The organism is Hydrogenophaga sp., assembly GCF_011390835.1.
In the GTDB taxonomy this organism is placed as follows: domain Bacteria; phylum Pseudomonadota; class Gammaproteobacteria; order Burkholderiales; family Burkholderiaceae_C; genus Hydrogenophaga.
On sequence record NZ_JAABRQ010000007.1, the window covers coordinates 1 to 54851 of the forward strand.

58 protein-coding genes (1 of these 58 running past the window's edge) are annotated in these 54851 nt (G+C 65.8%); 17 read left to right on the top strand and 41 right to left on the bottom strand.

Annotation, left to right across the window (positions count from 1 at the left end):
* Positions 1-156 precede the first annotated feature (156 nt).
* The 11 genes from GPT34_RS05880 to GPT34_RS05930 all read right to left on the bottom strand — a co-directional run bounded on the left by GPT34_RS05880 (position 157) and on the right by GPT34_RS05930 (position 9744).
* Positions 157-1002, bottom strand: a complete 846-nt coding sequence (locus GPT34_RS05880) for a DMT family transporter (protein ID WP_291010326.1) — start codon at positions 1000-1002, stop codon at positions 157-159.
* A 281-nt stretch (positions 1003-1283) separates the two neighbouring features.
* Positions 1284-1574 (bottom strand): YkvA family protein, encoded by a 291-nt coding sequence (locus tag GPT34_RS05885; protein WP_291010327.1) that lies wholly within the window; start codon positions 1572-1574, stop codon positions 1284-1286.
* Between the two features lie 153 nt (positions 1575-1727).
* Positions 1728-3206, bottom strand: a complete 1479-nt coding sequence (locus tag GPT34_RS05890; RefSeq protein WP_291010328.1) for a VWA domain-containing protein — start codon at positions 3204-3206, stop codon at positions 1728-1730.
* Positions 3191-4576 (bottom strand): AAA family ATPase, encoded by a 1386-nt coding sequence (locus tag GPT34_RS05895; RefSeq protein ID WP_291010329.1) that lies wholly within the window; start codon positions 4574-4576, stop codon positions 3191-3193. The genes GPT34_RS05890 and GPT34_RS05895 overlap by 16 nt, the downstream gene beginning before the upstream one ends.
* Before the next feature lie 147 nt (positions 4577-4723).
* Positions 4724-5908, bottom strand: coding sequence for a beta-ketothiolase BktB (bktB, locus tag GPT34_RS05900; protein ID WP_291010330.1), 1185 nt, complete (start codon positions 5906-5908; stop codon positions 4724-4726).
* Positions 5909-6037: 129 nt separating this feature from the next.
* Positions 6038-6628, bottom strand: coding sequence for a histidine phosphatase family protein (locus GPT34_RS05905; RefSeq protein ID WP_291010331.1), 591 nt, complete (start codon positions 6626-6628; stop codon positions 6038-6040).
* Positions 6629-6667: 39 nt separating this feature from the next.
* Positions 6668-7447: an SDR family NAD(P)-dependent oxidoreductase gene (locus GPT34_RS05910; protein ID WP_291010332.1), complete on the bottom strand. Its 780-nt coding sequence runs from the start codon at positions 7445-7447 to the stop codon at positions 6668-6670.
* A 15-nt stretch (positions 7448-7462) separates the two neighbouring features.
* A complete protein-coding gene (locus GPT34_RS05915; RefSeq protein WP_291010333.1) occupies positions 7463-8116 on the bottom strand; it encodes an RluA family pseudouridine synthase in 654 nt (217 codons plus the stop codon).
* On the bottom strand, positions 8113-8604 hold the full coding sequence (locus GPT34_RS05920; RefSeq protein WP_291010334.1) for a pyridoxamine 5'-phosphate oxidase family protein: 492 nt from the start codon (positions 8602-8604) through the stop codon (positions 8113-8115). Before GPT34_RS05920 ends, GPT34_RS05915 begins: the two co-directional genes overlap by 4 nt.
* Before the next feature lie 4 nt (positions 8605-8608).
* Complete coding sequence (locus GPT34_RS05925) at positions 8609-9211, bottom strand: OmpA family protein (RefSeq protein WP_291010335.1); 603 nt, start codon at positions 9209-9211, stop codon at positions 8609-8611.
* Between the two features lie 50 nt (positions 9212-9261).
* Positions 9262-9744: a FecR family protein gene (locus GPT34_RS05930; protein ID WP_291010336.1), complete on the bottom strand. Its 483-nt coding sequence runs from the start codon at positions 9742-9744 to the stop codon at positions 9262-9264.
* 193 nt (positions 9745-9937) lie between these two features.
* Between GPT34_RS05930 and GPT34_RS05935 the strand changes: the two genes are divergently transcribed.
* From GPT34_RS05935 to gshA, 3 genes are read left to right on the top strand one after another with little or no spacing between them, the layout of a single operon-like run.
* On the top strand, positions 9938-10753 hold the full coding sequence (locus GPT34_RS05935) for a mechanosensitive ion channel domain-containing protein (RefSeq protein ID WP_291010337.1): 816 nt from the start codon (positions 9938-9940) through the stop codon (positions 10751-10753).
* 14 nt (positions 10754-10767) lie between these two features.
* The gene (locus tag GPT34_RS05940) at positions 10768-11772 is read left to right on the top strand and encodes a tRNA-dihydrouridine synthase (RefSeq protein ID WP_291010338.1); all 1005 of its coding nucleotides are present in this window, start codon (positions 10768-10770) and stop codon (positions 11770-11772) included.
* A 31-nt stretch (positions 11773-11803) separates the two neighbouring features.
* Positions 11804-13360, top strand: coding sequence for a glutamate--cysteine ligase (gshA, locus tag GPT34_RS05945; RefSeq protein ID WP_291010339.1), 1557 nt, complete (start codon positions 11804-11806; stop codon positions 13358-13360).
* A 16-nt stretch (positions 13361-13376) separates the two neighbouring features.
* Here the strand turns inward: gshA and GPT34_RS05950 are convergent, their stop codons facing one another.
* Positions 13377-13847 carry an SRPBCC family protein gene (locus tag GPT34_RS05950; protein WP_291010340.1) on the bottom strand — a complete coding sequence of 157 codons (471 nt, stop codon included), beginning with the start codon at positions 13845-13847 and terminating at the stop codon, positions 13377-13379.
* A 156-nt stretch (positions 13848-14003) separates the two neighbouring features.
* On the opposite strand from GPT34_RS05950, the gene ylqF reads away from it, so the two are divergent.
* From ylqF to GPT34_RS05965, 3 genes are all read left to right on the top strand, one after another.
* Positions 14004-14984: a ribosome biogenesis GTPase YlqF gene (gene ylqF, locus GPT34_RS05955; RefSeq protein ID WP_291010341.1), complete on the top strand. Its 981-nt coding sequence runs from the start codon at positions 14004-14006 to the stop codon at positions 14982-14984.
* A 21-nt stretch (positions 14985-15005) separates the two neighbouring features.
* Positions 15006-15407 carry a carboxymuconolactone decarboxylase family protein gene (locus GPT34_RS05960; protein ID WP_291010342.1) on the top strand — a complete coding sequence of 134 codons (402 nt, stop codon included), beginning with the start codon at positions 15006-15008 and terminating at the stop codon, positions 15405-15407.
* A gap of 84 nt (positions 15408-15491) precedes the next feature.
* On the top strand, positions 15492-16085 hold the full coding sequence (locus GPT34_RS05965; RefSeq protein WP_291010343.1) for an NAD(P)H-dependent oxidoreductase: 594 nt from the start codon (positions 15492-15494) through the stop codon (positions 16083-16085).
* A gap of 6 nt (positions 16086-16091) precedes the next feature.
* Here GPT34_RS05965 and GPT34_RS05970 read toward each other — a convergent pair whose 3' ends face one another.
* The 10 genes from GPT34_RS05970 to GPT34_RS06015 all read right to left on the bottom strand — a co-directional run bounded on the left by GPT34_RS05970 (position 16092) and on the right by GPT34_RS06015 (position 22055).
* Complete coding sequence (locus GPT34_RS05970) at positions 16092-17066, bottom strand: VCBS repeat-containing protein (protein ID WP_291010344.1); 975 nt, start codon at positions 17064-17066, stop codon at positions 16092-16094.
* A gap of 82 nt (positions 17067-17148) precedes the next feature.
* Positions 17149-17430, bottom strand: coding sequence for a DUF427 domain-containing protein (locus GPT34_RS05975; RefSeq protein ID WP_291010345.1), 282 nt, complete (start codon positions 17428-17430; stop codon positions 17149-17151).
* Positions 17431-17440: 10 nt separating this feature from the next.
* Entirely contained in the window at positions 17441-17581 is a 141-nt protein-coding gene (locus tag GPT34_RS05980; RefSeq protein WP_291010346.1) for a hypothetical protein, read from the bottom strand.
* Between the two features lie 61 nt (positions 17582-17642).
* Complete coding sequence (locus tag GPT34_RS05985) at positions 17643-18185, bottom strand: DsbC family protein (protein ID WP_291010347.1); 543 nt, start codon at positions 18183-18185, stop codon at positions 17643-17645.
* A gap of 108 nt (positions 18186-18293) precedes the next feature.
* A complete protein-coding gene (locus GPT34_RS05990) occupies positions 18294-19241 on the bottom strand; it encodes a nitronate monooxygenase (RefSeq protein ID WP_291010348.1) in 948 nt (315 codons plus the stop codon).
* A gap of 165 nt (positions 19242-19406) precedes the next feature.
* A complete protein-coding gene (locus GPT34_RS05995; RefSeq protein WP_291010349.1) occupies positions 19407-19865 on the bottom strand; it encodes an RcnB family protein in 459 nt (152 codons plus the stop codon).
* Positions 19866-19981: 116 nt separating this feature from the next.
* Complete coding sequence (locus tag GPT34_RS06000; RefSeq protein WP_291010350.1) at positions 19982-20449, bottom strand: TerB family tellurite resistance protein; 468 nt, start codon at positions 20447-20449, stop codon at positions 19982-19984.
* Between the two features lie 37 nt (positions 20450-20486).
* Positions 20487-21116 (bottom strand): DUF938 domain-containing protein, encoded by a 630-nt coding sequence (locus GPT34_RS06005; protein WP_291010351.1) that lies wholly within the window; start codon positions 21114-21116, stop codon positions 20487-20489.
* A gap of 7 nt (positions 21117-21123) precedes the next feature.
* On the bottom strand, positions 21124-21585 hold the full coding sequence (locus GPT34_RS06010) for a DUF6691 family protein (RefSeq protein ID WP_291010352.1): 462 nt from the start codon (positions 21583-21585) through the stop codon (positions 21124-21126).
* Entirely contained in the window at positions 21582-22055 is a 474-nt protein-coding gene (locus tag GPT34_RS06015) for a YeeE/YedE thiosulfate transporter family protein (RefSeq protein ID WP_291010353.1), read from the bottom strand. The genes GPT34_RS06010 and GPT34_RS06015 overlap by 4 nt, the downstream gene beginning before the upstream one ends.
* Positions 22056-22110: 55 nt before the next feature.
* Between GPT34_RS06015 and GPT34_RS06020 the strand changes: the two genes are divergently transcribed.
* On the top strand, positions 22111-22824 hold the full coding sequence (locus tag GPT34_RS06020) for an SOS response-associated peptidase family protein (RefSeq protein WP_291010354.1): 714 nt from the start codon (positions 22111-22113) through the stop codon (positions 22822-22824).
* A gap of 39 nt (positions 22825-22863) precedes the next feature.
* Here GPT34_RS06020 and GPT34_RS06025 read toward each other — a convergent pair whose 3' ends face one another.
* The 6 genes from GPT34_RS06025 to GPT34_RS06050 form a co-directional block, all read right to left on the bottom strand.
* Positions 22864-23295, bottom strand: coding sequence for a phage tail protein (locus tag GPT34_RS06025; protein ID WP_291010355.1), 432 nt, complete (start codon positions 23293-23295; stop codon positions 22864-22866).
* A 159-nt stretch (positions 23296-23454) separates the two neighbouring features.
* Positions 23455-24321, bottom strand: a complete 867-nt coding sequence (locus tag GPT34_RS06030; protein ID WP_291010356.1) for a peptidoglycan DD-metalloendopeptidase family protein — start codon at positions 24319-24321, stop codon at positions 23455-23457.
* Positions 24322-24334: 13 nt separating this feature from the next.
* Positions 24335-25261: a lytic murein transglycosylase B gene (mltB, locus tag GPT34_RS06035; RefSeq protein WP_291010442.1), complete on the bottom strand. Its 927-nt coding sequence runs from the start codon at positions 25259-25261 to the stop codon at positions 24335-24337.
* Between the two features lie 155 nt (positions 25262-25416).
* Positions 25417-27444, bottom strand: a complete 2028-nt coding sequence (locus tag GPT34_RS06040) for a DUF3488 and transglutaminase-like domain-containing protein (protein ID WP_291010357.1) — start codon at positions 27442-27444, stop codon at positions 25417-25419.
* A 154-nt stretch (positions 27445-27598) separates the two neighbouring features.
* Positions 27599-28570, bottom strand: a complete 972-nt coding sequence (locus tag GPT34_RS06045) for a DUF58 domain-containing protein (protein ID WP_291010358.1) — start codon at positions 28568-28570, stop codon at positions 27599-27601.
* A 193-nt stretch (positions 28571-28763) separates the two neighbouring features.
* Positions 28764-29684, bottom strand: a complete 921-nt coding sequence (locus tag GPT34_RS06050; protein ID WP_291010359.1) for a MoxR family ATPase — start codon at positions 29682-29684, stop codon at positions 28764-28766.
* Between the two features lie 27 nt (positions 29685-29711).
* Here GPT34_RS06050 and GPT34_RS06055 point away from each other — a divergent pair, with 27 nt between their 5' ends.
* The 3 genes from GPT34_RS06055 to GPT34_RS06065 are packed head-to-tail and all read left to right on the top strand — an operon-like array spanning position 29712 to position 32817.
* Positions 29712-30665, top strand: a complete 954-nt coding sequence (locus tag GPT34_RS06055; protein ID WP_291010360.1) for a histone deacetylase family protein — start codon at positions 29712-29714, stop codon at positions 30663-30665.
* On the top strand, positions 30658-31446 hold the full coding sequence (locus tag GPT34_RS06060; protein WP_291010361.1) for an enoyl-CoA hydratase: 789 nt from the start codon (positions 30658-30660) through the stop codon (positions 31444-31446). Before GPT34_RS06055 ends, GPT34_RS06060 begins: the two co-directional genes overlap by 8 nt.
* Positions 31447-31491: 45 nt before the next feature.
* Positions 31492-32817 carry a mechanosensitive ion channel domain-containing protein gene (locus GPT34_RS06065; RefSeq protein ID WP_291010362.1) on the top strand — a complete coding sequence of 442 codons (1326 nt, stop codon included), beginning with the start codon at positions 31492-31494 and terminating at the stop codon, positions 32815-32817.
* Here GPT34_RS06065 and GPT34_RS06070 read toward each other — a convergent pair.
* From GPT34_RS06070 to GPT34_RS06080, 3 genes are all read right to left on the bottom strand, one after another.
* A complete protein-coding gene (locus GPT34_RS06070) occupies positions 32807-34099 on the bottom strand; it encodes a TRAP transporter large permease (protein WP_291010363.1) in 1293 nt (430 codons plus the stop codon). The two genes, GPT34_RS06065 and GPT34_RS06070, sit on opposite strands and share 11 nt — an antisense overlap.
* The gene (locus tag GPT34_RS06075) at positions 34096-34602 is read right to left on the bottom strand and encodes a TRAP transporter small permease (RefSeq protein ID WP_291010364.1); all 507 of its coding nucleotides are present in this window, start codon (positions 34600-34602) and stop codon (positions 34096-34098) included. The genes GPT34_RS06070 and GPT34_RS06075 overlap by 4 nt, the downstream gene beginning before the upstream one ends.
* A gap of 93 nt (positions 34603-34695) precedes the next feature.
* Positions 34696-35712: a TRAP transporter substrate-binding protein gene (locus GPT34_RS06080; protein ID WP_291010365.1), complete on the bottom strand. Its 1017-nt coding sequence runs from the start codon at positions 35710-35712 to the stop codon at positions 34696-34698.
* A gap of 378 nt (positions 35713-36090) precedes the next feature.
* On the opposite strand from GPT34_RS06080, the gene GPT34_RS06085 reads away from it, so the two are divergent.
* The 4 genes from GPT34_RS06085 to GPT34_RS06100 all read left to right on the top strand — a co-directional run bounded on the left by GPT34_RS06085 (position 36091) and on the right by GPT34_RS06100 (position 40840).
* Positions 36091-36840 (top strand): electron transfer flavoprotein subunit beta/FixA family protein, encoded by a 750-nt coding sequence (locus GPT34_RS06085; RefSeq protein WP_291010366.1) that lies wholly within the window; start codon positions 36091-36093, stop codon positions 36838-36840.
* Between the two features lie 122 nt (positions 36841-36962).
* Positions 36963-37895: an electron transfer flavoprotein subunit alpha/FixB family protein gene (locus GPT34_RS06090; protein ID WP_291010367.1), complete on the top strand. Its 933-nt coding sequence runs from the start codon at positions 36963-36965 to the stop codon at positions 37893-37895.
* Positions 37896-37971: 76 nt separating this feature from the next.
* Entirely contained in the window at positions 37972-39762 is a 1791-nt protein-coding gene (locus GPT34_RS06095; protein ID WP_291010368.1) for an acyl-CoA dehydrogenase, read from the top strand.
* Between the two features lie 97 nt (positions 39763-39859).
* Positions 39860-40840, top strand: coding sequence for a nitronate monooxygenase family protein (locus GPT34_RS06100; RefSeq protein ID WP_291010369.1), 981 nt, complete (start codon positions 39860-39862; stop codon positions 40838-40840).
* 67 nt (positions 40841-40907) lie between these two features.
* Here GPT34_RS06100 and GPT34_RS06105 read toward each other — a convergent pair whose 3' ends face one another.
* Positions 40908-43193 (bottom strand): PBP1A family penicillin-binding protein, encoded by a 2286-nt coding sequence (locus GPT34_RS06105; RefSeq protein WP_291010370.1) that lies wholly within the window; start codon positions 43191-43193, stop codon positions 40908-40910.
* 175 nt (positions 43194-43368) lie between these two features.
* Here GPT34_RS06105 and GPT34_RS06110 point away from each other — a divergent pair, with 175 nt between their 5' ends.
* From GPT34_RS06110 to GPT34_RS06120, 3 genes are all read left to right on the top strand, one after another.
* Positions 43369-43977, top strand: a complete 609-nt coding sequence (locus tag GPT34_RS06110; protein WP_291010371.1) for a heme-binding protein — start codon at positions 43369-43371, stop codon at positions 43975-43977.
* Between the two features lie 14 nt (positions 43978-43991).
* The gene (locus GPT34_RS06115) at positions 43992-44450 is read left to right on the top strand and encodes a DUF1499 domain-containing protein (protein ID WP_291010372.1); all 459 of its coding nucleotides are present in this window, start codon (positions 43992-43994) and stop codon (positions 44448-44450) included.
* Positions 44451-44531: 81 nt separating this feature from the next.
* Complete coding sequence (locus tag GPT34_RS06120; protein WP_291010373.1) at positions 44532-45293, top strand: hypothetical protein; 762 nt, start codon at positions 44532-44534, stop codon at positions 45291-45293.
* 131 nt (positions 45294-45424) lie between these two features.
* On the opposite strand, the gene pgi is transcribed toward GPT34_RS06120, so the two are convergent.
* The 9 genes from pgi to GPT34_RS06165 form a co-directional block, all read right to left on the bottom strand.
* Positions 45425-46996, bottom strand: coding sequence for a glucose-6-phosphate isomerase (gene pgi, locus GPT34_RS06125; protein ID WP_291010374.1), 1572 nt, complete (start codon positions 46994-46996; stop codon positions 45425-45427).
* A gap of 132 nt (positions 46997-47128) precedes the next feature.
* Positions 47129-47767 (bottom strand): bifunctional 4-hydroxy-2-oxoglutarate aldolase/2-dehydro-3-deoxy-phosphogluconate aldolase, encoded by a 639-nt coding sequence (eda, locus tag GPT34_RS06130; protein WP_291010375.1) that lies wholly within the window; start codon positions 47765-47767, stop codon positions 47129-47131.
* A 16-nt stretch (positions 47768-47783) separates the two neighbouring features.
* Positions 47784-49619: a phosphogluconate dehydratase gene (edd, locus tag GPT34_RS06135; RefSeq protein ID WP_291010376.1), complete on the bottom strand. Its 1836-nt coding sequence runs from the start codon at positions 49617-49619 to the stop codon at positions 47784-47786.
* A gap of 52 nt (positions 49620-49671) precedes the next feature.
* Positions 49672-50394 carry a 6-phosphogluconolactonase gene (pgl, locus tag GPT34_RS06140; protein ID WP_291010377.1) on the bottom strand — a complete coding sequence of 241 codons (723 nt, stop codon included), beginning with the start codon at positions 50392-50394 and terminating at the stop codon, positions 49672-49674.
* On the bottom strand, positions 50394-51869 hold the full coding sequence (gene zwf / locus GPT34_RS06145) for a glucose-6-phosphate dehydrogenase (RefSeq protein ID WP_291010378.1): 1476 nt from the start codon (positions 51867-51869) through the stop codon (positions 50394-50396). The genes pgl and zwf overlap by 1 nt, the downstream gene beginning before the upstream one ends.
* A gap of 100 nt (positions 51870-51969) precedes the next feature.
* Positions 51970-52257: a hypothetical protein gene (locus GPT34_RS06150; RefSeq protein WP_291010379.1), complete on the bottom strand. Its 288-nt coding sequence runs from the start codon at positions 52255-52257 to the stop codon at positions 51970-51972.
* Between the two features lie 10 nt (positions 52258-52267).
* Entirely contained in the window at positions 52268-52954 is a 687-nt protein-coding gene (locus GPT34_RS06155) for an ABC transporter ATP-binding protein (RefSeq protein ID WP_291010380.1), read from the bottom strand.
* Complete coding sequence (miaA, locus tag GPT34_RS06160) at positions 52942-53922, bottom strand: tRNA (adenosine(37)-N6)-dimethylallyltransferase MiaA (protein ID WP_291010381.1); 981 nt, start codon at positions 53920-53922, stop codon at positions 52942-52944. Before miaA ends, GPT34_RS06155 begins: the two co-directional genes overlap by 13 nt.
* A gap of 86 nt (positions 53923-54008) precedes the next feature.
* A protein-coding gene (locus tag GPT34_RS06165; RefSeq protein ID WP_291010382.1) for a multidrug effflux MFS transporter crosses the window boundary here: on the bottom strand, positions 54009-54851 show its 3' portion. It continues 417 nt past the right edge of the window; 843 of the gene's 1260 nt are visible here — the last part of the coding sequence; the start codon falls outside the window, past its right edge; its stop codon occupies positions 54009-54011.

Consider the following 54851-nt stretch of genomic DNA (forward strand, 5'->3'; position numbering starts at 1 on the left):
CCAACATCGCAGAATCACGGGCGCAACGAAACGCCAACAACGTAGCCGGAGCGTCTACCGCGCGAGCGGTTTAGTCCGCAGGCTGATTGTGGCCGTTGAGATTAGAAAACGGATGTCGAACTGGCGCACACAGCTTCGCTCGTGCATGGGCCGCACTCAAGCCTTGTGCCGGACCCGCCAACCGCCAGTTGGCAAGCGAGCCAAGTTCAGCGCGTTCCCGGCCAGGATCAGGCCAATGCCCAATAACGTGAATAGATCCAACCCTTCCGAGTACGCCAGCCAGCCAACGAGCGCGGTCAACGGCACGCGCAGGAAGTCCATCGGTACGACAACGGTGGCATCTGCATGCTGCATCGCCCTAGCGAAGCAGTAGTGAGAGTAGGTTCCGCAGAACGCCACCACCACCACCCAGCCCCAGCCCTGGCCAGAAGGCCATTGCCAGACTATGAGCGCCGGTACCAGCCCGATCGCGCTTTGCACCACCAGCATCCAGAAGCTGATCGCGACTGCTGCGTCCGTGCGGGTCAGGGACTTCACCAGGACGACGGAGATTGCGAACCCGACGGCCGAGACAAGCGCAATCAGCTGCCCGATGTCGATCTCGCCCGCGCCTGGGCGCACGATCACTGCCACGCCCACCAGCCCCAGTAGCACCGCGAGCCACTTCCGGCCGCTCATCCGCTCGCCGAGAAAGACCACTGCCAGGGCCGCCGACCATATCGGCATGGTGAATTCAATGGAAACCACCTGTGCGAGCGGGATCAGTGTCAGGGCCACAAACCACCCGTACTGCGCGGCATAGTGAATGGTATTGCGCAGCGCGTGTTGGGGCAGCCGTTCGGTCCGGACCGCGCTAAGACCTCCCGCTGCACGTACCAGCGGCCAGAGCATTGCCATACCCAGAGTTGAGCGCAGCAGCATGATCTGGAAGACCGACAGTTCGCGCGCGGCCTCGCGCCCAGCAACCGCTATCACCACCATCAGCGTCAGCCAGCCGGCCATCCAGCCTGCAGCACGAGCGAGTTGGGTATCGGAGCGGGGCTGCATCGCCGGAAGCATAGCTGAGCGGCTGCCCCTTGATTTCAGGCAGGTGGGCGGTAAAAGTGTTGGAGTTCTGCCGGACGCTGAGAAGCCAAAGAGGTCTTTCGGAAGTCTGCGATGAACAAAGGCAATCGCTGCAAACCCGAAGTTGAAAAACTGAAGGTCTCTTCAAGGCTGCAAGCCGTCGATCGTGATCGATACCCTTCACTGACGCCCTGACCAATGTCCTACCAGGCCCTCCCTCAGGTCTCGCCGACCACGTCCCCTGCGTCCTTGGCCGCTTGCCCGCTCAGGTGCGCAGGCAAGCGGTTGAGCATCCAGCGCATGGCCAGCGGGATCAGCACCAGGTCGTCCACCAGGCCGAGCACGGGGATGACGTCTGGCAGCAGGTCCACCGGGGAGATGAGGTAGAGCACCAGTCCGGCGCTGCCCAGCTTCAGCCACAGGGGTGCCTCGGGGTGGCGCAGGGCAAGCCACAAGCGGCGCGCGTCTCCGCGCACAGCCACCCACAAGACGGACAGGCGTTTCAACATGGCAGCACTCCTTGGGTTTGAGACAGATCTAGGTACATGGGGGTTTCAAGCCGTTTGACAAGCGATCAGCCGCTCAGTTCACGCCCGCTCCACATGGACCAAAACCGCCAGCACCTAGCCCACTGTCCTCAGACGAGGGTGCAAGAAACCTACCTAGCGCCGGATTGCGTTCGGAAAGTACATCGCTGTGAGGCTGCGGCTGTGCACCGGCGAAAAATTGTCGGCGAGGTGGGTGCTGGCCTGGCCGTATCGCCGCCAGTCTCGCACCCAGTGCAGGCGGTCGCAGACTTCAGTCAGGCCCACGGTCTCGCGGTCACCGATCAACACGCCGTGCACGCGCAAGCCCAGGCGCTGCTTGGCGTCGCGCAGAGCGACCAGCGTGGCGTGGGTGACGCCGAATTCGCCGTCGCTCACGATCAGCAGGTCAGCCTCGGCCCAGCCCTGGCTTTGCACCGTGGCGATGGCGCGCTCCATCGGTGTCTGCACGTCGGTACCACCGTCAAAGCTCTGCCCCATCAAGTCGAGCAGGGCATTCAGGCCGGTGGCGTCGAGCGTGAGGTCTTGCTCCAGCAGTTCATCAGGGCCGCCAAAGGCCATGAGGCGGCAGGCGCGTCGCCCAGCGTGGGCGCTGCGCACGGCTTGCAACACGCAGGCCTTGGCCACCTGCTCGGGTGCGCCCTGCATCGAGCCCGAGGTGTCGAGGCATACCATGAGCGGACCTCGGCCCAGCGTGGTCGGGCGCTGGCGCCAGGGCGTGCGCTGCGCTGTGGCGGTGGGGCGCGCGGCAGGGACGCGGGCGCGGTCGTCGTAGGTGAACAGCTGGGCTTCGGCAAAGCGCGCGCGCCACAGCCGGCGCAGCACCGGGTGGCCCAGGTGCTGCAGCTCGCCCCCGGTCATGCGCGCCAGGTTGCGCGAGCGCCGCACGCCGTCCACCGCAGTGGGCTCGGGCCGCCGCGTGTCGTCATGTGTAGCCTGCTGGGCCACCGACATATCCGGGTACGAATCGGGGCGAGCTTGCTGGGCCGGGGGCGCGTGTGCGTGCACCTGGCGTCGGCCCACCTGGTCGATGAAACTGGCCAGCGCCGGCTGGCGTTGCAGCAGCGCGCCGATGCGCTGCGCCTCCTGCCATTCGCGCCGACTGAGCTGGCCGCGCAAATCGTCCCAACGCAGGTGCGCCAGATCGCCCAGCGATTGCAGCAGCGCCAGCACCTCATCCCAACCCTGGCGCTGCACGTCCCAGCTGGCCAGAAAAGAGGCGCGCATGTCCTCGATGGCGGTGGCGCGGGTGACGCCGTCGGCCCGGTCGATCAGGCCATCCAGGTGCCACAGCAGGCTTTGCATCACCTGGAGCGCCAAGGGCTCGCTGCCCTGCGTGAGCGCGGGCAAGGACAGCTCGGCCAGCAGCGGCCGCAGGGCCTGAGTGGCCTCGGCGTCGCCAAAGTCCAGCGATGCCTCGGGCAGGTGGCCGGCCATGAGTGCGGTGCGCCAGGCTACCAGATCGTGCAACCGCCGTGCGGCCACGCCGCTGCTGCACACCACCGCCCAGCGCCAGAGCTCGCGCGGCAGTCCGTCCAGGTGCTGGTAGGGTTGGTCTGCCCGGGGGGCGCCCAGGGCGCTTAGTGCGCCGACCATGTCACGGGCGCCGGCTCTGTGGGCGGCGCCTCGGCCGACACCGGCAGTTCGGCGAAGCCGTCCCGCGCGGCCTGCAGGCGCTGACACCAATTGTGCAAGCGGTCGCAACGCGCGGTGTGCTCGTTGCAGATGGCGTCGCGCCAAGAGGGCGGTAGCCAGGCGTATGCCCGCGCCTCGGTGATGATCTGCCTGGCCAGGGTTTCGGTGTCGTCGCGCAGCGACTGCAGCTGAAGCAGCAGTGCGTCGCACTGCGCCACGCGGGCGGCGATGTGGATGCGGCTGAAGTGGTGCTGGGCGCGATCGCTGGTGATGCGCACCATGTCGTCGCGGGCGGCGTCGGGGCCTACGATAGCGCGCGCTAGGGCCAGCTTGCCCGCGTTGTCGTCTTGCACGTCGGCGGGCGCGCGGCGCTCAATATCGAGTTGCTGTTCAAAGGCCTGAACCGCGCGCTCCAGGCCATCCAGCGGCATGGGCTCGGTGCGCGCCACGCGGTGCAGAAACCATTCGCGCCAGGCAGGCACCTCGACCGGGCCCGACGCCAACACAAAGGGCAGCACCCAGAGGTCCCAGGGTTGAACCACCTTGGCTTGCTGGCTGGCGGCCTGCACTTGCAGCAGCGTCACCAGCTGGCGCCAGCGCCGGTCGGACACGGGGTATTCGGACTGGCTGGCTTGGTTGCGCGCCGCCAGCAGATGGGCCAGCACCGGTTCACCGAGCGCCACTGTGGGTGCCTGTTCTCGCAGGGCCTGCAACTGCTGCGGCGCGAGTTGCGCCGCCGGGGGAACCTCGGTCAAGGAAGCAGGCGGGTCGGTGAGCAGCTGGGTGAAATGCGCGTCGTCCACCGGCAACACCGGCACGCGCAGCAGAAAGCGGTCGTAGAAGGCCAGCAGGCTGTCGTCTTGCGGCTGCTCGTTGCTGGCGCCCACCAGGCAGCGCAGCGGTACCGCGAGGCGCTGGCTGCCGTTGTCGAACTGGCGCTCGTGAAGCAGGCTGAGCAAGGTGTTGAGGATGGCCGAGTTGGCCTTGAACACCTCGTCGAGAAACACCACCTCGGCGGCAGGCAGGTAGCCCTCGGTCAGACGCTCGTAGCGGTCTTCTTCCAGCGCGCGCAGCGAGAGCGGACCGAATAGCTCTTCGGGCACGGTGAAACGGGTCAGCAGGCGCTCGAAGTAGCGGGCACCGGGCAACAGGCACTGCAAGCGGCGCGCCAGTTCGCTCTTGGCGGTGCCGGGTGGCCCGAGGAGGAGCACGTGCTCACCAGCGACGGCCGCCAGCAGCAACACGCGAGCGGCCTCGTCGCGTTGCAGCAGACCACGCTCGAGCACAGCCAGGGCGGGTGCCCAAGGCAAGCCGGAGGGAGTTGCACTCATCGTGTGATCCAAGGTACCACTACTTTAATGCGCACTGGTCTCCGGAGCGCGAGTCCAAACCCAAGTATGCGGTGGAACCGGCTTTGCCGAGCCACTCGCATCACCCCCCTCCCGGGGGTGACGCGAAGCGGCGCGGGGGGCGGGTGTTTAAACCCGCTCGAAGATTGCCGCAATGCCCTGGCCGCCGCCGATGCACATGGTCACCAGCGCGTAGCGGCCCTGCACACGCTGCAGCTCGTACAAGGCCTTGACGGTGATCAGTGCGCCAGTGGCGCCGATCGGGTGGCCCAGCGAAATGCCCGAGCCGTTGGGGTTGACCTTGGCCGGGTCCAGACCGAGCTCTTTGGTCACGGCGCAGGCTTGTGCGGCAAAGGCTTCGTTGGCCTCGATCACGTCGAGGTCCTTGACGGTGAGGCCGGTTTTCTTCAGCACTGCCTGCGTGGCCGAGATCGGGCCCACGCCCATGATCTTCGGGTCCAGCCCGGTGTGGGCGTAGCCGACCAGGCGCGCCATGGGCTTGGCACCGCGCGCCTTGGCCACTGAGGCGTCCATCAGCACCACGGCCGCGGCCGCGTCGTTGATGCCCGAGGCGTTGCCGGCCGTCACGGTGCCGTTTTCCTTCACGAACACCGGCTTGAGCTTGGCCATGTCTTCGGGTTTGCAGTCAGGGCGGAAATGTTCGTCGGTGGCCCAGGACACTTCGCCCTTGCGGCTCTTGAGCATGACCGGAACGATCTGTTCCTTGAAGCGGCCTTCCTCGGTGGCGCGCTGGGCGCGGTTGTGGCTCTCGACCGCCAGCGCGTCCTGCATCTCGCGCGTGATGCCGTATTTCGCGGCCACGTTTTCGGCGGTGACGCCCATATGGATGTTGTGGAAGGGGTCGTGCAGCGCCCCGACCATCATGTCGATCATCTTGGTATCACCCATGCGGGCACCAAAGCGATTGGTCAGGCTGGCGTAGGGCGCGCGGCTCATGCACTCGGCGCCGCCGCCGATGGCGATGTCGGTGTCACCCAGCAAGATGCTCTGGCTGGCGTTGACGATGGCCTGCAGGCCCGAGCCGCAGAGGCGGTTGACGTTGTAGGCGGGGGTGGTCTCGGCACAGCCGCCGTCGATCGCGGCCACGCGCGAGAGGTACATGTCGCGCGGTTCGGTGTTGACCACATGGCCGAACACCACATGGCCCACGTCTTTGCCGTCGACGCCGGCGCGGGCCAGTGTTTCCTTGACGACGAGCGCGCCGAGGGCGGTGGGCGGTGAATCTTTGAGGCTGCCGCCAAAGGTGCCAATGGCGGTGCGGGCTGCGGCTACGACGACGACTTCTCTGCTCATGGGGTGTCTCCTGGAGGTGGTGTGTGGGGAATCCGACTGACCCCTGTTCGATGCAGCAGGCCAAGTGCCCATGGTAAGCGTGGCTCGCTTACGCCAGGCTTGACGGGCGTCAACCGCCTGCTGATGAGCTCAGAAGCTTTGCCGCGCCAGCACGCGCAGCCGGCCTTCGGCCATCTGCCCGGGTCGGGTCAGCAGCATCTCGCCCATGGCCACAAAGCTGCCGGTCAGCGCGCTGATGTTCACCTGGTGGGTCACCAGCACCAGGTTGCGTGGTGCCTTGAAATCCTGCAGCGCCTGCAGCACCGCCTGCGTCTGGCGCTCGCGGCCACCTTGCTGAAAGAACGAGTTGATGGGCGACCACACGGTGTGCCGGCCGAACGCCAGCTCGGCGGTGTCCACGCAGCGGCACCAGGCGCTGGATCGCACCTCGTCCAGCGCGATCTTTTCACGCTGGAACGCCGCCGCCACCCGCCTGGACTGCTCACGACCGGCCTCGCTGAGGTTGCGCTGGGTGCTGCAATCGCCGATGCGGAAGTTGGGTGGATCACCAATGCCGGACTCGGTCTGGGCGTGGCGCATCAGCAGCACGTTGCCGCCCTGGCGCAGTTGGGTCCAGAAATCGGCGGCTTCGGTCTTGTTCTGGGCGCGAGCGAGCAGCGGCCCGCCCAGCGCGAGGCCCAACAGCGACGAAGTGAAACGGCGGCGGGGCAGCAGGGACATGGGTTCTCCGGTCGGGGATGGATGGACAGGTTGCTGGGGTCAGTCGCGCACGTCAGCCACGGGCTGCTGCCCGAAGTCGGGACGCTCCAGCCAGGCCAGCACGCGCTGGGCAGCAGCATCGGGAGATGTGAGCTGGCCCTGACGCTGGAGTTCCACGAAGCGTTCGCGGTCGGGGAACGCTGCTGGGTCGCCCGCACGCAGCTCGGTCTGCATGTCGGTGTCGATTACTCCGGGCGCGAGCGAGACCAGCAGCGCGCCGTGCGGACGTTGTGCTTCGTCCAGTGCGCTGCAGCGGGTGAAGTGGTCCATGCCCGCCTTGGCAGCGCAATACGGCCCTTGTGAGGCCATGGCGTGGCGCCCCAGGCCGGACGAAATGTTCAGCACCTTGCGTGAACCGCGCCAGCCCAGATCGACCCAGGCGCCGGTGGCGCCGAGGAACGCGGCGGTCAGTTGCATCGGCGCTTCCAGGCCGACCCGCAGCGCGTTGGATAGTTGATCGGGCGGGCAGGTGTTGAGCGGGCCGATGGGGGCGAGCACACCCGCGTTGTTGATCAGGGTGGTGCTGTGCAGGCTTTCCGGATCGAGTCCGTGCAGCCAGTCTCGCAGACGCTCTCGGCTGGCCACGGTGTCGCTCAGATCCTGCGCCCATTGCAGCAGCGTAGCGCCGGCGGCCTCGGCCTGGCGCGCGAGCGCGGCGCTTTCATGGCGCGAGATGCACAGCAGCACCCGGTCGGGAGCCAGCAACTGCTGCGCCATCGCCAGGCCCATGCCGCGTGAGCCGCCGGTGAGGACGGTGAGGTGCTGGGGCGTGATGCGCATATTGATCTCCAAAGGTCAGAAAGGGCAGGTTGCCACAAAGTGAATGACTTCACCGCTGTGCGGGTGAGGGCAGCTCAGGGCTTGTGCGTGCAGCAGCAGTCGCTGCGACGGATCGGGTGGATCGGCTGCGTAGAGCGGATCGCCCACGATGGGGTGGCCAATGGCTTGCAGGTGCACGCGCAGCTGGTGTGACCGGCCTGTGATGGGTTCGAGCGCGAGTCGCGTGTTGCCGTCGAGATCGGGGCCTGGCGGATTCTCCAGGCGCCAGCGCGTTAGGCTGGGTTTGCCGGCGTCCAAACTCACGATGCTGCGCGGGCGATTCTGCCAGTCGAGCAGCAGCGGCAGATCGATGGTGCTCCAGCCGTTGTCGGGCTCGGGGTTGTGTAGCGTACCGGCGACCACGGCGGTGTAGCGCTTGTGCACCCGGCGTTGCTCGAACGCGAGGTTCAGCGCGCGCTGGGCCTCAATGCCGCGCGCCATAAGCACCAGGCCGGAGGTGGCCATGTCAAGACGATGCACGACGAGGGCGTCGGGCCAGCGCGCCTGGGCGCGTGCGCTCAAGCAATCCTGCTTGTCAGGCCCGCGACCGGGCACACAGAGCAGACCCGCGGGCTTGTCGAAGACCAGCAGCCTGGGGTCGACGTACAGCGGGTTCAGGTCGCCTCTCAAGGCGCAGCGCCCGCGCCCAGCGCCTGGGCCACTTCGGCGGCGTCCAGGCTGCGCGCTGCACCAAAGCCGGCGACCTGGCGGGCACCGCTGGGCTGCAGGCGAACAAAGCGGAAGTCGCCCAGCGCTGTCATCGGCTCGGCCTCCGGGAACCGTGCCAGGTAGGCGCTGCGGCACTGATGCGCGTCGTCGCTGCCGGGTTCGGCCCAGGCTGCGTCGACCGACAGCGTCACGCGCGCCAGCGCATGCACCGGCTCGCCATCCACCTCGGCCTCACACACCAGCAGTGTGGCGCGCGGGCTAGATTGCAGGTGGCGGCTGTGCGCGGCCAGCGCGCTGATGTGGATGACGATGCTGCCGGCGTGCGCGTCGATGGCAAAGGGCACCATGGACACAAAGGGCCCACCGTCGGGGTCGAGCGTACCCAGGGCGGCGGTGCGGCGGCGCGATAGCAGTTCGCGCAGCGCCCGCGTCAGGCTGTGCTCGCTCATGCGCTCAGCGGACGACCACCTCGGCGCGGCGGTTGCGCGGCTCGACCACCTCGTCGTCGGTGGGCACCGCCGGCTCACGCTCGCCGCGGCCCACGGCTTCGATCAGCGCCGCGTCGAAGCCGCGCTCGATGAGTAGCGCGCGGATCGCCTGCGCCCGCTCCAGCGACAGCTGGTCGTTGGCTTCGACCGATCCCTGGCGGTCGGTGTGACCAGTGATCACGATCTCGCCGCCAGCGCGCGCGCGGGCTTGCGTGATCACCTGCGCCAGCTGCGCTTGCGATTGTTCCGTGAGCTGTGAGGTGCCCGGCTCGAACTGCAGCACGAAGCGCTCCGGCGGCTGGGGCTGCAGCGCTACCAGCCGGGGATAGGCCTCGCGCACGCGGTCGGCTGTGGTGGTGTCGGTGCTGATGTCGCCGCGGCGGTTCACGTCGGCCACCGCATAGGGCTGGTTGAGCACCTGCTCGCCCTGGGCGGTGCTCACGGCCACCGCGCTGGGTGCGCCCCCGGCCTGAGGTAGCAGGGTGACGCGGGTGGCGGGAGCGCAGGCGGCCAGCAGGCCGATCGACACGGCGATGATCGCGAGGCAGGATGGTCGGTTGAGGCGCATGGTCTTCGCTGGCCAACGGGCAACGCCGGCACCAGGGTGGAGGGGATAGGTCAGCGCCCGGCCTGGGTTTCGACGATGAAGTCGGTACCGCGCACACCGACCACCGAGGTGGGGGTCTGCACCTTGAACAGGTCGGGGTTGATGCGAGCCAGCAGGCCGGTAACGACACGCACCGAGCCTTGCAGCAGGTCCAGCAGGAAGTTGCCCTCCTGGGTTGTGGCATCGAACTGGAACTTGCTCAGGTCCATCGTGGTGTTGGGACCCATGGTGAGCACGGTGCCATCCTTGAGCGTGATCGTAGCTGAGCCAGTCGCGCCGGTGCTCACGCGCTGGGCCACACCCACACCGGCGCCGGGCGCCACCGCCTGGCGCGCGCCGGCAGGGCCGACCCAGGTTTCGCCTTCGACCTGTTTGAACGTGCCGATGCGGGGAGCGTCAGCCACTGGCGCAGCGGGTGTCGTCTGCGCTTGTGCGCTCAACGACGCGAAGGCGAGGCACAGCATCAGGGGCATCAGGCGGGCAGGCTTGAACATGGGCGCAACTTTGATCCAGGGACAACGATGGTACCGGAGCCGCACGGACCAGGGCAACCGTGGCGGGGAACCTTGATAGCTGGCCTTAGTCGCTCTTGGCGACGGGATCTGAACCAAAGTGAGCGGTGCCCGTCTGGCCCGCCGCCGTTGACCCCGGCTTATCATGCTCTTTTGCCTTGGAGGAAATCCTGTTTTGCCTGAACTGAATACCGAACGCCTCACCGAACTCGCAATCTCCCTGGGTGCACAGATCGCGCTGGCGCTGGCGGCCCTGCTGATAGGCCTCTGGCTCGCCGGCTGGATCGCCCGTCGGGTGGACAGCCGCATGGAGCAGTTGGGTGTGGAAATCACCCTGCGCAGCTTCTTGCGCAGCCTGATTGGTCTGGGTCTCAAGGTGATGGTGGTGATCAGTGTGGCCACCATGCTGGGCGTGGCCACCACCTCGTTCATCGCTGTACTGGGCGCGGCGGGTCTGGCCATCGGCCTGGCGCTGCAGGGCAGCCTGTCGAATTTTGCCGGCGGCGTGTTGCTCATCCTGTTCAAGCCGTACAAGGTGGGCGATTTTGTGGAGATGCAGGGCATCAGCGGTTCGGTGGTCTCGATCCAGATCCTCAACACGGTGCTGCGCACACCCGACAACAAGCTGGTTTTTGTACCCAACGGGCCGGTGGCCAACGGCAACATCACCAACTTTTCGGCTGAAGACACGCGGCGTGTGGACATGGTGTTCGGTATTAGCTACGGCGGCGACATCGACCTGGCCAAGACCACGCTGCGAGAGCTCCTGCATGCCGACTCGCGTGTTTTGCCCGAACCCGCGCCGCTAGTCGTGGTCAGCGAGCTGGCCGACAACTCGGTCAACCTCACCGTGCGCGCCTGGGCGGCCACCAGCGACTACTGGGGCGTGTACTTCGACATGCAGGAATCGGTGAAGAAGCGTTTTGACGCCGTGGGCCTGGAGATTCCGTTCCCCCAGCGCGACGTGCACCTGCACACGGTCAGCAGCTGATCCGCTTGCCTTCCATGCTGCTGCTCGCGCCCATGGAGGGCCTGCTCGACGCCACGCTGCGCGACGTACTTACCCGCACCGGGGGCATCGACCGCTGTGTGAGCGAGTTCATCCGCGTCACCAACACCGTGTTACCCGAGCGCGCCTTTGTGCGCGTGGTGCCCGAGCTGTTGAACGGCGGGTGCACACGTGCCGGCGTGCCGGTGCGGCCACAGCTGCTGGGCTCCGACCCGGCCTGCCTGGCCGACAACGCCGCGCGCCTGGCGATGCTGAATCCACCAGGCATCGACCTCAACTTTGGTTGCCCCGCCAAGACAGTGAACAACAGCCGCGGCGGCGCAGTGCTGCTGGACGAACCCGAGCTGGTGGGTCGCATCGTGGCGGCGGTGCGGCGCGCCGTGCCACCGCAAGTACCGGTCTCGGCCAAGATGCGCCTGGGGTTCAACGACGATGCGCGCGCCGAAGACAATGCGCTGGCCATCGCCGAAGCCGGTGCCAGCGAGCTGGTGGTCCACGCGCGCACCAAGGCCCACGGCTACCGCCCACCGGCTTACTGGGAGCGCATTGCGCAGCTGCGCGATTGCCTACCTTCTAGCCTGCGCGTGATCGCCAACGGCGAGATTTGGACCGCAGACGACGCGCAGCGCTGCCGCGAGGTGACCGGCTGCGACGACCTGATGATCGGCCGCGGCATGGTGGCCGACCCGGGCCTGGCGCTGAGCATCCGCGCCCAGGGCTCCGTGAGCTGGCAACAAATCCTTCCGCTGCTGGCCGATTTCTGGCAACAGGTGGGCCGCCGGGTGGAGCGGCGGCATCGCGCCGGTCGCCTCAAGCAATGGCTTTCTGCCTTGCGTCGGCGCCATTCCGAGGCGGATCAGGCGTTCGACACCTTGCGCTTGCTACACGAGCCCGAGGCCATCGACGACTGGCTAAGCCAGCAGACCGGAACAGCCCAGTCCCGCCCCCTTACACCAGAGCCAGTGGCCTCGCCGCCAGCGGAAATGGCGCCAGCGTGTTAAGTTCCGGCCCCGGACTCGAAAACCACCTTGTATGACGACTATGGAACAACGGCTCGCCGCCGTGACAGGAGAGCGGCTGCGAGGTATGCGGCGCGGCCTTGAGAAGGAGAGCTTGCGCGTCCAGCATGACGGCAAGCTGGCGCTCACGCCTCATCCCAAGTCGTTGGGTAGTGCGCTCACCCATCCCCACATCACCACTGACTTCAGCGAATCGCAGCTGGAGCTGATCACTGGCGTGCACGACAGCGTGGCCGCCTGCCTGGACGAGCTGGCGGAAGTCCACCAGTTCACCGCCCGTTGCCTGCACACCAGCGACGAGATGATGTGGGCCTCCAGCATGCCGTGTGGCCTGCCGTCTGACGAGACCATTCCCATCGGCCTGTATGGCTCTTCCAATGTCGGACGCGCCAAGAGCGTGTACCGCATCGGCCTGGGCCACCGCTACGGCCGGCGCATGCAGACCATCTCGGGCATTCACTACAACTGGTCGCTGCCCGGCGTGGACAACGAAGGCTATTTCGGCCTGATCCGCAATTTCCGCCGCCATGCCTTTCTGTTGCTCACGCTGTTCGGTGCCTCTCCGGCGGTGTGTTCCTCGTTTGTCGCCGGACGCCAGCACGAGCTGCAACCCCTGGGCAGCAGCGGCTCGCTGTACATGCCGCACGGCACCTCGCTGCGCATGGGGCGCCTGGGCTACCAGAGCGAGGCGCAGGCGTCGCTCGCGGTGAGCTACAACGGGCTGGAGGGTTATGCTGCCTCGCTGCACGATGCGCTGGCGCGGCCCTGGCCGGCGTACGAGGCCATCGGTGTGCGCAACCCGGGCGGTGACTACAACCAGCTGTCCACCAGCCTGCTGCAGATCGAAAACGAGTTTTACGGCACCATCCGGCCCAAGCGCGTGATCTACCCGGGCGAGCGGCCGCTGCATGCGCTGCGCGAGCGCGGCGTGGAGTATGTCGAGGTGCGGCTGCTCGACCTCAATCCGTTCGAGTCTGTAGGCATCGATGCGGCCACGCTGCGCTTCATCGATGTGTTCCTGCTGCACTGCCTGTTCACCGACAGCGCGCCCGATACGCCCGCGGAGATCGAGGAACTGGCCCACAACCAGCAACAGACCGCTGCCCGCGGCCGCGAGCCTGGCGTGCGTCTGCAGCGCGACGGTGCCGAGGTGCTGCTGACCGATTGGGGTCTGGCGATCATGGACGAGCTTGCGCCCTTTGCCCGCGCACTCGACGAGGCCCACGGCGGTGCGCTGCACGCCGAGGCGGTGGCGCAGGCCCGTGCCCGTTTGCTGGCGCCTGAGACGCTGCCTTCCGCCCGGGTGCTGAAGGCCATTCGCGACGAGCACGCCAACTCGTTCACCAGCTTTGTGCGCACCTGTTCGGCTCAGACCCAGGATCGGCTGCTGCAGCTGCCCTGGAGCGCCAAACAGCAAGCGCGGTACGAGGCGATGGCGCTTCAATCAATTGAAGACCAGCGCAAAATCGAAGATGCCGACACCATGCCGTTTGAGGTTTATCGGCAGGAATACACCTCACCGGCGCGCCTGGGGCGCCCGCAGCTGGAGGCGTTGGCCGCGCTGGCCTGAAGCCAGCTCGCTGGCGTCAGACCTCGCCGCCGAAGCGTTTGATGAGGTTGGCGATGTACTTGTCGACCAGCTTTTCGAATTCGCCTTCGACCACCGGCGCCACGACCATCTTCATCAGGCCCGGCAGCGGTACGTCGATCTCCCCCTGAATCGCCAGGGTCACGTTGGTCGACTTCTTGTTGTCCACGATCTTCCAGTTGCCCCCGACGAGCGCATTGCCCACACCCTTGACCGGTGTCCACTTCACTGTGCCCTTGGCCTTGTCGCTCACGTACTTGCTCGCATAAACGGTCTGGATGTTCACCTGCGAGGTGCCCACCTTCTCCATTTCCCACTTGTAGACGCCATCGCCCATGTCGGTGAGCTTGTCGACCTTGGGGAAATGGCTGACCGAGGTCGGCACATCCGAGAGTACGTCGAACACCTCGCCGGCCTTCGCCTTGACGTCGAATTCGTAGCCCAGATCAATCTTCACGGTGATGCTCATGTGTCGCCTCTTGTGGGTGGGTGGGATGGAAATTCATTTTGGCATGGCACCCAGCCTCGCCAGACGCGGGCGAACCCGAAGGTGCTAGGGAGGGTGTTCAAAACTCCCCAACCGGTCGCGGCACAATGTGCAAAGCTGTCCAAGAGAACGTCGTCCATGAGCATCCAGTGGTTTCCCGGTCACATGCACCTCACCCGCAAGGCGATTGCCGAGCGGGTCAAAGCGATCGACGTGGTGGTCGAAATGCTCGACGCGCGCCTGCCCGGCTCCAGCGCCAACCCGCTCATGGCCGAGCTCACCAGCAGCCGGCCCACGCTCAAGGTGCTCAACAAGCAGGACATGGCCGACCCCGAGCGCACCGCGCTCTGGCTGGCGCACTACAACGCCCAGCCGCAGACCCGTGCACTGGGACTGGACGCCAGCCACACCGCGCCGGCGCGGGCCCTGATCGACGCCTGCTTCGAGCTGGCGCCCCTGCGCGGCGGCATGGTCAAGCCGATGCGGGTGCTGATCTGCGGCATCCCCAACGTGGGCAAGTCCACGCTGATCAACACACTCAAGGGCAAGCGAGCGGCGAAGACGGGCGACGAGGCGGGCGTCACACGCAGCGAGTCGCGCATCGCCCTGGCCGATGACTTTTACCTCTATGACACCCCGGGCATGCTTTGGCCGCGCATCGTCGTGCCCGAGAGCGGCTTCAACCTGGCTGCCAGCGGCGCGGTGGGGCGCAACGCTTACGACGACAAGGAGGTGGCCTGGGAGTTGCTGGCCAAGCTCAAGACCGACTACCCCCGATTGCTGGATGCCCGGTACCAGCTCGGTCTTTCAAGCGAAGCCGTCGCCGCTGCTGCAGAGGAAGACCTGCTTGATGCCATCGGCAGGCAGCGGGGGGCGCTGGCCGCGGGTGGCAAGGTTAACGGCCAGAAAGCCGCCGAGCTTCTGATCGCCGACTTCCGGGCGCTGCACATTGGCCGCATCACGCTGGAGACGCCCGCGCAGTTTGATACCTGGTTGCGGGCTGGCCTGGCCGCGGACCGCGAAAGCGATGCGCGCAAGCACGGTCTGCGCGAAAAAGGACACATCAAACCGGCCAAAAAAACCTCGGCCGCCCCCACCCCCAAGCGTGCCGCGCGCTGATCACCTCATGGGAGCAAACACATGACCACCATCGCACCCACAGCCGATCCCGAATCCGATCCCCGGGTGAAGGCCGTGTTTGACGACATCCGCGCCACGCGCCAGACCGACTTCATCAACAACCTCTGGCGTTACCTGGCGTTCGACGCGAGCTTGTTGGAGACGACCTGGGCCGAGGTCAAGCGCGTCATGGCCACGCCTTCCAGTTTGGACCCCCTGACCAAGGAAATGGTCTACATCACCGCGTCCATCATCAATGGCTGCAGCTACTGCGTGCACTCGCACACCGCCGCAGCCGCCGCCAAAGGCATGACCCCTGAGCAGCATGCAGAGCTGCTGTCCATCGTCATGCTGGCGGCCAAGACCAACCAGCTCGCCACCGGTTTGCAGGTGCCGCTGGACCCGGTGTTCGACCGGGGCTGATCGCCAGACGGTCTTGACGCGCATCAAGGCACATCGGCTGGAGCGGTGAGAGCATGAAGAATTCTGCGCTTCGGAGGATTTGAAATGACCGACACCCGCCGTATCCTGCTCATCGAAGGCCACCCCGACACGGTAAGCCAGCACCTCAATCGAACCCTGGTCGACGCCTACGCCGAAGGGGCTCACGCTGCCGGGCACGCGGTGCGCCGCCTGCGTGTGGGGGCGCTCGACTTTCCGGTGTTGCGAACTGCGCAGGCCTGGAACCACGAGCCTGTGCCACCCGCGCTCAAACCGGCGCAGGATGACATCGCCTGGGCGCAACATGTGGTGATCTTTTTCCCGCTCTGGTTGGGTGACATGCCCGCGCTGCTCAAGGCCTTTTTGGAGCAGGTGGCGCGGCCTGGATTTGCGGTGGGCCCGGAGGGCGCCAAGCCCTTTGGCCACAAGCCGCTGTCGGGCCGCTCGGCGCGGGTGGTGGTGACCATGGGCATGCCGGCGCTGGCCTACCGCTGGTTCTACCGTGCGCACAGTGTCAAATCGTTGGAGCGCAACATCCTGGGTTTTGTGGGCTTTGCGCCGGTCAACGAAACGCTGATCGGGATGGTCGATCAGCTCGGCGAAAAAGGCGTGGCCAAATGGAAGGCCCGGCTGCGCAAGCTCGGTCGAGACGGGGCTTGAGCGCATTCAGTGGGTCAGCGTGATGCGCAGCGCTCGGCCGTCTGACAATGTGGCGCAGGCGCCTTGGGGCAGTGGCGCGAGCCGTTCGATGAGGCTGGGTAGGGGTTTCAGGTCGGCCAGTTCGGTCCACTGACCCGGCGCGTCCCAGCGCAGCGCGTGCAGCGCGCGGCGGGTCATGTCGGGCAGCACGATGGTGGGGCGCTGGTCGGGCTGCATCACGATCACCGCCAGGTCTTGCTCCAGAGCGCCCATGCGGTGGTTGGACACATCGAGCATGCGCGCAAAGGGCACCAGGGCCGGTGGTCGGAAGTGCAGCAGTTGCAGCACACCGCCGATGTGAGGCGTGGTCACGGTGGCGAGGTCGAGCTGGCCGTCGCCATCGAAGTCGGCTACGCCCACCGGGTTGAGCCACCGAAAGGTGGAGCCGGCGGAAGGACCTCGTGCGCGCTCGACCAGCCGGGGCTGGTCTTGGGTTCGGTCTAGACCCAGCACCACCAGCGAAGCGCCGCGCAAGGCGTCGGCTTCGATCAGCAGGATTTCCTCGCGCCCGTCGCGGTCCAGATCCACGATGCGCGGCACCCTGTCCTCATAAACCCTGTTCAGCGGCAGCACCAGCTCGACGATATGCCAGGCGCCGCTGCTGGATGTCACCTGGGCGTGCACGCTGCCCGCGTGCACCGGCGAGCCCAGTGCACCATGCGGGTAGCGCCGGGTGGGGGACCCGAGCCAGACCCAGGCCAGATCGTGCTTCCCGGCCACCGCCTGGCTGTCGGGGATGCGCTGCTGCGCTTCAGCGGGCAGGGGCTGTGTGCGGTGGGCGAGGCGCTCGATGGGGAGACAGGACTGGGCCCGAGGGGCCACAGTCAAGCCCATGGCGGTTGCGGCCAGGGGCTGCAGGCTCAGGCAGATGAGCAGGGCAACCAAGGCGGGCTTGCCCCAGGAGGCGAAAAGGGGAAGGTACTGGAAACGGAGCATGACCATCGGTCGCGCATCCCGGTCGGGTCTTACACCATGTCCAGCGGCAACGGCGCTGCCAGGCGCCAGCAGGCGCCAGCGCAGGCCCTCAGGCAGCGACTTTCACGCCTTTCCAGAACGCCACGCGTCCACGGATGTTTTCCGCTTCGGGCTTGGGCTCGGGGTAGTACCAGGCGGCGTCGGGGTTGAGCTCACCCTTGACCAGCAGCGAGTGGTAGTGCGCCTGGCCCTTCCAGGGGCAACTGGTGCGGTGGTTGCTGAAGGTCACGTATTCCCGCTTGAGCGAGCTCTCCGGAAAGTAGTGATTGCCCTCAACCAGCACCGTGTCGTCACTTTCAGCTACGACTACACCGTTCCAGGTCGCCTTCATGCGGCTTGCCTCATTTGGTCTTCTCTTTGCCGCGCGGGATCACCGAGGTCATCGGCGGCGAAGGACGGTCCGAGGTGACCGGGCCCTTGGGCACGGAAGTGTCCTTCTTCGGTTTCTTGGCCATCTTTTCGTTGCGCTGTTCTTTGCCCATGAGACTCTCCTATAAGGATTCGAGACGAATCGAGCGATGTTAAGCCAGAAACGTGCTGGAATCAGAGACCCAGCAAGCTCGCCAGATCCTGCGTCGCCATGGACCCGGTGCGGGTGATGACCTGGCCAGTTTGCGGGTGGCGCGCGACGATGAACGGCACCGAGTCCGCCCCCAGTCGATTGAGCAGCCCGGTGTTGACCTTGATGGCCTCGGCTACCTCGTCGGGTACGCTGGATGAAGCCGACATACCGCCCTGGCCAGCGAGCAAGGCCTGCTCGTGCTGGGTCATGGTCTCCAGCGGGTTGGCCGCCTGCATCAGAGCCGCGCCCTGGGGCAGACTCTTGGCGTTGATGATGGCCACTGGTAGCCAGACAAACTTGACCTTGTTGTGCAGCGGCAGTGACGAGTTCCACAGGTGGCCGCAGTGGGGGCATTGGGGGTCGAACAGCACGTAGACCGGATTGGCCCCCATGAGCGCGCCCACGGTGAAGCCCTTGCCCTCGGCGCCCAGGATGCTGTGAGCCTGATCGGCGGCGATCGGTGCCGCGGCGGTGGATGCTGGCGCGCTGTCCTGCGGCGAGCAGGCGGACAGCAGCAAGCACATGGCGGCGAGGAGGGGGAGGGTGAGGGTGCGAAAGGTCGGCATGGTCTTGGGTTGCGGCACAAGCAGAACGGGTATGACCCCATTGTGCCGCGCCGCTTCCGTCCGGGTTCAGCCGAAGCTGCGTGCCTGCGCCATCTGACCCATTCGCGCCGTGGTTTCGAAAAAGCCGGCCACCATCTCGTCGATGATCTGCTGCGTGGTTTTCACGCCTGTGATCAGCCCCGCGCTCTGGCCGGCCAGCGCCGGCGCGGCTTCCATGTCGCCGTCGAAATACACGCGCTGGATGCCGTGAAACGTGTCGGGTGGCATCACACCGGCCTCGTGAATCGCGGCGGTGCGTTGCGACTTGAGTGCGCGGATGCAGGGGCTGGCCTTTTTGTTGAGCACCCAGGTGCCGGTGTCGCCGGCCTGGATGATGGCCTGCTTGAAGTTGTCGTGTACCGGGCTCTCGGCACTGCAGACAAAGCGCGTGCCCATCTGCACGGCTTCAGCGCCCAGTGCAAAAGCGGCAGCCATGCCGCGGCCATCCACGATGCCGCCGGCAGCAATCATCGGCACGTCGGCCCGCGCCCGGATGGCTTGCAGCAACACCAGTGTGGAGACCTCCTCCGGATTTTTGAAGCCACCGCCCTCTGCTCCTTCGACCACCAGGCCGTCGATGCCTGCATCCACGCACTTGAGCGCGGTTTCGACCGTGGGCACGGCGTGGTAGACGGTGATGCCCGCGCTTTTCAGCGGCGCGATGAACTTGGCCGGGCTGCCGGCCGAGGTGGTCACGAACTTCACGCCCGAGTCGCAGACAAAACGCAGCATGGCGTCATCTTTCAGGAAGCGGATCGGCAGGTTGACGCCAAACGGCAGGCCGGTGGCGGCCATCTTGGTGATCTCGGCCTGGCAGTTGGCGGTTTCGCCAGAAGAAGTTTCGATGATGCCCAGGCCACCGGCGCGCGAGACGGCCGAGGCGAGCGGAAAACGGGCGATCCAGCCCATGGGGGCCTGGACGATGGGGTAGCGCGCGCCGGTGTGGGCGAGCACGCGGTTGGGGGTTGGCAGCATGGGGCTCCTGTGGATCACGGCAACCGCACATTGTTGAAGCGATTGCACCGAGACCCTTGTCGCTCGCGTTACCGCGTTCGGCAACGCCGCATGTGGGATGCACAAAGAGGCTGCCAGGCCTCAGCCCGGCAGCCTCATGCGCTGCTCTGGCAACCTAGGTCGAGATCAATGGGCCAGGATGATGCTGGCGATGATGCCGGTGGCAATGGCGACCAGCACATAGTCGCCGCCCACCTGCACCCACTGCTGACCCCGGGGCGGTGGCGCCAGGCGATGTGCACGGTGGTTTACCACCACATATTGCCGGTTGCGGTACTCGCGCGGCAGGTAGGCGCCGCGCCGGAACTCCGGGCCGCGTGCGTTGTAGTAGTAGCGACGCTGATCTTGCCGCATGTCGCGGCGGGCATCGCGTCTGTCGTAGCGATCATCTCGCCGGTCAGCACGGCGCTCGTAGCGGTCTTCCCGGCGGTCTTCGCGCCGCTCAACGCGGTTGTCTTGGCGAGGTTGCTGAACGATTTCAGCGCGGGGCTTGTCGCGACGGCTGTCCTGCTGGGCAAACGCAGGCAGCGCGCTCATGCCGATGGTGGCTGCGACGATGGCGCTGATCAGTGAGGTGGATTTCATGGGGACACTCCTGGGGTTGGGGTGTCTGCATGTTGGATGTGCCTTGTGTCGCCACGGTAAAGCGCAGCCCCAGATTTGCAAAGATCGGTTGCGGACTGTGTGGCGCCGAGCTCGCCTCAACTCAGTCCGGCGGTTTCCTTGGCGCGCAGCTTGGCAGCGATGTATTCACCATGCGTCACGTGCAGCAGCCCCGCCACCTTGCTGATCACGTGGTTCTCGTGGGCGTCTAGATGCGCGTCGGCATAGGCCACCCGCCACATCGCTTCGACCACGCGGATCTTCTGGTCTTGGGTGAAGCGCTCGTTGAGCTGACTGGTGAAGCGCTGGTAGTCGTAGGCAGTCTGCGCGGTGTCCTGAGCCAGCTCGATCAGCGCGGCGATCTCGTCGTCGCGCAAGCTGAACTTGTTGTGCAGTGCCGTCACCACGGTCGCCCGCTCAGCCGCATCCAGCGTGGGTTCGGCACGCAGCACCTCAACCAGCAGCACCGCTGTGGCGAGCTGCAGCTGGTGCTCCTGCTCTTGGGGCGAGCTGGTCGGGGCGCCTTCGGTGAGATTGGTCAGGAAGTCTTGGAGGAGTTTCAACATGGTGGGTGTTAGCGAGAAAACAGAGAGATGGAGCGGGTCAATAGGCCGCAGGTTCCCGAGCCCACACCACCAGCAGGTTGTTGGCGGGCATGGCGTATCGCTCGCGCAGCGCCAGGCCCGTCGCTTGCGCTTGTTGCGCCACGGCTTCGAGCCGGCGTATACCCCAGGCCGCATTGTTTGCGCGCAGGCTGGCGTCAAACGCCTGGTTACCCGGCGCAGTGGGCACGCCGTCTTCCAGGTAAGGCCCGTAGGTGACCAGTCGGCCTTCGGGGGCGAGATGCGTTGCTGCGCCATGCATCAGCCCCTCGCACACCGGCCAGGGCGAGATGTGCAGCAAGTTGGCGCAGAAGATCAGGTCAAACGCCTCGGGTTGGCCGTCACATTGGATGGGCCAGGAGCGGGCGAGTACATCGAGCCGAAGGGCGGGGCGCACCCGCGCTTGCAAGCCCGCGATTTGCACGCGCGCATCGATGGCGCTCACCAGCGCTTCGTCGGCCTCGCTCGGTTGCCAGCGCCAGCCCGGCAGGTGCTGCGCGAACCCCACCGCGTGTTGACCGGTGCCCGAGGCGATTTCCAGGGCGCTGCCAGAGTCGGGCAGCAGTGCCTGCAGCCGCTCGAGAATGACTTGCTGGTTGCGCTCGGCCGCCGGGCTGAAAGGCAGGTTCATCGTTGCTTCAGCGTGCGCGCAGACCCTGGGCGAGCGCACCCAGCGCGATGCCGGCCAGAGCCCAGAGCAGCGTCCAGTTGCCGGTGCCCAGGCCTGCGATCGCCGGGCCTGGACACACGCCGCAAAGTCCCCAGCCCACGCCGAACAGCGCCGATCCCCGAAGGGTGTCCCGGTTCCAGGTCGCCACGTGGGTGTGGAATCGCTCGCCCAGCAGCGGTCGGCCGAGCCAGATCGGCACCAGCTGGTAGGCCAGCAGCGTGACCACCACCGCGCCACCCATGACCAGCATCAGGCCCCAGTCCTGGAAGCGCAGAAAGCCCAGCACCACCTCGGGCTGCACCATCGTCGAGAGCGCCAGGCCGAAGCCGAACAGGACGCCGCACACCAGCACCACCACGAGCTCGCGCAGGCGCCCGACAGAACCAGCCGCGGGCGGAAGGGCGTTGGCCTCTGGCATCACCGCGCTCATGCCAGCCACCACCCAACGAGGTTGGCGGTGAGGAAGGCGGTGCCCATGAAGGTGAGCACCGCCAGCAGCGAAGGCAGCTGCAGCGAGCCCAGACCGCAGATGCCGTGGCCCGAGGTGCAGCCATTGCCCAGCCTTGCGCCATAGCCGACGAAGAAGCCACCGACCAGCAGCAGGCCCACCGGCACCTCGGTGCGCAGCGCTTCGCCACCCCCCATGGTGAGCCACCAGATCCCTGCGCCGAGCACCAGCCCCGCGGCATACACCAGCCGCCAGACGCGGGAGCTGGTGAAGCGAAGCTGATGAAAAAACGGCGCTTTCACCGCCCACGACCAGGTGGAGCTGAACACCGTGCTCATGCCGCCGACCAGACCCGTCAACACGAACAGCAGCGCCACGCCGCTGCCGATGATCAGGCCGCCGATCAGATAGTGTGGCCAGCCGAATGGGAAAAGGTCGTGGAGGAGAGTCATGGCGGGGCATTATCCCCACGCGGCCAACTGCCTGCTGGCGGCGACAATCAAAACCATGTGCACCAACTACACGCCTGCCACGCCGACGCACCTGGTTTCACTGGCCGAGATCGGTGGGCTGGGGCCGGTGGTGCTGCCGACCGACAACTGGCCGGTCGAGACCTTTCCCGGCTATGTTGCACCCTTACTGTGGCGCGACCCAGCAGGTGAGGTGGTTTGCAGCTTGGCGCGCTATGGCCTGGTGCCACGCTGGTGCCGCGACGCGGCGCAGGCCGGCACGGTCTCGCGACGCACCTACAACGCCCGCAGCGAGACGGTGGCTGAAAAGCCCAGCTACCGATCGCCCTGGCGCGAACGCCGCTGGGCCCTGGCGCCCATGGAGCACTACTTTGAACCCTGCTGGGAAACGGGACGCGCGGTGCGCTGGCGGCTGCAGCAGCCTGACGCCGCACCGTTTGCCGCTGCTGGGTTGCACGAGCACTGGGCCGATCCCGCCACTGGCGAGTTGGTGCAGAGCTTTTCGCTGCTCACGGTGAACGCGGACGATCACCCGGTGCTGCGGCGCATGCACCGGCCGGGCGACGAAAAGCGGCTCCTGGTGGTGGTGCCGCCGCAGGCTTTCAGTGACTGGTTGAGTGCTTCGGTGGATGAAGCAAAAGCGCTGTTGGCGAGTGCCTTGCCCGACGGGTTGATGGGTGAGCCGGCGCCGCGCGCCGTTGCGCAGCGCTCGCAGCCGACCGATACCTCGCAGGCCTCACTGGATCTGTGACGCCACCGTGGTGGGTGGCCAAGTGGCAGCTGCGCGGATTCAGCCGGCGTGCTGAACCACCAGACCTTCATGCACCAGGGTCAGCGACTCGGTGGCGACCTCGCTGGACAAGGCGTTGAGCGGGCCGTAATCGAGCCGCGATGGAAAAGCGCTGCTCAGCCGCCAGGTCACCACCGGCTCGTGGACGGCATTGAGCAGGCGGATGCTCACGTCGCGCCGCTCGGCCTCACTCCCGCGCACCGTGCTCATCCACTGGAAGAAATCGTTGTCACCCGGCTCGATGGATCGCGTCAGCACCACCGGTGAAAAACGCTGCAGGCCTGGCACTGCTCGCGCGACACCATCACGGGAGGCGCTCTCGCGAAAGGGGGTGACTTCGACCTCGGTCGACAGGCCACTCACCGATATGAAACTGATGCGCCGACCGCCCCACTCGACTTGAAAGTGGTTGTTGCATAGGCTTGGGTTCATGAACCATCTCCTCAGGTGATTCCAGAGCCAGGCAGCAAGAGCGGGTGGGCGCATGGCGCGTGCTTCTGGGTGGGTGGATAGGCGAATCGGGCTATGTGCTCAGGCTATCGCAAATACCCTTCTGCTGCATCCCTCCCGCGGGTGAGTCTGGGGGACGGGTCAGTTGGTGATGAAGAGCGCGGGGTCGACCATCGTGCGGTTGAGCATCACGCCCCAGTGCAAATGGGGGCCAGTGACGCGGCCAGTGGCACCCACCGCACCCACTCGCTGACCCGCTTCCAGCGCGTCGCCCACGGCGACGTCGATGGCACTCAGGTGGCACACCATGCTCAGCAGGCCGCCACCATGGTCGAGCCAGACGGTCTGGCCGTTGAAAAAATAGTCCCCAGTATCGATCACGCGCGCGGCCAGCGGTGCCGCCACCGGCGTGCCGCTGGGCGCGGCGATGTCCATGCCACTGTGGGGATTGCGTGGCTGGCCGTTGAACACCCGACGCAAACCAAACGAGCTGGACCGCGGACCCGGCACCGGCACCTGCATTTGCAACGCGTCGGCCTGCGCATCCCAGGCTGTCGGTGCTTCGCTCCTCGTGGCGATGATGGCGGCTTGTCGCGCGCGTTCGCGCTCGAAGCGCGCCAGGTCTTCAGGCGAAAGATCGACTGTGCGCGGCGCCACGCGCAGTCGCTGTTCGGCGTAGCGTTTGGGCTCGATGGTGTAGCCCACGCGGCGGGGGGTCTCGTCGGGCATGCGCAACTCGATGCTGGCCTCACCCACCGGTGCGGCAAGGGGGACGCCGATGAGCGTCGTCCAGCCTTCGGGCGAGCCTAGTACCAGCAGCGGTATTCCTTCAGCTGAGGCCTCGGGACGGGTGGGCGCAGGCCCCAGGGGCAGCCGCACCAGCCCGCCCGGCACGGCCGAGACGCGAGGCCAGGGCTCCGCGTCTGCCGACCAGGCGCTGGAAGGCAACAGCAGGGCGCCTAGTACACCCAGCAGGGTGCAGCGCCGGTGCGTTTGCCAGGGCGTCATGCGGCGCGCAGGGTCACGGCCGCATCTGGGCAGCAATTGTCTCGCCCAGCTCGATCACCGCCATGGCGTAGTAGCTGCTCCAGTTGTAGCGGGTGACGACGTAGAAGTTGTCGGTGCCAGCCACGTAGCTTCGCGGCGCGTCGCCGTTTTCCAGCTCCACCAGCGCCAGCTTGCCCGTGTGCTGCAGGGCAGGCACATCCAGCTGCGCGCCTTTGGCGGTGAAGCTGGCGACACTGAAGGTGGGCAGGATGTCGGGTGCGAGCAGGGCGTCGAGATCGGCGGTCGCGCTCAGGTTGACGGCGTAGTGGGTAGGCTGACCGGGCTGCCAGCCAAAAGCCTGGAAGTAGTGAGCCACCGAGCCGATGATGTCGGCCGGGCTGTTGAACAGATCGACCTTGCCGTTGCCATCGAAGTCGATGGCGTACTTCACCCAGCTGCTGGGCATGAACTGCGGCCAGCCCATGGCGCCGGCGTAGCTGCCGCGCAAGCTTTGTGGATCGAGCTCGGCGCGCCGTGTGAGGCTCAGGAACTGCTCCAATTCGCCAAGGAAGAACTCACTTCGGGCGGCGGCGCGCGGGTGGCTGGCGGGGAAGTCAAAGGCCAGCGTGGTCAGTGCATCGATGACGCGGAAATTGCCGGTGTGTTGACCCCACAGCGTCTCCACCCCGATCACGCCCACGATTAGGCTGGCGGGTACGCCAAATTCGGCTTCGGCGCGGGCCAGCGTCTCGCGGTTCTCTTCCCAGAACCGCTGCCCGGCGCGCAACCGCACCGGCTCGACGAAGCGCGCTCGGTAGGCAGTCCAGTTTTTGGCCGTGCCCCGTGGGGCAGGGGCCATCAGGCGCGCGACCTGGGGCAGGCGCTGAGCCTGACCGATTTGCGCCCGCACCCAGACTGGATCCAGATCGCGCCGGCTGGCCAGGTCGTCGGCGAAGGCCATGGCGGCCTCGCTCTGTCCGTACGTATAGTCAGCAACCGCAGGCCTTGACTTGGCCGGCGTCTGGGCACTGGCCTGTGCTGTCCATGAAAGTGCACCGAAGGCAGCAAAGCCCAGCAGCGCGAGGCGGCGCGTGGTGGGTGAATAAAGGTGGACGTTCAACGCTTGGGCTCCCTGGGCCAGTTCAGTTGCTGGAATTCATTTTGTAGTGTAGCCAGCGTCAATGGACTGCCCCGCGCGTAGCGCTGGGCTTCCAGGCGCAGCAACCAGGCGCTGAGCGACCGCGCAAACGGGGTTTCCCCCCATTGTTGAATCACTTGCTGCGCCAGGCCGCGTGGCGGCAGCTGCTCGCTGGATTGCAAGCCCAGGCGCTGCAGCCGGCGGTGGGCGCGGCGCAGCAGGCGCAACCAAGGGTCGCGCTGCTGGCGTTCCCACAGGGTCCAGGCTGCGCCGACCAGGCTCACCAGCACCACCACGCCGATCAGCACATAGGCCAGGTCGGTCCAGCTCGGCGCAGAGAATCCGAGGTTTTTGAGCAGGTTGAGCTGCCGACCCTGGGTGTAGTTCAACACCCACTGGTCCCAGCCGCTGTTGACCGCTTCCCAGAAGTCACGTAGCTGAGCGCTCAAGGTCGGGTTGAGGGTGCGGACCGCGCCAGCGAACAGGCCTTCGGGCGCACGCAGCCGCTCCAGCGAGCCGATGCGCCCCGGTGCGACGGCCGATGTCGGGTCTACCCGCACCCACCCCTGGTCCTGCAGCCAGACCTCGGTCCAGGCGTGGGCATCACGTTGTCGAACCGTCCAGTAACCATCAACGCCATTGAGTTCGCCTCCCTGGTAGCCCGTCACCAGACGCGCCGGAATGTCCATTGCGCGCATCAGTATCACGAAGCTGGAGGCGATGTGTTCACAGAAGCCCTCGCGCCGGTCGAACCAGAATTCATCAGCGGTGTTGGCGCCGTACACACCAGGCTCCAGCGTGTAGGCATAGCCGCCGGTGCGCAGCCGGTTCATCACCGCATCCACCAGCGCAGGCGCGTTCTGTGGCCCGGCGCCGAACTCGCGCCGCAGCTGCTGGGCCAGGGTCAGGGTGCGCGGGTTGTAGCCCGGCGGCAGTTCCAGGTGGTCCTGCAGCGCCACCACCTGTTGCGTCGGCCCGTGGCGAAACTGGGGATAGCTCACCGCATCAAATCGGACCCGCTCGCTCACCGGCCGATCGGTTCGCCACTGAAGATCGGCCGTCATGCTGGCCTGGCCGCTGGGCAGGCGAGGCGCCTCGGGCGTGGCCTCCAGCACAAAAAGCCAGGGCCGCTGGTTGGGCTCCATCGTCACCTGGTAGCGCACCGGCTCGCCGGCCACCTGCAGGTTGGCGGGCAAGGCCATCTGCGCCGGGAACCCGGAGCGCAAAGGGCGCCATTCCACGCCGTCGAAGTCGCTCAGCACCGGGCCGCGGAAATACAGCCGGGCCTGCGGCGGGGGCCGGTCTTCAAAGCGAACGCGCAGGGCGGTGCGGTCGTCGATCACCAGCTTGGCGATCTCACCGACCCGCATGCTATTGGAGAGACCACTGCGCCCGGTCATACCGTCGTCGGGCAGGCCCCACAACGGAGCCATGCGCGGAAACAGCAGGAACAGCACCAGCATGATGGGCGCGCCCAGCAGCGCCATGCCGCCAGCGATGCGGGCCGACTGCATCAAGGGCGGGCGACCCACTGGCAGGTGGGCGTTGACCAGCGCGGTCAAGAGGCCCAGCAGCGCGATCAGGATGCCAGCCGCGGTCAGCAGCGACTGCGAATAGAAGAAGTGTGTGAGCAGAGCAAAGAAGGCGAGGAAAAAGACCACAAACGCATCGCGCCGCGCCCGCAGCTCCAGCGTCTTGAGCGCAAGCAACACCACCACCAGCGTCACGCCCGCGTCGCGCCCGAGCAGCGTCTGGTGGGTGAACCAGGTCGCCACCAACGTGATCAGCAGCAGGCCCAGTCGCCACGGCCAGCCGGGCAGCGGCTGGTTGCGCACCGCGAGCCGACCGCGCCAGATCAACACACCCGCGGTCAGCACAGTGCACCACCAGGGGATGTGCGCCACCTGCATGAACACCACCCAGCCGATCACGGCGAGCAGAAACAGCGTGTCGCGCGCTTCGCGAGGCAATGAGGAGCCAAGGCTGCTCAGGGCAGACTGTTTCATGAGAAGCAGCGGAGCGGCACGGCGGAGCGCCCCAACGTATCCGGAGAAAGTGCCTCATTCAGGGCAGCCGTGGAACCGGCTCCGCCGAGCCACAGGCTGCGTCCATCTCCCGCAGGAGAGGGGAAATACGCGAAGCGGAATAGGGGGTGCTTGCTCATACCGTGGCCATCGCCTCCAAGCAGCGATTGCGGTGGCTCATGCCCTGATCGGGCGGGATGACCCGGCCGGGCAGTCGCAGGCCGTAGTCCAACCCCAGCCGTTCGGCCAGTAACACCCATGCCGTGAGGCGCGACAGACGGGTTTCCAGATCGTTCGAGCCGCACCGGGCGTGATCCAGCCATAGTTGCTGGCGCTGGGCGTTCTGCGCTTCGCGGCTCACGAGCTGGTCGCGCCCGTTGGCAAAGGCCTGCGCTGCTTTTTTCCAGACCACCGCCTTCATCGGGTCGCCTCGGCGGTAGGCGCGCACGCCATCGAATTCTCCTGTGCTCTGCGCGCGCGCGCCGCTGGCGGGCCCGCCCAGCGGCTCGCCGGGCGGCAGCGGCGGAGCGTGGGCCTCCGGCGCGGGGTAAACCAGGACCTGCGCGGCCGGTCGCCACACGGTCCAGACGCGGAAGGTGCCGAGTGGGAACAGGGTCTGGGCAGTGACGGGCGGCAGCGTTTGCAGCCCACGCCGTGGAGCCCGCCAGGCCACCTGGAGCACCGCACTGCCCTGGGCGGGCACGTCGATCCAGGCCAGATGAGGCGGTTCGCTGCCCGTCGTCACCACGCCCAGACCGAGGCCATAGCGGGGTCGCTTGCGATCGCTGCTCAGGCGAATGTCCAGCGCGACCGGCTGGCCCGCGTGCACTGGTGCCGGCGGACTCAGGTGCAAGGTGAGGCCGCGCAGGTTGCCGTGGCAGACGTGCATGCCCACCACCGCGCTGCCCGCCAGCAAAAAAGTAAGCAGGTACCCCAGGTTGAGCTGGTAGTTGATGCTGCCCACCAGCAGCACCAGTAACGTGAAAGCCAGCATCCAGCCCGGTCGGGTTGGCAGGATGTAGACATTGCGCTGCGTCAGCGAGAGCGTATCGGTGGCGGGCAGGCGGTTGTGGAACCAGCGCCGCAGCCGAGCGCGGGCCGCCCGCATCGGGTGGCGCCAAGGCGAGGTTGATGCCAATCCTGTCGACACACTAGCTGGAGAAGTCTGAGAAGCGGCGCTCATGAACACTCAGCCCTCTTGCCGGCGCGAAGTGCCTCGATCCAGGCTACCGCCGATCTGGCTCCGCCAGTCGGCCAGTGCCCCCCCCCGGAGGATGACGGCCAAGCCTGCGCCGGGGGGCTCATGGAAGTGGAGTCGCTTCCACCAATGCGCGTACCTGCTCCAGCGAGCCGCGGCCAGCGTCGGCCACTGGAATCAAGCGGTGCGCCGTTGTTTGCGGCAGGATAGCGGCGATATCGTCTGGCGCCACGTAATCGCGCCCGCTGAGAAAGGCCTGCGCCTTGGCCGCGCGCACCACCGCCAGCGCGGCGCGGGGCGACAGGCCCTGGGCAAACCAGCGGCCCGAGCGGGTGGCGGCGACCAGGTCTTGCAGGTAGTCGATCACCGGCTCGGCGGTGTGCACCGCAGCCACCTGCTGTTGCAGGCTAGCCAGTTGCTCGACCGACAGCACCGGCGCCAGGCCGTCAACCATGTGGCGCCGGTCCTCGCCGCGCAGCAGCTCACGCTCGGCGGCGCGGTCGGGGTAACCGAGCGAAATCCGCATGTGAAAGCGGTCCAGCTGCGATTCGGGCAGGGCGTAGGTGCCGAGTTGGTCGTGCGGGTTTTGCGTGGCAATGACAAAAAACGGCTCGGGCAGGGCACGGGTTTCGCCCTCGACCGTGACCTGTTTTTCTTCCATCGCTTCGAGCAAGGCGCTCTGAGTCTTGGGACTGGCGCGGTTGATTTCGTCGGCCAGCAGCACCTGGGCAAACACCGGGCCCGGATGGAACACAAAACCCTCGTGCCCGCGTTCGTAAACCGATACCCCGACCAGATCGCTGGGCATCAGATCGGCGGTGAACTGCACGCGAGAAAACTGCAGGCCGAAGGCGCGCGACAGCGCGTGGGCCAAGGTGGTTTTGCCCACGCCCGGCACGTCCTCGATCAGCAGGTGGCCGCCCGCCAGCAGGCAGGCCACGCAGTCGCTCACCTGGGCGCTTTTGCCCACGATGACCGTGTTAAGCTGGTTCAGCAATTGTCGAATTTTGGTGTCTGCGAGCATGCCGCGAACCTTAACGGAAAAAGATTGATGGGCCAGGCCACCGGTTATTTCACCCACCCCGATTGCTGGCGCCATGAGATGGGCGCCGGGCACCCCGAATGTCCCGAGCGGCTGGACGCGATCCAGGACCGCCTGCTCATTACCGGGCTGGACGCGGCGCTGGATCAGCGCGAAGCCACCCCGGCCTCGCTGGCCGACCTGGAGCTCGCGCATGGTCGCATGCACCTGGCGTCTCTGAGGGGGCTTTCCGACGGACTTCGTGACGAAATCACGGCCGGTGGTCCTCAGCATGCGCAGGTCGACCCCGATACCTCCATCAACATCCATTCTTGGGACGCCATTTTGGTGGCAGCCGGCGCGGCGATCGACGCCACCGACGCGGTGATGGCCGGCGAGATCGCCAATGCCTTTTGTGCCGTGCGCCCGCCGGGTCACCACGCCACCCGCAACCAGGCCATGGGTTTTTGTTTTGTCAACAACGTGGCGGTGGCGGCGAAGTACGCCCTGTCCCGTTACGGCCTGCAGCGCGTGGCCATCATCGACTTCGATGTGCACCACGGCAATGGCACCGAAGACATCGTGCAGGGTGACGAGCGCATACTTATGTGCAGCTTTTACCAGCATCCCTTCTATCCGGTCTGGGACCACGCGCGAGGGCCGAATCTGGTCAACGTGCCTGTGCCCGCCTACACCAAGGGCGTGGCTGTTCGCGAGCTGGTCGATTCGGACTGGATCCCGCGCCTGGAACAGCACCGGCCCGAGATGGTGTTCATCAGCGCCGGTTTCGACGCCCACCGGGAAGACGACATGGGCCAGCTCGCCCTGGTGGAGCAGGACTACACCTGGCTCACCCAGCGCATCAAGGACATCGCCGTGAAGCATGCACAAGGCCGTATCGTGAGCTGTCTGGAGGGGGGCTACGCCTTGAGTGCGCTGGCGCGCAGCGTGGAAGCCCATTTGCGGGTGCTGGCCGATGTCTGAAGTGGCTGCCCCAGTGGTGCGCCACACGCAAGACGAGCGCGGCGTGCACACCCTCACGCTCAACGCGCCGCGCAGTTTCAACGTGCTGTCCGAAGCCATGCTGGCGGCCTTGCAGGCGGCTATCGACGCCATCGGGGCCGATCCACAGGCGCGGGTGGTGGTTGTGGCCGCCGAAGGCCGTGCATTTTGCGCCGGCCACGACCTCAAGGAAATGAAGGCCCATCCGGATCTGGCCTATTACCAGGCGCTCTTTGCACGCTGTTCGCGGGTCATGTTGTCGATCCGCGCGCTGGAGCTGCCTGTGATCGCCCGCGTGCAAGGTCTGGCCACGGCCGCGGGTTGCCAACTGGTGGCGCAGTGTGATCTGGCGGTAGCGACCGAGAGCGCCACCTTTGGTGTCAACGGCATCGATGTGGGCCTGTTCTGCGCCACGCCCAGCGTGGCCTTGTCGCGCAACATCCTGCCCAAACAGGCCATGGAAATGCTGCTCACCGGCGACTTCATCAGTGCGAACGAAGCGAAGGCTCGGGGTTTGGTGAACCGCGTGGCAAGTGCCGAATCGCTCGATACCGAGGTCGCTGCGCTGGTGGAGCGCATCCTGCAAAAGCCACGCGAGGCGATTGCCCTGGGCAAGACCCTGTTTTACCGCCAGCTCGAAACCGGTCTGGCCTCGGCTTACCAGCTCGCGGGGCAGACCATGGCCTGCAACATGGCAGGTGAGGTGGCGCAGGAAGGTGTGCAGGCCTTCATCGACAAGCGCGCGCCAAGCTGGCGCAGCTGACGGATTTTTTCTCCGACGCGTCCGCTGTCTTGTTCGGGCCGACTCATGACGACCTCCGCCACCACCACTCCGCCTGCCACCTCCGCCGTGCTGGCCACGCCGCCCCCCATCGACGACTTTGCACTTTGGTTCGACAGTTTTTTGCGACCCACCGTGTTGATCGAGGTGGCTGCACTGTTCGCCTGCGTTCTGCTGGCCTGGGGCCTGTCGGCCGCATTGCGACATGCGTTGGGCATGAGGGACGAGCGGCGCTCTGTGCTGTTCGGACGTCGCCTGTTCGACGGCTTGCTGTTTCCCCTGCTGCTGTTGCTGCTGGGCTACCTGGCGCGTGCGCTGCTGCTGAAGTTTCTGCCTGTGGCCACCTTCAAGGTGGTGATCCCGGTGCTGATCGCGCTGGTGGTGATCCGGTTCGGGGTCAAGGTCTTGCAGCTGGCTTTTGCGTCGGCGCCATGGGTGCGCGTGATGGAGCGGTCCATCTCCTGGCTGGCCTGGATCGCCATGGTGCTGTGGGTCAGCGGCCTGTTGCCGGTGGTTCTGGCTGAACTGGATCAGATCACCTGGAAGATTGGTGGCTCACAGATTAGCGTGCGCACCTTGATCGAAGGCGCGCTCACCGCCGTGGCGGTGCTGATCCTATCGCTTTGGATCTCGGCCGCCATTGAGACCCGGCTGCTGCGCACCGCCGTCGGCGGTGACCTCTCGCTGCGCAAGGCGGTGAGCAACGCCACACGCGCTATGCTGATGTTTGTTGGCCTGATCATTGCACTGTCGGCCGTGGGCATCGACCTCACCGCGCTCTCGGTGCTGGGGGGCGCCATTGGTGTGGGCATTGGATTTGGCCTGCAAAAGCTGGCATCGAACTACGTGAGTGGTTTTGTGATTCTGGCCGAGCGCAGCATGCGCATCGGCGACAACGTGCGGGTCGACAATTTTGAAGGCCGGATCACCGACATCAATGCGCGCTACACCGTGATCCGCTCGCTCACTGGGCGCGAGTCCATCGTGCCCAACGAACTCCTCATCATCAACCGGGTTGAGAACCTCTCACTGGCCGATACCAGGGTCTGGCAATCTACCGTGGTGTCTGTCGCTTACGACAGCGATGTCGATCAGGTGACGGGGCTGCTGGAGCAGGCTGCGCTGTCTCAGGACCGCGTGTTGAAAGATCCCTGTCCGTCCGTCGCCCTGTCGGCCTTTGGCGCCGACGGCCTGGAGTTCACCCTGGGCTACTGGATCGCCGACCCGGAGAACGGCCAGCTCAATTTGCGCTCGCTGGTCAACCGAACCATCCTGCAGTCGCTGCGGGATAACGACATCGAGATTCCGTACCCGCAACGGGTGCTGCACATCCAGCGGTCGGCTAAGCCATGAAACTGGGCAGCCACAGCGCGATGGCTGGGAACGCAATCAGGATGCCGAGCCGGCCGATGTCGGCCAGTACAAATGGCCAGACGCCGCGGTAAATCGTGTTCAGCGAAACCGTGGGCAGTAACGAGCTGAGTACAAACAGGTTCAGCCCCACCGGCGGCGAAATCATGCCGATCTCCACGATGGTCACGATCAGGATGCCAAACCAGACCGGATCAAAACCCAGGGCGGTGATCACCGGGAAGAACACCGGAATGGTCAGCAGCACGATGGCCAGCTCTTCCATCACCATACCCAGTGCGAGGTAGATGCCCATCATCATCACCACCACCATCACCGGGTGCGGGCTGAACTGCAGCACGAAGTCGCGCAGGTCGGCCGGCATGGTGGTGAAGTTGATGAAGCTGGTGAAGATCATCGCGCCGATCAGGATCGTGAACAGCATGGCAGTGGTGCGGGTACTCTCCATCAGCACCTCCATCAGCAGCTTCGGTGTCAGCGTGCGCCTGGCCAGTGCAAACAGAAATGCGCCCGCCGCACCCACGCCAGCGCCTTCGGTGGCGGTGAACACGCCGCCGTAGATGCCGCCGATCACCAGCACAAACAACAGCGCCACACCCCAGATGTTCTTGACGGCGGACAAGCGCTGTCGCGCGGTGTAGCGCTCGGCCGGCGGCCCAGCCTCGGGGTCGCGCCACGTCACAAACACCACCGCCAGGCACAGGCATGTGATGGCCACCAGGCCCGGTAGGATGCCGGCGATGAACAGCCGGCCGATGTCGGTCTCGGTGATGATGCCGTAGATCACCAGGATGGTCGACGGCGGGATCAGGATGCCGAGCGTGCCACCCGACGCAATCGCACCCGTGGCCAGCGTGTCCTTGTAGCCGTGGGCCTTCATCTGGGGATAGGCCACGCGCGACATCGTGGCCGCGGTGGCGATCGAGGAGCCACAGATGGAACCAAAACCGCCCGACGCGATGATGCTGGCCATGGCCAGGCCACCGCGCCGGTGACCAACGAAGGCGTTGGCCGCGTTGAACAGTTCGCGCGCCATGCCAGCGCGAGCCACGAAGTTGCCCATCAAGACAAACAGCGGAATCACCGACAAGGTGTAGTGGAAGCCAGTCTCGAACACCACCTGGCTGGTGCTGGCATAAGCTGGTTGCCAGCCTCGCATCAAACCCAGTCCTACGATGCCCGCGATGGACATCGCCACCGCCAGCGGGACTCGCAAAAAGGCGAGGGCGAATACCGCCAGAAAGCCCAGCACCGCTTCGGTCATGTCACGGCTCCAGGTTCCTGCGCGCCAACATGGCCGGGCGGCGGCCGGACAAACACAAACAGCAGGTGCACCGCAGCCGTGATCGCCAGCAGAACCGCCATCACCCAGGCGACTGGTGCCAGGGGCAGCTGCAGGTACACGGTGATGTCGCCGTATTCGGCAAAGCGGTCGGCCCGCATCAGGATGAGCCGAGCCAGGAAACCGAAAACACCGGCGCAGATCAAGTGGACGATGCTGGTCTGCAAGCCTTTGAGCCAGACCGGAACAAACGGATCGAGCGAGTCGAACACCACATGTTCACTGCGCCAGGACACGAGCGGCAGCGCACCGAAGATCACGATGACCATCAACACCTCGGTCATCTCCAGACTGCCGGGAATGGAGTTGTTCAAGAACTTGCGGCCAATCACATCCACCAGCGTGAGCCACATGATGGCGAAAAGTGCCATGGCCGCCATCAGGCCGGTGGACCAGCGCAGCAGTTTTTCCAGGGTTTTGAGCATGGGTGAGTATCTGGCCGGATCAACAAAAAACCGGCGAGGCCGCGAATGAACGACAGCCCCGCCGGCTTGGCGGTGTGTGGAAGCGCGCCGCGCTTACTTCACCTTGGCGATTTCAGCACGGAACTCAGCGAGCACCTTTTTCGGCTCCTTCAGCCCCTTGACCTGGGCACTGGCGGCCCACTTGGTCTCCAGGTAGTCCTGCTTGTCGGCCACCGCCTTCACAAAGGCCTTGTCGGCCTGAATGCGCGCCACGCCCTGGGCCTTTTGCGCCCCGTTGCGGCTGGCCTCGTCGACTTTGTCCCAGCCTTGACCAAACATGCGCGCGGCGGGCTCGCCAGAAAGCTTGTCCACCACCGCCTTGTCTTGCGCCGACAGCGCGTTGTACTTGGCGCTATTCATCATGAAGACGAAACTGGTGTTGTACAGGCCGCCCGGGAAGGTGGTGGCGTGCTTGATCATGCTGAGCTTGAACGAGGCCACCGATTCGTCGGGGAAGAAGGTGCCGTCCATGACGCCGGTGGACAGCAGCTCGAATGATTCCGGCGCGGCCTTGAGGGTGGTGTTCCACCCCATGGCCTTGGACAGTTCGTTGATGTTGCCGCCACCGATACGGAACTTCAGAGACGCGGCATCCGCCGCCGACGTCACCGGCTGTTTGGTGTTGAAGATGATGCCCGGGCCGTGGGTAAACACGCCCAGAACCTTTACTCCGCGGTGCTCACCCAGTGGCGCAAAGTACTTGTCGTAAATGCGCTGGTAGGCGACCGAGGTCGCGGTGGCGCTGTCCCCAAGGAACGGAAACTCGGCGACCTGGGTGTTGATGAAGCGCCCGGGTGTGTAGCCGTCCACGGTGTAAGAAATGTCGGCCAGACCGTCGCGCACCGCGTCAAAAGTGCCGGGTGCGGCGACCACGCCCTTGGGCAGGATGTTGCACTTCATGCGCCCGGTACTTTCCTTCTCCAGCAGGTCGCACCAGTTCTTCTGCACCGTGGACAGCGTGTGGGTAGGTGGCAGCCAGCTCGAGACGGCAAACACCGTTTGTGCCGACGCCTGCGCGCCCATCAGCAAGGTGGTCGAAAACAGGGCGGCCAAGACGTGTTGGGTCTTCATATCGGAAATCTCCAGGATCGAGGTGGAAAGGGCGAGGGGAGCGTTGTATCCCCAGGCACTCTGAACAATATAGGCGAACACCGATGCTCGCCGCCTCCAGACTAACCCGAATTAACCGACCGATCGGTTGGGGAATTGGCCGGCACATGTTCGCCTTGGTTGGGCGAGCCACCCAAGCCATCGCGCTAGGCGATATGAACGCCGTCCCCTATAATACAAAAAAGCACGATCGTTCTTTTTATAAGAGGGTCTTGAAGCGCCGCCCCAGCGGCGGGCCTTCACCGCCTGCGTCCAAGGGGCGGGCATACAATGACCCGATTGACGTGCACGTCAACGCGTCAGCCATCTTTCTGTCCCCATCTTCAGGAGCTTCCGATCATGAAAATCATTGTCCCCGTCAAGCGCGTGGTGGACTACAACGTCAAGGTCCGTGTCAAGAGCGATGGCAGTGGTGTGGACATCGCCAACGTCAAAATGAGCATGAACCCATTTGACGAGATCGCTGTTGAGGAGGCGGTGCGCCTGAAAGAAAAAGGCGTGGCTACTGAAGTGATCGCCGTTTCTTGTGGGGATGCCAAATGCCAGGAAACCCTGCGCACCGCAATGGCCATCGGCGCCGATCGGGCCATCCTGGTCGAGACCAGTGAAGAGTTGCAGCCACTGGCCGTGGCCAAGCTGCTCAAGGCCTTGGTCGACAAGGAGCAACCTGGCCTGGTGATCCTGGGCAAGCAGGCCATTGACGACGACTGCAACCAGACCGGCCAGATGCTCGCAGCCCTGGCCGACCTGCCACAGGCCACCTTCGCTAACAAGGTGGAAGTGGTCGATGGCAAAGCCAATGTGACCCGTGAGGTGGACGGTGGTCTGGAGACGCTCTCCGTCACACTGCCCGCAGTCATCACCACCGACCTGCGCCTGAACGAGCCGCGCTACGTGACGCTGCCCAACATCATGAAGGCAAAGAAAAAGACGCTGGACATCATGAAGCCGGAAGACTTGGGCGTGGACGTGACCCCGCGCCTGAAGACACTCAAGGTCAGCGAGCCGCCCAAGCGTGGCGCCGGCATCATGGTGCCGGATGTGGCCACGCTGGTGGACAAGCTGAAGAACGAAGCCAAGGTCATTTGACCCCCTCGCGCCGCCCTCAGCTTCAGCCCCACAGGGGGCAGGGCTGGTGGCCAGGCGAAGCCGGTTCCACGGCGCCCTGAGTTTTGGACATCGCGCTCCGACATATTTTTAGGATTTCAACCATGACTTCTCTTGTTATTGCTGAACACGACAACGCTTCCATCAAGGGCGCGACGCTCAACACGGTCACCGCCGCTGCGGCCTGCGGTGGGGATGTGCATGTGCTGGTAGCAGGTTACAACGCCGGAGAAGCGGCCAAGGCGGCTGCTGCGATTGCCGGTGTGACCAAGGTGATCCACGCTGACGCCGAAGGCCTGGCGCATGGCCTGGCCGAAAACGTGGCGGCCCAGGTGCTGACCATCGCATCCAGCTACACCCATATCCTGTTCCCTGCTACTGCTTCGGGCAAGAACATCGCGCCGCGTGTGGCCGCCAAGCTCGATGTGGCCCAGATCAGCGACATCACCAAGGTCGAATCGCCCGACACCTTTGAGCGCCCCATCTACGCCGGCAACGCCATGGCCGTGGTGCAGAGCAGCGACGCCACCAAGGTGATCACGGTGCGCACCACCGGATTCGACCCGGCAGCCGCAAGCGGTGGCAGCGCCCCGGTGGAAACCGCGGCCGCCGAAGCCGACAGCGGCAAGACCACCTTTGTGGGCAGCGAGATCGCCAAGAGCGACCGCCCCGAGCTCACCGCAGCCAAGGTCATCGTCTCGGGTGGCCGGGCGCTGGGTTCCAGCGAGAAGTTCGACGAAGTGATGACGCCACTAGCCGACAAGCTCGGCGCAGCGCTGGGCGCCAGCCGCGCCGCGGTGGATGCAGGCTACGCCCCCAACGACTGGCAGGTGGGCCAGACTGGCAAGATCGTTGCGCCTCAGCTCTACGTGGCCTGCGGCATCTCGGGCGCCATCCAGCATCTGGCTGGCATGAAAGATTCCAAGGTCATCGTGGCGATCAACAAAGACCCTGAGGCTCCGATCTTCGGTGTGGCCGACTATGGTCTGGAGGCCGACTTGTTCGATGCCGTGCCCGAGCTGACCAAGGCACTCTGAAACGCCAGACCCTGGACAGGGCATCGTTTGCGATGCCCTTTTTTCTATCCGCTTTTCGCGACTCCTAAGGCACAAGATGAGCTACACCGCCCCCCTGAAAGACATGCTGTTCAACATCGAGCACCTGGCGCTCATCGACCAGGTGGCGGCGATGCCCGGCTTCGAAGATGCGGGTCTGGAAACCGCGCAAGCGGTGCTGGAGGAGTCCGCCAAACTCAACCAGGATGTGCTGGCGCCATTGAACTGGGAGGGAGACAAGAATCCGTCGTCGTTCAAGGCTGGCGTGGTCACCACCACACCGGGTTTTAAGGAAGCCTTCAAGCAGTACACCGAAGGCGGCTGGCAAGGCTTGCAGCACCCTGTGGACTTTGGCGGCCAGGGCCTGCCCAAGACGATTGGTGCGGCTTGTGGCGAGATGCTCAATAGCGCCAACATGAGCTTTGCGCTGTGCCCGCTACTCACCGACGGAGCTATCGAAGCCCTGCTCACTGCGGGCAGCGACGAGCTCAAGGCGATCTACCTGGAGAAGCTGGTGAGTGGCCAGTGGACCGGCACCATGAACCTGACCGAGCCGCAGGCCGGCAGCGATCTTGCGGCGGTGCGCAGCCGCGCCGAGCCGCAGCCCGACGGCAGCTACAAGGTGTTTGGCACCAAGATCTACATCACCTACGGTGAGCACGACATGGCAGAGAACATCGTGCACCTGGTGCTCGCCCGTGTGACCGGTGCGCCCGAAGGGGTGAAGGGCATCAGCCTGTTTGTGGTGCCGAAATTCATGGTCCAGAAAGACGGCTCTCTCGGTGAGCGCAACGACGTGCATTGCGTGAGCATCGAGCACAAGCTGGGTATCAAGGCCAGCCCGACCGCGGTGCTGCAGTACGGCGACCATGGCGGCGCTGTGGGCTACATCGTTGGTGAGGAAAACCGAGGCCTGGAGTACATGTTCATCATGATGAATGCCGCGCGTTACGCGGTCGGCGTGCAGGGCATCGCGATCGCCGAGCGCGCCTACCAGAAGGCCGTGGGGTATGCCAAGGACCGCGTGCAGAGCCGCCCGGTGGATGGCAGCATGAGCGCGGCCGCGCCCATCATCCACCACCCCGATGTCAAGCGCATGCTCATGACCATGCGGGCCTTCACCGAAGGTTGCCGCGCCATGGCCAGCGTGGCGGCTGCCGCGTATGACGCGGCCCATCACCACGCTGACGCAGCGGTACGCAAGGAGAACGCGGCGTTCTACGACTTCATGGTGCCGCTTGTCAAGGGCTACAGCACCGAGATGAGTCTGGAAGTCACCTCGCTGGGCGTGCAGGTTCACGGCGGCATGGGCTTCATCGAAGAAACCGGCGCAGCGCAGTACTACCGAGACGCCAAGATCCTCACCATTTACGAAGGAACGACGGCGATCCAGGCCAACGACCTCGTGGGCCGCAAGACTTCGCGCGACGGCGGCGCTGGCGCCAAGGCGATTGCCGCGCAGATCGAGAAAACGGAAGCCGAGCTGGTCAAGCGCGGCAGCGCGCAGGCGATGGCCGTGGCCAAGCGGCTCACCGCTGCGCGGCAGGCGTTTGTGGACGTGGTCGAGTTCATCGCCGCCAACACCCGCAGCAACCCAAACGCCGCGTTTGCCGGCAGCGTGCCTTACCTGATGCTGGCGGGCAATCTGATGGCGGGCTGGCAGCTGGCGCGCGCGCTGCTGGTGGCAGAAGACCAGCTGGCTGCGGGCACCGACGCGGTCTTCATGCAGAGCAAGATCACCACCGCGCGTTTTTACGCCGACCACATCCTCAGCCGCGCCCCTGGCATGCGCGACGCGATCGTGGAAGGTGCAGAGGCCGTCACGGCGCTCCCCGCCGAAGCGTTCTGACCTTTTTCTTTCAGGCGCTTCGGGGTGCTGTCACCGCATCGACACGGCAGAGCACGCGCAGCGTCCAGAATCCAGCGAAATCCCTTTCGGAGACACCATGACCGCACCCGCGCGCAGCTTGCCCCCCATTCTCAAGAAGATCAAGTTTCCGGTGATCGGCTCGCCGCTGTTCATCATCAGCAATCCCAAGCTGGTCATTGCCCAGTGCAAGGCCGGGGTGGTGGGCTCCATGCCTGCGCTCAATGCGCGTCCGGCGTCTCAGTTGGATGAGTGGCTGGCTGAAATCACCGAGGCGCTGGCGGCGCACGACAAGGCCAATCCAGACAATCCGGCGGCGCCATTTGCGATCAACCAGATCGTGCACAAGAGCAACGACCGGTTGGAGCACGACATGCAGCTGTGTGCCAAGTACAAGGTGCCGATCGTCATCACCAGCCTGGGTGCGCGAGAAGACGTGAACAAAGGCGTGCAGGCCTGGGGCGGCGTGGTGCTGCACGACGTGATCAACAACGTCTTCGCCCACAAGGCAATCGAGAAGGGCGCTGATGGTCTGATTCCGGTGGCGGCCGGTGCCGGTGGTCATGCCAGCGTGAAGAGCCCGTTTGCCATGGTCCAGGAAATTCGCGAGTGGTTTGGTGGCCCGGTTGCGCTTTCCGGCTCGATCTCTTCGGGTGGTGCCATCCTGGCTGCGCAGGCCATGGGTGCCGACTTCGCCTACATCGGTTCGGCCTTCATCGCCACCGAGGAAGCCCGCGCGGTGGACGGCTACAAGCAGATGATCACCGAGAGCAACTCGGACGACATCGTCTACAGCAACTTTTACACAGGTATCCATGGCAACTACTTGAAGGGCAGCATCAGGAACGCGGGCATGGACCCCGACAAGCTGCCCGAGAGCGACCCCAGCAAAATGAACTTCTCCACCGGCGAAGGCGCCAACGCGGCCAAGGCCTGGAAAGACATCTGGGGCTGCGGCCAGGGCATTGGCGCGATCCGCGAGGTGATGCCGGCGGCCGAGATGGTGGCTCGCTTCAAGCGCGAATACGCCGAAGCCAAAGCCCGCATCTGCGCCGGCTGATTGCGCTCACACCCAACAAGAAAGCCGACCAGTGGGTCGGCTTTCTTGTTGGGTGGCTGACACTTGCTCAGGGCTTGAACCAGTCCCGGATCGCGTCGATCAAGGTCGGTGGTCCGGCGTATTGCGTGCCGCTGCCGTCGGAGATGGCAGTGACGGCACCGCCGTTTTGCCACTCGCTGTACAGCCAGTCGTCTCCTTCGCGGATCAGGCCTGCTGGCGGTTGGCCTGGGGCGCTCACGGGCACGCCCTTGAGCGCTTGAGCCATATAGTCAACCCAGATTGGCAGTGCCAGACGTCCGCCTGATTCGTGGTCGCCTAGGCTGCGTGGTTTGTCGTGACCGAGCCAGACCACGGTGGCCAGGGTGGGCTGGTAGCCGGCGAACCAGGCATCGACCACATCGTTGGTGGTGCCAGTCTTGCCGTAAATATCGGTGCGCTTGAGCGCGGCCTGGGCACGCGCTGCCGTGCCGACGCGGGTGACGTCGGCCAGCAGGCTGCTCATCACATAGGCATTTCGGGCCGGAATGGCGCGGTTGTCCTCATTCAGGGCGGCGGGCGGTGGAGCTTCGAACAACAGCTTGCCTTGCGCATCAGTGATTTTTTCGATCACCACCGGCTCGACGTTCCAGCCGCCGTTGGCCAGCGTGCCATAGGCCCTGGCCATCTGCAGCGGCGTGACCAAACCGGTACCCAGGGCCAGGGTGAGGTTGTCGGGCTGGCGTTGCGCGTCGAGACCAAAGCGGGTGGTCCACTCGCGGGCGCGCTGGGTGCCGGTGTGCTGCAGCAGGCGCACGCTCACCAGGTTGCTGGACTTGGCCAGGGCTTGGCGCATGGTGATCGGGCCACTGCCAACCCCGCTGCTGTTACCGGGACTCCAGCCGTTGGCGGCAGTGAAGGGCAGATCGTCCACCAGCGTGGTGGGCATCACCCGTTCTTCGAGTGCGGCCGAATAGAGCAGCGGCTTGATGGCTGAGCCGGGCTGGCGCCAGCTCTGCGTGACATGGTTGAACGGTTGGCGGGCGAAATCGAAGCCGCCCACCAGTGCACGCACGCGACCGGTGCGCGGGTCGAGCGCCACCAGCGCGGCCTCGGCCTCAGGCCATTGGGTGATCGCCAGCGCCTTGCCGCTGGCCACCACGCGCACGACTGACCCGCGTTGCAGCCGCAGCACCGGCTTGGCCTTGGAAGCCAGCCCGGCGGCAGCCAGACGAAGGCCGCTACCCTGGATGGTGACGCGCTCTCCGCTGGCCAGCTGAAGCTGCACCGCTTTCGGGCTGGCCGATAGCACCACAGCCAGGCGCAGGAAATCATCGTCGCGCTGGCCTTTCAGGCCATCGGCGATGGCGTTGTCCAGCGCCGCACCGTCTACCTGCGGGAGGTCGATCTGGTCTTCAGGGCCGCGCCACGGGCTCCTTGCCTCCAGCGCCATGACTCCTCGCTGCACCGCCGCGGTGGCAGCGCGCTGGTCGGCTGCGCGCAGCGAGGTGGTGACGCGAATGCCGCTGGAATAAGCTTCGGTGCCGAAGCGTTCGACCACCGCTCGGCGTGCCATCTCGGCCACGTGCGCAGCGTCCACACTGCGTTGGCCAGGCGCACGGATATTGAGCTTCTCGGCGCGCGCCTTGGCGAGTTCCGGTTCGGTGATGACGCCCACTGTGCGCATGCGCTCCAGCACCACCCGCTGGCGCACAGTGGCGCGTTCGAAGTTGATCACCGGGTTGGCGTAGTAGGGGTTTTGCGGCAGCCCAGCCAGCATCGCGGTCTCGGCCAGCGAGAGCTGATCCATGGGCTTGCCAAAATAGATCTTGGCGGCGGCCGCAAATCCGTAGGCGCGCTGGCCGAGAAAGATTTCGTTGAGGTAGATCTCCAGGATGCGGTCTTTCGACAGCGCATCCTCCACCTTGAAGGCGAGCAGGATTTCCTTGGCCTTGCGCTCCACCGTGCGCTCGCGGGTGAGTAGCATGGTGCGCACCAGTTGCTGCGTGATGGTGCTCGCACCCTGGGTGCGTCCACCGGTGAGCATGGACAAGGCCGCGCGCGCCATACCCTTGGGGTCCACGCCGTTGTGTTCACGAAAGCGCGCATCTTCCACCGCCAGCACCGCGTCCTGCAGCAGCTTGGGCGTACGGGCCAGCGGCACGTACTCGCGCCGCTCGGTGCCAAACTGCGCGATCTCCACGCCATCGGCCGTCAGCACCTGAAGCGGCAGTTTGGGCTGGTACTGCACGATGCGGTCAATCGCCGGCAGGTCAAACGCCGCCACGGGAGCGGGCACGGTGACCAGAAACGAGACCGCAGCGGCCACCGCCAGCAGCGGCTTCAACAGAGGGGACAGGGGAGGGAATCGATACATGTCACGCAATTATCCCGGCGCCCTGTCAAGACTGTGTGGGGTGAGCTCCCTTGTGGTGTAACGGGGTGTGAGGCCGCTATCCACCCGCTGGGCTGCGTGATGGGCTGGCAAGAGACCCGACAGGAACTCCCCAACGCCCGCCGAGTCCTATGGAGCCTTGCACAATCAGATCACCATGATGAAACGTCTTTTGGGTTTGCTGGCTTTGCTGGCCGCACCGTTGATGAGCCACGCCATTGAAGAGCCGGCCTACACCGTGGAGCGCGAGTGGGCTGGTGTGGAGATCCGTGCTTACGCGCCTTACGTGGTGGCCGAGGTGCTGGTGAGTGGCCCCGCAGACGAGGCGTCTTCAGAGGCGTTTCCCATCCTGGCCGGCTACATCTTTGGAAAAAACAAAGGTGAGCGCCGCATGGCGATGACGGCGCCAGTGACGCAGGCCGCCGAGCCGGTGAAAATGGCGATGACCGCACCAGTGACGCAAAGCCCCGAAGCCGGAGGCTTCCGGGTGCAGTTTGTACTGCCCCAAGGCATCACTCTGGCGTCGGCTCCCGAACCGCTGGATTCAAGGGTGCAGCTGCGCGAGGTGCCAGCGAGCCGGGTGGCGGTGATCCGCTATTCGGGTTTCTGGTCGCAGGCCAACTACGAGGAGCACCTCGCCTTGCTGCAAACTGCGCTGCGCGAGGCCAGCCAGCCCTGGGTGGGCGAACCGGTGCTCTCGCGATACAACCCGCCGATCACGCCCTGGTTCCTGCGCCGCAACGAAATCTGGCTGACACTGCCTTGACCCTTGGACACACCATGCGTTTTGATCGACCGTTGCGGCCCGCCGCCTTGCATTGCACCGTGCTGCTGGCCATGGCGCTGCTGCTGAGCGCCTGTGCCACCACCCCACCTGATGCGGCCAAGTCGCCCGCACCGCAAGCGCTGGCGTGCAGCCTGCCGAGCAACTGCGTCAGCTCGGTGGACGGTGCGCCACCTCTCGGTTTTGCAGGCTCGGCCGAGCAGGCGACGGAGCGGCTGCGCGCCACCTTGTCCAGTTTTCCAGAGGCCCGACTCGTTCGCGTGGAAGGCCTGGTGCTGGAAGCAGTGTTCACCACGCCCGCTGGCTTCAAGGATGAGGTCACGTTTCGAGTTGACCCGGCACTCAAGCGCGTGGACTATCGGTCCCGTTCGACCTTCGGCCTGTACGACTTCGGCAAAAACCGCGCGCGCATGCAGCTTTTCGCCGAGCGCTTCGAAGCCGCGCCAGGCCGCTGAAGCCGTCGTCTTTCAGCTGCGGTCCACAAGAGGCATGTTCCGGGGTGAACAGCCGGTGCGTTCGGCGGCTACCATGGCCGCATGAACCGACTGCAAACCGAGCTCCGGCGCCTTTATCTGCCTTCCGACGCCACGGCCGGCGAACCAAAACTGCTCGGAAAAGACGGTTGTGTGCGCGCGCTGGTGCTTGCCCTGGTCGGTCCCGCGCATTGGGAAGCGCTTGCGCCCTTGTGGCGCGGCGTGCAGGTCGATCTGGAGTGGCCCGCACCAGCGATTGCTGTGAACGGCCGAGATGCGTTCGAGCTCTGGTTCTCGCTGGCCGAGCCGCTGCCCTGTGCCGAAGCGACTCGATTGCTGGCGTATTTGCAGCGGCACTACCTTGGCGACGTTCGTACGGAGCGCGTGCGCGTCTGGCCTGGCGCGAACATGGCGGCCCCAGCGCCCAGCTGTCCCCCGTTCGCCGCCACGCCTGAGCGTTGGGCCGCCTTCGTCGCGCCCGACCTGCCCGCCGTGTTCGGCGACGACCCAGCGCTGGACTTCGAACCCGGTGCCGACGCCCAGGCCGAGCTGCTGGCGCGGCTGCGCGCCATCAGCAGCGCCGAGCTGCGAAGGGCGCAGACGGCATTGTCGGCTCAAGAGCCCCTGATGGCGGCGTCTCCCGCGCCGACGATCATGGTGCATGAAGCGAACGGTGCCGTCACATCCGTGACCAGCAGCTTTCAGGACCCGCGTGCGTTTCTGCTGGCCGTCATGAACGATGCTGCGGTGCCGCTGTCGTTGCGGATCGATGCGGCGAAGGGCTTGCTCTGCGTGCAGAGTAACGGCGATCACAGCCACCCATGATCGACCGCTAGGGCTGATGGCGCTGCGGGGGCCAGCGCTGCATTTTTAGACGCGAGGCAAATGTCGCCGGCTTGCCGAATGCTGGCTGCCTCTTAGCGAGCTGCGGGATCGCGCACGAAGGGGCGCAGGCCTCACTCTGCCTCCATCGCTTTCGCCATGGTCTTGCCCAGTTCCACGCCCCACTGGTCAAACGCGTTGATGCGCCAGATGGCGGCCTGTGTGAACACCTTGTGTTCGTAAAGCGCGATCAGGGCGCCCAGGCGCGACGGATCGAGCTGGTCGAGCCAGAGGATGTTGCTCGGGATGTTGCCCTCAAAGCTGCGGTGCCGGGCCATCGCGTCCAGATCGGCGGCCGGCATGCCGTCGTGTTGAAGCAGGGCCCGCGTGGCCTCCACGCTGCGGCCTTCGGCCATGGCCTGGGCCTGCGCGCGCAGGTTGAGGTTGACGACCGCGTGGTGCGTGGCTGCCATCGGAAGCGGCGTGTCTTCGCTTTGCACGCCGATGAAGTCCACCGGCACGGTGTGCTTGCCCTGGTGCAGCAACTGGAAGTAGGCGTGCTGGCCGTCGATGCCCAGGCCGCCCCAGACGATCGGGCCGGTGTCCACGGTGACCGGTGTGCCGTCGATGTGGGTGCGTTTGCCGTTGCTCTCCATGTCCATCTGCTGCACAAAGGGCGTGAAGCGCACCAGGCGCGAGGCGTAAGGCACGATGAGGTGCGTGGGGCAGTGCAGGAAGTTGCGATTCCAGATGCCGTAGAGCGCCATCAGCACGGGAAGGTTGGCCGCCAGCGGCACTGTGCAGAAGTGGTGGTCCATGGCGCACGCGCCGGCCAGGAATTCGCGGAAGGCCGAACCGCCCACGCCGATGGCCAGTGGCAGACCGAGTGCAGACCAGACTGAGTAGCGGCCACCGACCCAGTCCCAGAACAGGAAGGTGCGATCTGCGTCGTAGCCCAGTTCCGCAGATTTCTTCGGGCTGGCGGTGATGGCCACCAGGTGGCGGCCCAAGCGATCGGCGGGCACGCCGCTGTCGACCAGCCAGCGCTGGCAGCTGGCCGCGTTGGTCAGTGTCTCCTGGGTGGTGAAGGTTTTGCTGGAGACCACGATCAGCGTGCGCGCCGCGTCCAGGTGATGCAACACGCTGTACAGTGCCCACGCGTCCGGGTTGGAGACGTAGTGCACCCGCGGGCCGGTCAGCGTGAGGTGCGCCAGGGCGTCAGCCGCCATGCGCGGGCCGAGATCGGAGCCGCCGATACCGATGTTGACGATGTCGGTGAAGGGCTCATCCGAATGACCGGTGATGGCGCCAGAGCGCACGCCGTCGGCAAAGGTGCAGACGCGGTCGAGTTCGCGCGCCACATCGGCGCTGATGGCTTCGCCCCAAGGCCCGCTCTGGCCGCGCAGCGCCACGTGCAGCACCGGCCTGTTTTCGGTCAGGTTGATCGGGTCGCCTCGGAACATGGCGTCGCGCTGCGCGCCCACTTGCGCCTGCTCGGCCAGCGCGATCAGCGCGCTGTGGATGGTGGGCGTGATGCGCTGGCGGCTGGCGTCAAGCGTGATGCCGGCGGCGGTGGCGCTCAGTCGCTTCGCGCGGCCGGCGTCGGTGCTGAGCAGCTCGCGCAGGTGCGGCAGCGGCGCGGCAGCCAGTTCAGTCAACTGAGGCCAGGCGGGCAGCTGGGTGGGGTGGGCGTGCAGTGAGGTCATGGGGGCAGTGCTTTTGCTCTGTTTCGCCGGTGCCCGTCGACGGGCTGGCGAGGTGGGGGGGTGAAGGTGTCGGCTAGGCTCGGTCTGGCTGTCACTGTGCCATGCTGGCGTTGCGTGGCATTTTCCTGATCGTCAGGCCGCCGCTGCCAGCGCGGTAGCCTCGCGGGCTAGCTGCGTGATGCGCTTCCAGTCGCCGGCCGCCATCGCGTCAGCCGGTGTGAGCCAAGAGCCACCGGCCATGGCGACGTTGGGCAGTTTCAGAAAGTCTTGCAGGTTCTCGGGACTCACGCCGCCGGTGGGGCAGAAGCTCACGTCGGGAATGGGCGCACCGAGCGCCTTCAGCATGGCCAGGCCGCCGGCTTGCGCAGCCGGGAACAGCTTCATGAGAGTGAAGCCTTGTTCGCGCCGGAACATCACTTCGCCCGGGGTCATCACGCCCGGGATGAGCGGCAGCAATGCCTTCTTGGCCTCGCCAACCAGCGCATCGGTGCAACCCGGCGACAGCGCAAACTTCGCGCCGGCATTGATCACCTGCTGCACTTCGGCCACGCGGGTCACCGTGCCTGCGCCTAGGTGCATTTGCGGCACGGCCTTGGCGACGGCTTCGATGGATGCAAGTGCCGCGGGCGAGCGCAAGGTGATCTCCATCACGTCGACGCCGCCTTCGAGCAGCGCATGGGCCAGGGGCACGGCGTGCGCGGGGTCGTGCAGCACGATGACGGGCACCACGCGGGAGGTGAAGGCAGGGTGGGTGAAGCAGGTGGTGGGCATGGGGGTGATGTCCAGTTCAGGGACGGTCGCCAAAGAGTGGCGAGGCGCCCGACTCGGCGGTGGAGGCGTGGCTGCGGAACAGGCCGAACAGTTCGCGGCCGGTGCCGTGGGCGTTGTGGCGGAGGTCGGGATGCTTCGCGGTGCGCGCCGCCAGCGTGGCGGCATCCACTTCAAGTTCGAGCACGCCGCGCTCGCAGTCCAGCGTGATCCAGTCGCCGTCCATGACGCGGGCAATCGGCCCGTCGGCCAGCGCCTCGGGACTGATGTGGATGGCGGCCGGCACCTTGCCCGAGGCGCCCGACATGCGGCCGTCGGTGACCAGTGCGACCTTGAAGCCTTTGTCCTGCAACACGGCCAGCGGCGGCGTGAGCTTGTGCAACTCGGGCATGCCGTTGGCTCGTGGCCCCTGGTAACGCACCACGGCGATCACGTCTTTCTCCAGCTGGCCGGCGTTGAATAGGGAGAGCAGGTCTTGCTGGTCGCTGACCACCACCGCCTGCGCACGCACCACGCGGTGTTCGGGCTTGACAGCCGAGACCTTGACCACGCTGCGCCCCAGGTTGCCCCGTAGCAGACGCAGGCCACCGTCCGGGCTGAAAGGCTCGCTAACGGGGCGCAACACGCTGGTGTCCCCGCTCTGCTGGGGCAAGGGGCGCCAGGCGAGGGTGTTGCCGTCTAGCCAGGGCTCTTGTGTGTAGGTGGCCAGGCCCTGGCCCATCACGGTGGTGACGTCGCCATGCAGCAGTCCTGCGCCCAGCAGTTCCTGCATCAGGTAGCCCATGCCGCCGGCGGCGTGGAAGTGGTTCACGTCGGCGCTGCCATTCGGATACACGCGGGCCAGCAGCGGCACCACGGCCGAGAGCTCGGCGAAGTCATCCCAGTCGATCAGCACACCAGCTGAACGCGCCATGGCCACCAGGTGGATGGTGTGGTTGGTCGAGCCACCTGTGGCCACCAGGCCAATGATGGCGTTGACGATGGATTTTTCGGACACGATGTCGGCCAGGCAGATCGCCTCGCCGCCGGTGCGCCCGGTGTTCATTACCGCGCGCCGCACCGCTTCGCGCGTGAGTGCATCGCGCAGCGGTGTGCCGGGGTTGACGAAGCTGGAGCCGGGTAGGTGCAGACCCATGATCTCCATCAGCATCTGATTGCTGTTGGCGGTGCCGTAAAAGGTGCAGGTGCCAGGGCTGTGGTAGGCCTGCGCTTCGCTTTCCAGCAAAGCGTCTCGACCCACCAGGCCCTGAGCGTATTGTTGGCGCACCTTGGCCTTGGCGTCGTTGGAGAGGCCTGTGGTCATGGGGCCGGCGGGCACGAAGGCGGCGCTCAGGTGGCCGTACTGCGTGGCACCCATGAACAGGCCTGGCACGATCTTGTCGCAGATGCCGAGGAACAGCGCCGCATCGAACACGTTGTGCGACAGCGCCACCGCGGTAGACAGGGCGATCACGTCGCGCGAGAACAGCGACAGCTCCATGCCCGCTGCGCCCTGCGTGATGCCGTCGCACATGGCGGGCACACCCCCGGCCACCTGGGCCGTGGCGCCCAGAGTACGCGCGTGATCGCGGATGAACTCGGGGTAGGTCTCGTACGGCTGGTGGGCCGATAGCATGTCGTTGTAAGCGGTGACGATGCCCACATGCGGCGTGCGCTCGGCGTGGATCTTCAGTTTGTCGTTGGCGGGCAAAGCGGCGGTGGTGTGCGCCATGTTGGCGCAACCCATGCCGGCACGCTGCGGGCCGCTCGTGCGCTGCTGGGCCACAGTGGCCAAGTAAGCGGCGCGGGGGCCGGCGCTGCGTTCGATGATGCGGCGCGTGACGTGGTCTATGGTGGGGTGCAATCGGGTGTTCATGTTCGGGTCACCTTGCGACTCAGGCGGTCGGGGAATGGGTCGGATTCAAAAGTCAGGTCAGCCAGACGCTGATCGGCGTCTGGTGCTGGTGCAGCACCAGCGACACGGGCAGCGCTGGATCGGCCTGCAGCAGGGCTTGGCGGTAGACGGTGTGCTTGGCTTCGCCGCCAATGAAGAGCACCAGCTCGCGGCTGGCCAGCAGCGCGGGCAAGGTCAGCGTGAGGCGCGCATGCGGCGCAGCGTTGGGGCGCACCCAGGCCAGCGGTCCGCTGTTGCGCAAGGCCTTTTCCAGGCCGGGGGCGTCGGGAAACAGCGAGGCGGTGTGGCCGTCTTCGCCCATGCCGAGCACGGCGACATCGATGGGCCAGTGCAGTCGGGCCAGGCGCCGGTTGGCCTGAGACACCAGCCGGTCCAGCGCGGCGTCGTCCAGCGGATCTGCCAGGCTGTCGAAGTAAGGCGTGAGCGCTGCGACGCTGGCCTGTTCCTGCAGCAGGTGCTGGCGTACCAGGGTCGTGTTGCTGTCCGCATGGTCGTGCGCAACGCAACGCTCGTCGACCAGGATCACGCTGACGTTCGCCCAGTTCAGGGACTGCTGCCGCAAGGCCTCAAAGAGCGCGATGGGCGACTTGCCACCAGAGACCGCCAGCAAGGCGTGGCCGCGCGCCTCGATGGCCTCGCGCAGGGTGTTGGCCAGCTGCGCAGCCAGTCCACGCGCGAGATCGGCCGCGCTCTTGGCGTGGTATTCCTTCAGGTGGCGCGGTGGCCGACGGGGCATCAGGCCTCCTCCACCCAGGCAGAGTCTTCCCGCGCCATCAGCGCCGAAGAAGCGGCCGGACCCCAGGAGCCGGCGGTGTAGGTCTTGGGCTTTTCGTTGAGCTGGGCCCAGCCTTCGAGGATAGGGTCCACCCAGGTCCAAGCTGCCTCCAGTTCGTCGCGGCGCATGAAGTGCGTTAGGCGACCCTTGATCACGTCCATCAGCAGGCGTTCGTAGGCCTCGGCGCGGCGCTCCGTGAATGCCGATTCGAGGTCGAGGTTGAGGTTGACGGGGCGCAGCCGCATGCCGCTGCCGGGCTCTTTGGCCATCATCTGCAGCTGCACGTGCTCCTCGGGCTGCAGCCGGATCATCAGCCGGTTCACCGACTGGCGCGGCGAGTCGGTGAACAGGCGGTAGGGCAGATCGGCGAACTCGATCACGATCTCGGAGCGGCGCTCAGCCATGCGCTTGCCGGTGCGCAGGAAGATCGGCACATTGGCCCAGCGCCAGTTGTTGATGTGGGCGCGCAGCGCCACAAAGGTTTCGGTGCCGCTGTCGCCCGGCACGTTGTCTTCTTTCAGGTAGCCAATGGCTGACTCGCCGTTGGATGCTCCCGCGCCGTACTGGCCGCGCACCGTGTCGCGCGCCACATCGGCCACCGTCATCGGGCGCAGCGAGCGCAGCACCTTGAGCTTTTCGTCGCGCACCGCATCGGGGTCGAGTGAGACTGGTGGCTCCATCGCCACAATGCATAGCAGCTGAAGCAAATGGTTTTGCACCATGTCGCGCAGGGCCCCCGTGCCATCGTAGAAGCCGGCCCGGCTGCCCACGCCCACGCTTTCGGCCACGGTGATCTGCACGCTCTTGATGTAAGGGCTGCGCCAAAGCGGCTCGAAGATGGTGTTGCCAAAGCGAAGCACCATGAGGTTTTGCACCGTCTCCTTGCCTAGGTAGTGGTCGATGCGGAAGATCTGTGATTCTTGGAAGTACCGGCCCACTTCATCGTTGATGGCTTGTGCCGATGCCAGGTCGTGGCCCAGCGGCTTCTCCAGCACCACACGCGAGGTGGCGTCGATCAGGTCGGCGCTGGCGAGGTGGGCGCAAATTTCCGTGAACAGCGTGGGCGCGGTGGCGAGGTAGTACACGCGGTCGGAGCCGTTCTGCAAGGCCTGGCCCAGGGCCTGGTAGTCGGCGCTCTGCGTGGCGTCGAGGCAGACGTAGTTCAGCCGGTCCAAGAAGCGCTGCCAGGTGTCACCCTCGCGCGCCGCGGCAGCGATGAAGGGCGTCACCTTCTCTTGCACAAACCCCAGGAATACTTCGCGATCCCAGGGCTGGCGCCCCAGCGCATGGATCCGGGTGGAGGCTGGCAGGTTGTTGTGCAGGTGCGCCATGTAGAGCGCTGGCAACAGCTTGCGCACCGAGAGGTCACCGGCACCGCCAAAGATCACCAGATCGAGTGGGGCCGAGGGGGTTTGGGCGTGCGCAGTTTTGAGCATGTTTCTAATTTAGTTACTTTCTCGGAGAAATTCTAATGTAATCAAGTTACATGGATGGTACAACTTGCACAACTCGCCCTTGTCTTCCAGGTACTCGGTATCAAACCTCCCGAAACGCGGGTCGCGACGCCGCCAGTCCAGGGTCGACGGTCGCCAGGCTGGGGCCGGTCTGCCACACACACAAACTGGTGCTGGCCACTGGGTGGCAGGGCACCTTTTGCACATCCTGCTCGTTCAGCGCCAGTTCGTCCACCCGGTTCGCGGACTGGAAACTCGGCCGGCTGAGCAAGGCCACCAGCAGGCCAGTCAGAAAGCAGTCGCCCGCACTCACCGTGTCGGCCACCTGGACCGGTGCCGTCCTGGCGGCCTGAGGTCGGGTCCTCCACACAGCACAAGTGCTAGGGCGCGGATAAATCGTCCTGAATCGGCGCCGGTGCATCGGCTTGCAAACCCTGCGCGGTGAGGTGCAGCACGCGCTGGGCGCGCGCCGCTGCGGCTTCGGAGTGCGTCACCAGCACCAGCGACGCGCCGCTCTCGTCCGCCTGGTCTTGCAGCACCTGCATCACCTGGGCCGCGGTGCGCGGATCCAGGTTGCCGGTGGGTTCGTCGGCCAGCAGCAGGCTGGGGCGGTGCACCAGCGCGCGGGCGATGGCCACGCGCTGCAGCTGGCCACCAGAGAGCTCGGCGGGCAGCCGGTGGCCGAGATCGCCCAGGCCCACGGCGGCCAGCATCTGCGCCACGCGCGCCACATCGGGCCGCCGCAGCAACAGCAAGGGAAGGCCGACGTTTTGCGCCACGTCCAGATGCGGGAGAACGTGGAAGGCCTGAAACACGAAGCCCAGTTTTTCGCGCCGCCAGTGCGCGCGCTGCACTTCGCTGAGCTGGCCGAGGTCCAGGCCATCGTGCACGATGCGGCCGGTTTGCCAGTCGTCCAGTGCGGCCATGCAGTTGAGCAGGCTGGACTTGCCCACTCCCGATTCACCCACGATGGCGATGAACTCGCCGGGCGCCACCGTCAGGTTCACCTGGCTAAACACTGGCGTGTCGCCATAGTGTTTGCCGAGTTGCTCGATCACGAGGCCCATGCGCTCACCCCTTGTCCGACTTCCAGCTGATTGCCGGCCCAGCGCAGCACCTGATCCAGCGCGTCTGGTGCATCAGCAGCAACCACCGCTCGCGCTGGCATGGAGCGCAGCCAGGTGAGCTGGCGTTTGGCGAGCTGGCGGGTAGCGAAAATGCCGCGGTCGCGCAAGGTCGCCAGCTGGGACGGCGTGGGCGCGTCCTGGGTTTCGTCGAGCAGTTCCCAGACCTGACGGTAGCCGACACAGCGCATCGCGGGCAGGTCGGCGTGCAGGTCGCCTCGCGCGCGCAGACCGCGCACTTCGTCAACGAAGCCCTGAGCCAGCATGGCGTCAAAACGCTCGGCAATGCGCTGGTGCAGCCAGGCCCGGTCGGTTGGCTCCAGCGACAGCTGGGCGTTGGGGGCCAGCGGGCTGCTGGTGGGCGCCGCCGCGCCATGAAAACTGGATAGCGGACGCCCAGCCACCGCAAACACCTCGAGCGCACGCTGGATGCGCTGCGCGTCATTGGGAAACAAACGTGCCGCGCTCACCGGGTCTACGCGCTGCAGCTCGGCGTGCAGCGCGGGCCAGCCTTGCGCCTGGGCGCGGGCGGCGATGGCCTCGCGCACCAACGCATCGGCCGGGGGCATGGCGTCGAGCCCCTGCATCAACGCCTTGAAATACAGCATGGTGCCGCCGACCAGCAAGGCGGTGCGCCCGCGCGCCTGGATCTCATCGATCAGGCGACGGGCGTCATTCGCAAATTCGGCGGCGCTGTAAGCGTTCAGCGGCTCGCGGATGTCGATCAGGTGGTGCGGCACTTGCGCGCGCTCGGCCTCGCTGGGCTTGGCGGTACCGATGTCCATGCCGCGGTAGATGAGCGCCGAGTCCACGCTCACGATCTCCATCGGCCAACGCTGTGCGATCGCCAGCGCGGCAGCTGTCTTGCCGCTGGCGGTGGGCCCGGCGATGGCGATGCACCCCGGCCGCATGGAGGGCGATCCTCTCAACGGGGCCGAATCCGGGGCCTGGCCAAATGGGTTCCCCAATACCTCTGAAGGGGGCATGTCGTGCGCTGTCATGGGGTGGATGGCTCGACCACCCTTTGCGGCGCCGCCTGGGAATCTCCATACCGCTGCACCAGCGTCCACGCCGTGGCGGCGATCAGCACGCTCCAGAACCAGATGCCGTTGGTGAGCGGAAGCACCGAGCCGCTGCCGGCTGCGATACCCGCCAGGCTGGTGCCCAGCCAGCCACCCATGACAAAGGCCGCGATCATCATGAAGAAGCCACTCAGGGCCGAGGCGGCACCGGCCGACTTCGGGAACGGGCCAACGGCACCGCTCTGGCCACAGGGCTGGTGCACGCCGTGACCCAACATGAACAGGTAAAACGGCAACATGATGGCCCACACGCTCTGGACGCCCAGTAGCGCCAGCGCGCCCATCGTGGTGCCCGCCACCAGTGTGCAGGCGCCGGCGATCGCCACCGTGCGCTGCACGCCAAAGCGCGGCAGCAGGCGCCGGCACACGAAGGTCCCGATGATGTAGCTCAGCGCCATCGAAAACATCAACAGGCCGTAGCCCGTTTTGGACACGCCCAGCACCTGGATGAACACGAAGGACGAGGCGGCCAGAAAGGTGAACAAACCCCCGTAAGACGTGGTGGCGAGCAGGGCGTAGGCCCAGAAGGTCGGGTGGCGGAGGATGCTGGCCCAGGCGCGCACCAGGGCAACGGGGCGCAGCGGTTGCCGGTTTTCTCTGGCCAGGGTTTCGTCAAATCGCCAGACGATCAGCGCCAGCGTGACAGCACCAAACATGGCCAGCACGGACAAGGCCGCGCGCCAGTCGAACAGGTCGCTCAGCAGACCGCCGAGCGGCGCGCTGGCGCAGGCGATCACACCCAAGCCCGTGAGGCCCTT

Bases quoted from the DNA above. Each gene is read 5' to 3' on its own strand.
- GPT34_RS06040 (WP_291010357.1), bottom strand. From the start codon at position 27,444: ATGAAACAGTCTGCCCTGAGCAGCCTTGGCTCCTCATTGCCTCGCGAA.
- bktB (WP_291010330.1), bottom strand. From the start codon at position 5,908: ATGAGCAGAGAAGTCGTCGTCGTAGCCGCAGCCCGCACCGCCATTGGC.
- GPT34_RS05990 (WP_291010348.1), bottom strand. From the start codon at position 19,241: ATGCTGCCAACCCCCAACCGCGTGCTCGCCCACACCGGCGCGCGCTAC.
- GPT34_RS05880 (WP_291010326.1), bottom strand. From the start codon at position 1,002: ATGGCCGGCTGGCTGACGCTGATGGTGGTGATAGCGGTTGCTGGGCGC.
- edd (WP_291010376.1), bottom strand. From the start codon at position 49,619: ATGAACACCCGATTGCACCCCACCATAGACCACGTCACGCGCCGCATC.
- GPT34_RS05975 (WP_291010345.1), bottom strand. From the start codon at position 17,430: ATGAAGGCGACCTGGAACGGTGTAGTCGTAGCTGAAAGTGACGACACG.
- GPT34_RS06090 (WP_291010367.1), top strand. From the start codon at position 36,963: ATGACTTCTCTTGTTATTGCTGAACACGACAACGCTTCCATCAAGGGC.
- zwf (WP_291010378.1), bottom strand. From the start codon at position 51,869: ATGCTCAAAACTGCGCACGCCCAAACCCCCTCGGCCCCACTCGATCTG.
- GPT34_RS06055 (WP_291010360.1), top strand. From the start codon at position 29,712: ATGGGCCAGGCCACCGGTTATTTCACCCACCCCGATTGCTGGCGCCAT.
- GPT34_RS05970 (WP_291010344.1), bottom strand. From the start codon at position 17,066: ATGGTCATGCTCCGTTTCCAGTACCTTCCCCTTTTCGCCTCCTGGGGC.
- GPT34_RS06025 (WP_291010355.1), bottom strand. From the start codon at position 23,295: ATGAACCCAAGCCTATGCAACAACCACTTTCAAGTCGAGTGGGGCGGT.
- GPT34_RS05925 (WP_291010335.1), bottom strand. From the start codon at position 9,211: ATGCGCCTCAACCGACCATCCTGCCTCGCGATCATCGCCGTGTCGATC.
- GPT34_RS05950 (WP_291010340.1), bottom strand. From the start codon at position 13,847: ATGAGCATCACCGTGAAGATTGATCTGGGCTACGAATTCGACGTCAAG.
- GPT34_RS05920 (WP_291010334.1), bottom strand. From the start codon at position 8,604: ATGAGCGAGCACAGCCTGACGCGGGCGCTGCGCGAACTGCTATCGCGC.
- GPT34_RS06060 (WP_291010361.1), top strand. From the start codon at position 30,658: ATGTCTGAAGTGGCTGCCCCAGTGGTGCGCCACACGCAAGACGAGCGC.
- GPT34_RS06075 (WP_291010364.1), bottom strand. From the start codon at position 34,602: ATGCTCAAAACCCTGGAAAAACTGCTGCGCTGGTCCACCGGCCTGATG.
- GPT34_RS06115 (WP_291010372.1), top strand. From the start codon at position 43,992: ATGCGTTTTGATCGACCGTTGCGGCCCGCCGCCTTGCATTGCACCGTG.
- GPT34_RS05910 (WP_291010332.1), bottom strand. From the start codon at position 7,447: ATGCGCATCACGCCCCAGCACCTCACCGTCCTCACCGGCGGCTCACGC.
- GPT34_RS05985 (WP_291010347.1), bottom strand. From the start codon at position 18,185: ATGTGCTTGCTGCTGTCCGCCTGCTCGCCGCAGGACAGCGCGCCAGCA.
- GPT34_RS06010 (WP_291010352.1), bottom strand. From the start codon at position 21,585: ATGAGCGCGGTGATGCCAGAGGCCAACGCCCTTCCGCCCGCGGCTGGT.
- miaA (WP_291010381.1), bottom strand. From the start codon at position 53,922: ATGCGGCCGGGGTGCATCGCCATCGCCGGGCCCACCGCCAGCGGCAAG.
- GPT34_RS05885 (WP_291010327.1), bottom strand. From the start codon at position 1,574: ATGTTGAAACGCCTGTCCGTCTTGTGGGTGGCTGTGCGCGGAGACGCG.
- GPT34_RS05890 (WP_291010328.1), bottom strand. From the start codon at position 3,206: ATGGTCGGCGCACTAAGCGCCCTGGGCGCCCCCCGGGCAGACCAACCC.
- GPT34_RS06105 (WP_291010370.1), bottom strand. From the start codon at position 43,193: ATGTATCGATTCCCTCCCCTGTCCCCTCTGTTGAAGCCGCTGCTGGCG.
- GPT34_RS05940 (WP_291010338.1), top strand. From the start codon at position 10,768: ATGCTGCTGCTCGCGCCCATGGAGGGCCTGCTCGACGCCACGCTGCGC.
- GPT34_RS06015 (WP_291010353.1), bottom strand. From the start codon at position 22,055: ATGACTCTCCTCCACGACCTTTTCCCATTCGGCTGGCCACACTATCTG.
- GPT34_RS05905 (WP_291010331.1), bottom strand. From the start codon at position 6,628: ATGTCCCTGCTGCCCCGCCGCCGTTTCACTTCGTCGCTGTTGGGCCTC.
- GPT34_RS06005 (WP_291010351.1), bottom strand. From the start codon at position 21,116: ATGAACCTGCCTTTCAGCCCGGCGGCCGAGCGCAACCAGCAAGTCATT.
- GPT34_RS05995 (WP_291010349.1), bottom strand. From the start codon at position 19,865: ATGAAATCCACCTCACTGATCAGCGCCATCGTCGCAGCCACCATCGGC.
- GPT34_RS06065 (WP_291010362.1), top strand. From the start codon at position 31,492: ATGACGACCTCCGCCACCACCACTCCGCCTGCCACCTCCGCCGTGCTG.
- mltB (WP_291010442.1), bottom strand. From the start codon at position 25,261: ATGGCCTTCGCCGACGACCTGGCCAGCCGGCGCGATCTGGATCCAGTC.
- GPT34_RS06085 (WP_291010366.1), top strand. From the start codon at position 36,091: ATGAAAATCATTGTCCCCGTCAAGCGCGTGGTGGACTACAACGTCAAG.
- GPT34_RS06070 (WP_291010363.1), bottom strand. From the start codon at position 34,099: ATGACCGAAGCGGTGCTGGGCTTTCTGGCGGTATTCGCCCTCGCCTTT.
- GPT34_RS06155 (WP_291010380.1), bottom strand. From the start codon at position 52,954: ATGGGCCTCGTGATCGAGCAACTCGGCAAACACTATGGCGACACGCCA.
- GPT34_RS06095 (WP_291010368.1), top strand. From the start codon at position 37,972: ATGAGCTACACCGCCCCCCTGAAAGACATGCTGTTCAACATCGAGCAC.
- gshA (WP_291010339.1), top strand. From the start codon at position 11,804: ATGACGACTATGGAACAACGGCTCGCCGCCGTGACAGGAGAGCGGCTG.
- GPT34_RS05980 (WP_291010346.1), bottom strand. From the start codon at position 17,581: ATGGGCAAAGAACAGCGCAACGAAAAGATGGCCAAGAAACCGAAGAAG.
- GPT34_RS06080 (WP_291010365.1), bottom strand. From the start codon at position 35,712: ATGAAGACCCAACACGTCTTGGCCGCCCTGTTTTCGACCACCTTGCTG.
- GPT34_RS06030 (WP_291010356.1), bottom strand. From the start codon at position 24,321: ATGACGCCCTGGCAAACGCACCGGCGCTGCACCCTGCTGGGTGTACTA.
- GPT34_RS05895 (WP_291010329.1), bottom strand. From the start codon at position 4,576: ATGAGTGCAACTCCCTCCGGCTTGCCTTGGGCACCCGCCCTGGCTGTG.
- pgl (WP_291010377.1), bottom strand. From the start codon at position 50,394: ATGCCCCGTCGGCCACCGCGCCACCTGAAGGAATACCACGCCAAGAGC.
- GPT34_RS06110 (WP_291010371.1), top strand. From the start codon at position 43,369: ATGATGAAACGTCTTTTGGGTTTGCTGGCTTTGCTGGCCGCACCGTTG.
- GPT34_RS05960 (WP_291010342.1), top strand. From the start codon at position 15,006: ATGACCACCATCGCACCCACAGCCGATCCCGAATCCGATCCCCGGGTG.
- GPT34_RS06050 (WP_291010359.1), bottom strand. From the start codon at position 29,684: ATGCTCGCAGACACCAAAATTCGACAATTGCTGAACCAGCTTAACACG.
- GPT34_RS06120 (WP_291010373.1), top strand. From the start codon at position 44,532: ATGAACCGACTGCAAACCGAGCTCCGGCGCCTTTATCTGCCTTCCGAC.
- ylqF (WP_291010341.1), top strand. From the start codon at position 14,004: ATGAGCATCCAGTGGTTTCCCGGTCACATGCACCTCACCCGCAAGGCG.
- GPT34_RS06045 (WP_291010358.1), bottom strand. From the start codon at position 28,570: ATGCGGGCGGCCCGCGCTCGGCTGCGGCGCTGGTTCCACAACCGCCTG.
- eda (WP_291010375.1), bottom strand. From the start codon at position 47,767: ATGCCCACCACCTGCTTCACCCACCCTGCCTTCACCTCCCGCGTGGTG.
- GPT34_RS06020 (WP_291010354.1), top strand. From the start codon at position 22,111: ATGTGCACCAACTACACGCCTGCCACGCCGACGCACCTGGTTTCACTG.
- pgi (WP_291010374.1), bottom strand. From the start codon at position 46,996: ATGACCTCACTGCACGCCCACCCCACCCAGCTGCCCGCCTGGCCTCAG.
- GPT34_RS06100 (WP_291010369.1), top strand. From the start codon at position 39,860: ATGACCGCACCCGCGCGCAGCTTGCCCCCCATTCTCAAGAAGATCAAG.
- GPT34_RS05930 (WP_291010336.1), bottom strand. From the start codon at position 9,744: ATGTTCAAGCCTGCCCGCCTGATGCCCCTGATGCTGTGCCTCGCCTTC.
- GPT34_RS06000 (WP_291010350.1), bottom strand. From the start codon at position 20,449: ATGTTGAAACTCCTCCAAGACTTCCTGACCAATCTCACCGAAGGCGCC.
- GPT34_RS05965 (WP_291010343.1), top strand. From the start codon at position 15,492: ATGACCGACACCCGCCGTATCCTGCTCATCGAAGGCCACCCCGACACG.